Raw genomic sequence first — 57,671 nt, forward strand, 5'->3', positions numbered from 1 at the left:
TGGGACCTCAAACAGATTGCACAGAATGAAGTCTTTCTGAGCTATGTTTCTCGCGACGGGGAGGGCGGCTTTCCAGGGGAGATCAGCTTCGAGGTCAGGATCTGCCTCCAGGGTCAACGGTTGGTCTATTCAATATCTGCACAGCCTGACCGGCCGACGCCGATTAGCATTGCGCAGCATAACTACTACACTTTGGGTGCTGCAGGAGGCATAGACGAACATAAGCTGAAACTCGCTTCAAATTGGTATCTGGAAATCGACGATCAGGGTGTTCCGTCGGGCAGAGTGCTTGCGACCAACGAAAACGGGTTGGACTTTTCAACGGCCAATACGATTGGCAGTGTTTCGGAAGGGATCGATTACTATTTCTGTTTTGATCATGATCGCGACCCAAAAACTCCGGTGGCGGAAATCACTTCACTCTCTGGCCTTGCGTTGACCGTCTACTCAGACCAACCCGGAGCACAGGTCTATTCGGGCTATGAGATGACAAAACCGCTTCGCGCTTCGCGTGGAGTGTGTTTCGAGCCATCGGGTTATCCCAACGCACCGAATACCTCGTCGTTTCCTTCAATCATCTATACTCCGGAGAATCCGTACCGGCAGGAACTTAATCTAGAAGTTTCTGAGGAATGACATGAGAGCAGTTTCGCTATTCTTGGCTTTCGGATTAGCAATCTCTGTGGTGGGTGGCGCGGGTGCCCAATCGCTTGGTCCTTTGCCGGAGTTCCTCGAACCCGACTTTGCAAGTGCTGAGCTGGGGCGTTTGCTGTTTTATGACCCGATCTTGTCTGGCAACAAGAATATCAGCTGCGCGACCTGTCATCATCCCAGGCTTGGCACGTCCGACGGTGTTTCCCTTGGTATCGGGGAAGGGGGAATTGGGTTGGGTCCAGAGCGGACATTGGACCCAGAGAACACCCCGGAACAACGTATTCCTCGAAACTCACCAGGGCTTTGGAACCTCGGAGCCACTGAGTTCACGACGTTTTTCCACGATGGGCGACTAGAGGCAGACCCAACGCAACCTGATGGTATCAGAACCCCGTTGGGTACTCATATGCGGTCTGGTTTCAATTCAGCGCTGGCCGCACAGGCCATGTTCCCGGTTTTGTCGCCAGACGAAATGGCGGGTCACTATTCTGAGAATGACGTGAGCAAAGCGGTTCGCCTCGGATTTCTAACACAGCAAGGCGGTGCGTGGGATCTGATTGCAGAACGTGTTGCGGCCATTCCAGAGTACGAGCAGAGGTTTGAGGACTTAGCGCCGGATGATGGAATTACGTTCACGGCAATTGCCAATGTAATCGCGGACTTTATCGCATTCGAGTGGCGTGCGGATAACAGCCCGTTCGATCGCACGATGCGAGGTGAGGCCGCGCTTTCAGAAGAAGCCGAGATTGGGATGGGCTTGTTTTATGGAAAAGCTGGTTGCAGCAACTGCCACTCGGGCTGGTTCCAGACCGATCACAAGTTTCATTCGATTGCAATGCCGCAGATCGGCCCGGGAAAGGCGGCGCGATTTGAAAACCATGTCAGGGACGACGGGCGTCTTCGCGTGACCGGTGATCCCGACGACGCGTTTGCTTTCCGCACGCCATCTTTGCGCAACGTGACACTGACAGCTCCGTACGGACATAACGGAGCTTATGCCGACCTTGAAGATATTGTGCGCCACCATCTGGACCCGGTAGCGTCCTTGCGAAACTACTCGATCGAGATGGCCACCTTGCCGGACTTCCCCAGCTCTGACGACCAAAGAGCAATGTCGGATAATCAGAACTTGGGTGCGATTGCCAAAAGCAACAGCTTGTCGAAAGTAAGGCTGACGGATCAGGAAATTGACGCTCTTCTCAGTTTTCTTAAAAGTCTTGAGGATCCGGCACAGCGACTAGGTGTACCTGACCAAGTTCCAAGCGGGCTGCCGGTCGACAAGTAATCAGCGTCGAATTCGGATGATTTGGTTGGAGGGGTATTCCCGCCACTCGCTTTTCGCTCCATCCGGCCAGATCATTCGAACCTTCGCCTTGTCTTCCTTCCCAAGTCCAAAATGATGAAAACCGGCGATACCACCTGCGTGGCCGCCGCCGACTGTAAGTTCGCGGGTCTGACCGCCTTGCGAAGTTACAACCTCAATAAATCCACCAATTGCTGCGCGATTGGATTGATCCTGAGCGACATCCAGCAAGAGCCAATCTCCACCTGGTGAAGTGTTCTGACTGACTTCGAGCTCAGAACCTCGGTTGACGACCACCAGATCCAGCTTCCCATCGTTGTTCAGGTCAGCAAGCGCCGCGCCACGAGACTTAGCCATCGAAGCAGCACCGGTATCTGCTGCAGCTTCAATAAACTGACCGTTGGAGTTCTGTAGTAGTAGGTTATTGGGATCGTTCAGAGCCGCATCGGGCATCTGTTCTACGTTTCCCTTGGCCACGAATATATCGTCCCGGCCGTCGTTGTTGACGTCGCCAAACTGTGCGTGCCACCCGGTGGATGGCCTTCCGTCTCCACCGATATGCGGTCTATGAGCGGTCGTACCCTTATCGTAAGTTGCATCGCGCCAGGTCGGTCCGTTTGTCACTGGGTCAAAAATCTGGAGTTTCTGGTCACCCATCGAAGTCAGATAAACTTCGGGAAATCCATCTCCTGTAAGGTCGCGAGAGGCGATCCCCATTCCCCAGATCGAAAATGGAAGCCAGCCTTCGTCTTCCGAGTATTGCCGAGGCTCAGGCTCCATCGCCCATAACTGCTCGTGACCGCCGCGAACATAGTAGTGACGGTCATTGCTGATGCGAAGATCAGCGCGGCCAGTTCGAGCCCAGTCCGAAAACAAAATAGAAAGTGAGCAGTAGCCGGGCTCAAGATGCAGTGGCTCGTGATACAAGTCGCCTTCTGGGCGGTACAAAAGGGTTGGTCCGCAGGATTCAAAAGGACCTTCGGGATCAAACCGATCAACATAGGTGCCAAACGCCAAGGTCGGTAACGTTTGCCCGCTTTCCCATGTTGCCGAGAACCCTGTGGTCCAGTGATCCTCGGACTGAAACCCGAGTTCAGTGAAAGGGCTGAATTGGCAGTCGTGATGGCCCCGAAGAAGCAGGTCTGGGCCAACACGCAAAATCGCCAGATCCATTACGCCGTCGCTATCAACATCAAGAGGGTAGGTGCCGGACACACCGGCCAGCGAAAGATCTTCAGGCGTCTTTGCCTGAAATGCTATCTGTTCCTTCGAGGTATTGATGAACAGTTGAGACCGGTTGGAACCGCCAGCCAAAAAGAGTTCTGGCAGCGAGTCCCCATTGCAATCGAAAACGGCCACACCACCGCCGACAAAATGCTCCCACCCGCCATCATAGACGTGTCTTGGCACATCCATCTTTTTAAATTCAGGAGTATCAGCGCCCGCATTCGCAACTGTGGCCAAAGCCGCAATTATCGCAAACTCAAGGCGCATTCGACGTCAGCTCCTTGACCTTTAGAATCGAGACTTGCTCAATTCCATAGGCTGCTGCCCCTTTGGCCCACATCATGTCGCCCCAGTGATGAACTTTGATCTGGGGCAAAGGTGCATCGACATTCACAACGCCGTTCCGAATGCGGGTCATAACTTCGCTGGAACACAAATGTTCAAAGCTCATTTGTGCCCCCGAGACGATAATGCACTCTGGGTCAAACAAGTTGATCAGGTTGGAAATTCCGAGGCCAAACATCTGACCTGCGCGGGCAAGCACCGACGAAGCTCTGTCGTCGCCTGAGTTGGCGCGGTCATGTATTTCGGAAACGGAGTCCATGTCGTTGGTATGACCGGTGACTGTCATCTCACGGAGCAGAGCATAGTCACCCACATAGGCTTCAAGACACCCGCGTTGACCGCATTGGCAAAGGGCCCCGTCAAGCTGAACTTTGGTGTGCCCAAACTCAGCGCCACAGCCTCGTTCTCCACGGTATAGTTTGCCGTCCAATACGATGCCAAGGCCAACACCGTGTTCGATCGTAACAACGAGGAAGTTCTCTAAACCCTTGCCCAAGCCAAAAAGCTGTTCGGCCTTGGCGACAAGATTGGCATCGTTGTCAACGAATGCGGGGCAGGGCAGTTTATTTGAAAGCAGGTGGCTGAAGTCAATATTTCTCTCGGTAATTGAAGAAGACCAGTGGACAAAATTCCTGTTTGCGTCGACCAGTCCGGCCACCCCGATAGAAACACCTGCCAAATGTGCGACGGAACGGTCGATCTGACTGCAGGTTTCTTCAAGTGCTTCGCGGATCGCCGATACAAATTCTTGCGGCGACATTCTGGCGTGGTCCAGAGCATACTTATGGGATGCGACTTCGTTACCTTCAAAGTCGACCAAGATAACTGAGATCACTTGCCGAGCCACCTTTAGACCGGCCACAAGGTGCATCTGGCCGTCCAATTGCAGCAATACTCTGGGTCTGCCTCTCTTTCCCGACTTGGACTGTGCCTGGCTTTCAGTCTCTTTGACCAACCCGGCCGAGATGAGATCAGCCGTGGCTGCGGTGACGGTCGCAGGGCTGGTTTGCAAGGCGGATGCAATATCGATCCGCGAGACGGACCCCTTGGCTCTGATGTGCTCCAATACCCGTATGCGGGTCGTATTTCTTTGTTCCAAAGAAACCGGAGAGGCTTTGCTTTTCAGCATTTTGTCCTCGCGAATCTTGCTGTTGGTCCAATCTATTTGAATTTGACTGCCTCTTGTAGAGTAAATATTTTACCGACTGAAATAAATATGGTATTGAAATTTGTGAGAGCCGCGAATCGAAATGCGATGGCTCGGCAAATGGGAGGAAATCATGAAAAGAATTCTCAGCTTTTCGGCTGTGGCCACTTTGTTGGCTTCGACCGCATTCGCAGAGCCAGTGGTCGGCGTAAGCTGGTCGAACTTTCAGGAAGAACGTTGGAAAACGGATGAGGCGGCCATAAAATCGGCACTTGAAGCTGGCGGTGCCGAGTACATTTCGGCAGACGCGCAATCGTCTTCCGCAAAGCAGCTTTCGGACATTGAAAGCCTGATCGCCCAGGGCGTGGACGCGCTTATCATTCTGGCGCAGGACGCGCAGGCAATCGGTCCGGCTGTTCAGGCTGCGGCGGACGAAGGTATTCCGGTCATTGCTTATGATCGCCTGATTGAGGACGACCGCGCGTTCTATCTGACCTTCGACAACGTGGAAGTCGGCAGAATGCAGGCCCGGGCTGTTTTTGAAGCCATGCCCAAGGGTAACTACGTGATGATCAAGGGCTCTCCTACTGATCCGAACGCAGATTTCCTGCGCGGTGGTCAGCAAGAGATCATCGGAGCAGCCGTCGACAGCGGTGATATCGTAATCGTTGGCGAAGCCTATACGGATGGTTGGCTGCCCGCGAACGCGCAGCGAAACATGGAACAAATCCTAACTGCAAATGAAAACAACGTGGATGCAGTCGTCGCGTCGAATGACGGTACTGCAGGCGGTGTTGTTGCTGCGCTGACCGCACAGGGCATGGAAGGCATTCCGGTTTCCGGTCAGGACGGCGACCACGCAGCATTGAACCGTGTCGCACTGGGTACGCAGACGGTTTCGGTTTGGAAGGATGCTCGCGAACTCGGAATGGCCGCTGGCGAAATCGCTGTCGCATTGAGCGGTGGTACAAGCCCTGCTGATGTCGAAGGCGCAGTTAGCTGGACATCACCGGGTGGGACCGAGATGAACTCGGTTTTCCTGGCGCCTGTTCCAATAACTAAGGACAACTTGTCCGTGGTTGTTGATGCCGGATGGATCCCGCTGGAAGATCTTTGCCAAGGCGTTGAAAACGGACCTGCCCCTTGTAACTAAACCACTCAGCCCTGGGCCTCTTAGTCTGGGCCTGGGGCAAATGCTGAATATGAAAGATCGGAAATGACCGAAACTTCGTCTCAGCCGATACCTGAAAAAGCGAAACCCAGCCTGTTCCAGCAACTGGAACTGGACATGCGACTTTTGGGAATGATCGGCGCGTTTGTCATCCTGTGTATCGGGTTCAACATCTTCACGGACGGACGGTTCTTGACGCCTCGGAACCTGTTCAATCTCTCCATCCAGACGGTTTCAGTGGCCATTATGGCGTGCGGAATGGTGTTCATTATCGTCACTCGCCACATCGATTTGTCGGTAGGAGCGCTGCTGGCAACAACCTCAGCCGTAATGGCAATGACGCAAACCGAGCTTTTGCCGCAAATACTTGGGATGGGATTGAACAATCCTGCAACTTGGGCGATCACCATTGTAGCCGGGCTGTTTGTCGGCACGCTGATTGGTGCGTTTCATGGCTGGATGGTTGGCTACCTGACGATACCGGCCTTCATTGTCACGCTTGGTGGATTTCTGGTTTGGCGAAACGTGGCGTGGTATTTGACCAGCGGCCAGACGATTGGTCCTCTGGATAGTACATTCCTGATGTTTGGCGGGACCAACGGTACGTTGGGAACGACGACAAGCTGGCTGTTTGGGCTTTTCGCTACTGCGGTTGCCATCTGGGCTTTGTGGAGTGGCCGACGCGCAAAAGCGGCACATGGCTTCCCTGTGAAACCTGTTTGGGCCGAGGCCACTCTGGCCGGGATAATCGCAATTGCCATCCTTGGGTACGTTTACATCGTAAACAGTTACGCCATTCCGACGCGCCGGCTGCAACGCATGTTCGAAGCGCGCGGAGAGACAATGCCAGAGGGGCTGGTCGTCGGATACGGCATACCGATTTCTGTACTAATCCTAATCATCGTGGCCGTCACGCTGACAATTGTGGCGCGGAAAACCAAGTTCGGCCGATACATCTTTGCTACTGGCGGCAACCCGGATGCGGCAGAGCTTTCGGGCATCAACACTCGGCTGCTGACTGTGAAGATTTTTGCGCTGATGGGATTCCTGTGCGCCGTATCCGCCGTGGTCGCCTCGGCCCGTCTGGCAAACCATTCGAACGACATTGGTACGCTCGACGAACTACGGGTTATTGCCGCTGCAGTGATCGGAGGAACCGCATTGTCTGGTGGCATCGGCACCATATACGGCGCGATCCTTGGCGCATTGATCATGCAGGCGCTGCAATCGGGCATGGCAATGGTTGGCGTAGACGCACCGTTTCAGAACATAGTCGTCGGCAGCGTCCTCGTGTTGGCCGTCTATATCGATATCGTTTACCGTAAGCGACTGGGGGCCAAGTGATGCAAGCTCAGGATACTCAGAAAAGACTTTCCGGCACTGGGCGCGGTTCAGGCGCACCGCCATTGGTCGAGATGCGCGACATCTCGATTTCATTCGGTGGGATCAAAGCCGTCGACCATGTTTCAGTCGATCTCTATCCGGGTGAAGTCGTCGGTTTGCTAGGCCATAACGGGGCCGGAAAGTCCACGTTGATAAAGGTATTGTCCGGCGCCTATCAGATGGACCACGGCGAGATTCTGATTGATGGCAAGTCGGTCGAGATTGACAATCCCCGTGATGCGCGGGCGAATAACATCGAAACGATCTATCAGACGCTCGCATTGGCCGACAATTTGGACGCGACTTCGAACCTTTTCCTGGGGCGCGAGATGACGACGCCGTTCGGGTTGGTCAACGACGCAGCCATGGAGGCCGAATGCCGAAAGATAATGGCGCAGCTCAATCCGAACTTTCAGAAGTTCAATGATCCGGTCTCCGCCTTGTCGGGTGGGCAAAGGCAATCAGTGGCGATCGCTCGGGCTGTCTACTTCAACGCACGCATTCTGATCATGGACGAGCCGACAGCGGCACTTGGGCCACATGAAACGCAGATGGTGGCGGATCTGATTCACCAACTGAAGGCACAAGGCATCGGGATATTTCTGATCGATCACGATGTGCATGCCGTTATGGAGCTGTGTGACCGCGCCTCGGTCATGAAGAACGGGAAATTGGTCGGGACGGTCGATATCGCAGAGGTCACTGACGACGATCTTTTGTCGATGATCATTCTCGGCAAACAGCCAGCACAAAAAGCAGAGTAGGGGGCAGAAATGCCAAGTGGATTTTTTGAAGGGATCGAAAAGATCCGGTTTGAAGGCGCGGACAGCGACAACCCGCTGGCATTCCACCATTATAATCCGGACGAGATTGTCATAGGAAAGCGCATGGAGGACCATCTGCGGTTTGCTGTGGCCTGGTGGCATTCATTCGCGTGGGAGGGCGGAGACCCCTTTGGTGGACCTACGTTCGAACGTCCATGGTATCCTCAGGACGATATGGGCCGGGCACGCCAGAAGGCAGATATTGCATTCGAGTTGTTTGAGCTTTTGGGGCAGCCATTCTTTTGCTGGCACGACGCTGATATCCGGCCTGAACAGGGAAATTTTGCCGATAACCTGTGCACATTGGAAGAAATCACCGATTATATCGGTGAAAAGATGCAAGTTTCTGGCACCAAACTGCTTTGGGGTACGGCCAATATGTTCAGTCATCGTCGCTGGATGTCTGGCGCCAGTACCAATCCTGATCCCGACGTTTTTGCGTTCGCTGCAGCGACAGTGAAATCCTGCATGGATGCAACTCACAAACTAGGCGGCGAAAACTATGTTTTGTGGGGTGGTCGTGAGGGCTACGAAACCCTTCTGAACACGGACCTGAAAACTGAATTGGACCACATGGGCCGTTTTCTGAACATGGTCGTAGAGTACAAACACAAGATCGGATTCAAAGGCACTATTCTTGTGGAGCCGAAACCTCAGGAGCCTTCCAAGCACCAATACGACTATGATGCAGCTACTTGCATTGGATTTCTTAGGAAGTACGGTTTGGAGAAAGAAGTGAAGCTGAATCTCGAGCAGGGCCACGCGATCCTTGCCGGGCATAGCTTTGAGCATGAAATTGCGGTTGCGACTGCTGAAGGGATGCTGGGTTCGATTGATATGAACCGCAACGATTACCAATCTGGATGGGATACAGACCAGTTCCCGAACAACACACCGGAAGTTGCCCTAGCTTACTATTACATCCTGAAAGCTGGTGGTTTTACCACCGGCGGCACAAATTTCGACGCCAAAATTCGCCGGCAATCGATTGACGCTGCCGATCTGGTGGCGGCTCATATCGGCGGAATGGACATATGCGCACGCGGTTTGAAAGCAGCGGCTGCAATGATTGAAGATGGAGGCTTGGAAAACGTGCTTTCGCAACGGTATTCCGGTTGGAAGTCTCCCAAAGCGGAGTCCATCTTAAGCAGTAGCCTAGATGAAATTTCCGCGCGCGTTTTAAATGAAGGAATAAACCCAGAGCCGCAATCTGGACGCCAGGAAATATTAGAGAATTATGTGAACAGATTTGTCTAACTGCCAAACTTGGGTGTTTTCCGCTGTTGTCAAAAGCCACGCCAAGCCGCCCTTGGTGCAGAGGACACTAAGGGAGGTTTTGTTTATAACCCGTCCATAAAGACAAAACCTTTCCTTGTTCTGGTCAAGCGGCCGCAATTCTTTTGGGGTCACAAATGCTTGACGTGTGGGTCATAAATGAATGACGTGATTGACCGATTTAATGAGGTTTTGGCCGTCGATTGAGTCGAATATCGGTGACGTACCACACGGTGGTTGCAGTAGCGCGCCATTCACCACTCTGCCCGGTGATGACCGCAGTGCGGACTTTGCTGCCGTCAGTGTTTGCCCGAAGCCAAGTTTTTGACTCTTGCAACTCTTGCCCAAGGCGAACATCTGGGCTGCCGTAAATGCACGAATGAATTTTCCAAGGTTTCTTGGAGTCGCTGGAGCAACACCTCAAACTCATTTGGTGCAGGCTACTCGAACAACTTGGTCCGCCTCGCATTTGTTTCTCTTGGTGCAATCGCCTTCAGAATTTCTACCGCTCTCATAGACACACATAGGTGGTTTCGTTGACCAACCCTGCTTCGTGGTGCATTCATCTTTACCCGTGCATTGCGAGCCTCCACAAGTTTTGGGGCGCCATTGTCTGAGCGACTGATATGTTTTCCATTCACTCGGGCAAGTTCTGCTGGGAAAAGAACATACCGCTTCTGCATTTATCATTTCGGTTAACCCTCCTGCGTTGCTACACTCCACCGCTGTGGCTGCCGCACCGCTAGTGGCTGGAACTGCCACAGCAAGGAAGAAAGTTACTGCAGATAGTTTTGCCATATAGCACACCACTTTTTTTCCCAACGCGATCATACGCAGTACGACAGCAAGAATAAGACCAAGAAAAAGCTCTCAGCCTCACTGTCAATTGGTACTATTAGTGGGCGTTCAGCAAGACCCGGGCGACACCTGCTCCACAAAAATAATCCAATGACCAAGTTTTCACTTTTTCGTGTGCACTCCGTTCACGCAATACTCAAATCCCAACGACTTGCCCTTTGAGGCTATATAGAATGTACAAGACTTCCTCTTGCTCCCGCTGACCAACGTCGTTTGCCTTTAGTGCGTTCACTGCGTCATCCAATACTGCGACAAACTCGTCTCCGCTGATGTTCATGTGCCGATGCGCGCTAGCCATATCCTTGCCTGCATAGATCTCAGGTCCACCAGAACCAGTAATAAAGAAGTCCCCCGCCATTTGCTTGAGGTGCTTTATATCACTTCCTGCAAATCGAGCAGAGACAACTGGGTTTTTGGAGTGATTGTCCACCAGCGTGTCAACTATTCGCCGAATACCATCCGTCCCTCCCAGACGATCATAAAGTGTCGCAGACATTGTCTATCCTTTTTTTATCGGCGTTTCTTAGACGCTAGCACGGTACTCTAATTGGGGCCAAATCTATTGCATTTTGGCTACGCAATTGATCGTAGCTCACCTTGAAAAACGCTGAACACTTTGGGCTCGAAGTGGACGTTCTCAGCGCGCAGGATCAATGACTGCTATCCGGCGATTACCGCGTTTGGCGCGCCAGTGCCTAACAACCAAAATACTCAAACGGCGGGGCCGCGTGGTCCTGCGCTGCTTCAGGATGTCTGGTTTCTCGAGAAGATGGCTCATTTTTTGATCGCGAAGTGATCCCCGAACGCCGAATGCATGCCAAGGGATCAGGCGCATACGGCACGTTCAAAGTGACTCACGACATCACCCGCTATACACGTGCCAAATTGTTCTCTGATGTTGGCAAGAAGACGGATCTCTTCCTGCGCTTTTCGACCGTTGCAGGAGAACGCGGTGCGGCGGACGCGGAACGGGACATTCGCGGCTTTGCAGTCAAGTTTTACACCGAGGAAGGCAACTGGGATCTGGTGGGCAATAACACTCCAGTGTATTTCCTTCGCGACCCATTGAAGTTTCCCGATCTTAACCACGCGGTCAAACGCGATCTGCGGACCAACATGCGCAGTGCGGATAACAACTGGGACTTCTGGACCAGCCTTCCCGAAGCTTTGCTTCAGGTGACAATCGTCATGTCTGATCGCGGGATTCCGGCTACCTACCGACACATGCACGGGTTTGGCAGCCACACGTTCAGCCTTATCAACTCGGATAACGAACGTTTCTGGGTCAAGTTCCATTTCAAAACCCAGCAGGGGATCAAAAACCTTACCGACGAAGAAGTCGCGCAAATCATCTCTGGTGACCGTGAAAGCCATCAGCGTGATCTTTACGATGCTATCGAAGACGGCGATTTTCCCAAATGGACGCTCTACGTCCAAGTCATGCCAGAGAAGGATGCGGGTACATATCACCTCAATCCATTTGATCTGACAAAGGTTTGGCCGCATGGGGACTATCCGCTGATCGAGGTTGGCGAGCTGGAATTGAACCGAAACCCCGAGAACTACTTTGCCGAGGTGGATCAGGCTGCATTCGCGCCTTCTACAATTGTATCTGGTATCAGCTTTTCGCCGGACAAAATGCTGCAGGGACGCCTGTTTTCCTATGGCGACACTCAGCGGTATCGGTTGGGTGTTAACCATTCCCAGATCCCGGTGAATGCGCCGCGTTGCCCGTATCATTCCTACCATCGTGATGGAGCAATGAGAGTCGACGGCAATGCCGGATCTCGGATTGGCTATGAACCCAATATGCATGGCGAATGGTCCGAGCAACCGGATTTCTCTGAACCACCTTTGTCCATCGAAGGTGCTGCGGATCATTGGAACCACCGCGAGGATGACGACTATTTCTCGCAACCCGGTGATTTGTTCCGCCTGATGACGCCGGAGCAGCAAAAAGTGTTGTTCGCAAACACTGCCCGCGCGATTGGCGCTGCAAGGAAGGAAATTCAGATCCGTCACATATCGAACTGTCTCAAGGCCGATCCTGGTTATGGTGCCGGTGTGGCAAGCGCGCTTGGTTTGAGCATCGAGTGTGTAGACCTGGCATAAAAACAATTGGCAATTCCCCGATCTTTTAGGACTTGCCAGACGCTGTGGGTTGTTGGGTAGCGAGCACTGTTTGGTGTTTTTGGGCTTTTCGTCGCCGTGTAAGACAAAACTACGGTTTGGCGATGGCGCTTGGAAAAAACGATTTCCATATGTGGGCACCTTGGCCCGATCACACATTGCAGCTACCTGGTTTGCATTCGCTTTGATCAACAGTGACGGTGCCGCATTTGGTCGACACGACCTCCTGTGTCAGAAGACTGCCAATCTCGGACCCCAATTGAAGTTCCGAAACCTGACCAAGGTGATGCGCAACGATCTGCCCCGCCTGATCTAAAAGGACAAGGCTTGGTGCGCCGCGCATGCCAAAGCGAGACATCGTGTTTGGCAACGGTCCTGCGCCCTGTTTGTCCACGCCGACAGGGAACGTGATGCGATATTCATGCAGGAAAGCTTGCAAAGACACCGGTGTCATAGCGTTGTGATGCTCGAACACGGTGTGCAGGCCAATTACGGCTACCTTCTCTTCAGGAAACGTCCTCTGAATCGACTGCGCCAGGGGAATACCGTGCAGGACACATCCTGGGCAAAGCATTTGAAAGGCCTCAATGACGATAACCCGTCCTTTTAGGTTATCTAGGGTTAGGGGCGTGTCTGTGTTGAACCATTCCGTGACGTCTAACTCTGGTGCTTGCATTTTTTTTGTCCTCAGTAGCAGGCAGCCGCCGTGGGTTCGGCGGCTGCGCAATCGAATGTTAGTGAATCTTGCCCGGCAGGCTCAGTTCGCCAGATGCGACGTCAAAAACATCTGTGACGCACAGCAAGGGAGCATGGATATTAGCGTTCACACGCAAGGCCGAAGTGACGCCATCGTAAGCGACACCTTCCAGTTCGACGTCGCTGGCGAAGCCTGCGTTCACCGAGATTTCGGGCCCGTCGAACAGCGGTGTAAACCCTGGGCTGTCCAGAAAGATCGGGAATCCAGGCCATGTCGCAGGTAGCTTAGGTGTGGAACCTTCGGGGATGTCACGTACGGCAAGCGCGTCGGGTCCGCACGCTTCGGTCGGGGTCAACACTACCCAGTGGCTGTGCCATTCGATGCCGTCATTGGCCGGGTCTCCGTCGCCGTTTTCGTCAAAAAGCGGTGTGTCATCAAAATCTGGATGACTGGTTGCGGCCATTGCAAGGATGCCTGTGCCGCCTCCGAACCCAACGGCCGAAGGGTCCAAAGACGTAGGCCAGACATATGACCAGACGTCTGAACCACCGACCTCTCCGGTTGCCGCCGGAACCGAGGCACCAGCCGATCCATTCGTGGTCATGTGAAAAGTGACCGTGTTTCCATTGCGGTGCGCGTGCGCGGCCAGAATGTCAAAATCCGCGACTTTACTGGCGTCAGCAGAAGATATGATCGCGCCATCCTGATGAATGGCATGGTTCCCATCAGCAAGAGCTGTGCTGCCGATGAGCAGAGCCAAAGTAGAAGTGAGCGTTGAAAGTTTCATGGGTGCCTCCAATAAAAAGATAGCGAGTCGCTACTGTAATGAGAAATACATTGCAACTATAATTTCGAGTCGCTACTAAAAGTGTTGTGAACACAGATCATCGCATACGCACACTGATCAACCGTCTGGCCCGGATTGATGCTTCCGAAGGATGGGCGGGAGATCTAAACCCGACTCAGAGGATGGCGCTCGAGTACCTCGCTGAGGCGAACATGTTCTCGCGCTCGCCGTCGCATGTTGCAGAATACATCGGAACAACCCGTGGAACGATGTCACAGACGCTCAAGGCTTTGGCGCGCAAAGGCTATGTAGAAGAGCATCGCAAAGAACACGATCAGCGGTCGATTTCCTACGAACTCACAAAAGAAGGGGCCGAGATCGTACGTCAGCCAAATCCTGTTGCTCAGGCAATTGGAGATATTCCCTTAGAAAACCAAGCCATGCTTGAGCAAGGGCTGATGCAAGGCCTCAGTTTGGCTTTGGCCGCAAATGGAGGCCGATTGTTCGGCCAATGCAAATCCTGCTCTCACCATGATGCCACGACGGAAAACGGTTTTTGCAAATTGTTGGGTGTTTCATTGGAGCCCGGAGAAAAAGACAAGATCTGCATTGAGCACGAGGAAGCTAAATGAACCGTCCAGAACTGTCGGCAATCGTCGACGGCCTCTTTTTTGGAGCCATCAGAGATCGATGGGAGGGAAAGCCGCCATCTGCCATTCAGAAAGACCGGGTGGACGGGCGGCAAGCCATTACCTCGCTTGGATTTTCCGGGGACGCTCAGGCGGACCTGACCGTGCATGGCGGCAAAGACAAAGCCATCCATCATTATGATTTTGGTCACTATTCGGCTTGGCAAGCAGAGGACCTAATGGCACCCGGTACTATGCCAGCGGCATTTGGCGAGAATATTTCTACGACGGGACTGACCGAGGAGAACCTATGCATAGGGGACATCCTTTCACTAGGATCAGCCGTTGTCCAAATCAGCCAGGGGCGGCAGCCGTGTTGGAAGCTTGGGCTCCATGCGGGGCGAAAGGAAATGCCTTACCAGTTCCAGAAGACGGGCCGGACCGGATGGTATTACCGCGTGCTCGAACCTGGCGAGGTTGGCGCCGGTGATCGGATCACCTTGGCTGAAAGGTCAAATCCCAATTGGTCTGTATTGGCTGTTACACGCGCACGGCTGACTCGTCGCATTCTGCCGGAAGATGCCGAGGTTTTGTCTCAGATGGAAGAACTTGCTGAAGGTTGGCGACAAGCTTTTAGCCGAATGGCTGATGGCAATGCCAAGGAGGATACATCGGCAAGGCTTGGAGACACCGGCTAAGACACCCAACGCGGCGTCCAGTCGTGACATAGTTTCCTCGAACTTGGTAACCTTCTCAATTCCATGATGGTCAAATCCGCGTTTGTCAGTCGCTGGGTGGAACAGGCAAGAAATGAGACATCAACTTCAGCATCGATGAAATGCCATTAATCGCCTTGGGCCAGAAATGCTTGATGTTTGGGTCAAAATTGAATGACGTGATTCACTCATTTGCTGAGGTTTTAGCTGTCGGCTGAGGCAAATTTTAGTGACGTTCCACAGTGCTCGTATAATGCGACACATAGTTCTGTTACCAGCGACAGAACCCTGCCATTTTCGCCTCACTTCCTTCATCCAGCACCTATACATTTCATTGAACCTGACTTCCTTTTAGGAAAATCAGGGCTGATTTGCAGATCAGACGCCGAAGGCGCCTGTTCTTGCTGATCTGCCACGTGGCGAACACGGATGGGGGCGAGGCAATGCTATTCGACAATGGTGGTGCGGCCTGCGGGCGGAGCTGAGGACACGGTGTTGTCTAATAGGGTTGCCCGAGGGGGAAGGCAGCGTCTTACCCCTGATGGCAGGGGCGTTTGGCTTGTCCAAATCCCGCGACCCCAAAAACAAATGCGGCGGTGCTAGCCGCGCCGGTTCTTTTTGCGCCAGAACGCGTTGTTATTCTAATGAATCGGGCGGGAAGCGGTCCTTCGCTGCGAGCGTGGGATTGAATTGACGTTATCGCTGAAAGCGGACATTCATCGTCAATATTGCTCCTGCTAAGTTGCTAGGGTCAGGACCCGTTCTTGTTTCATAGCCAGAACATGACGGTCTCGGTGAGCGCGATGGCTGAGAGGAATACCTTTGGGCACCTGTCGTATCGGGTTGCGACACGCCGCCCGTCCTTGAGTCTACTGAACATGATCTCGATCTTGTTGCGGCGTTTGTATCGGCGCTTGTCGTAATTGACGGTGGTTCTGCGCTGCTTTTGACCTGGGATACAGGCGCGTATCCCTTTTGCGATACATCCCTTCGGACATTGTGTGCCATTAAAAGAACTCATGACCAGGCATTCTAGCTTGTATTACGGTGAGTCATCGGATTGCTTTATCGATGCGGGGCAATGGTTTAATTTTTTGCAACCAAACCCTCAGTCTGCACTAGCGATTCAAAATTGAATCTGCCTCCCAAGGAACCTCAAGGTCATAAAATCTTATAGCAGTTTCGCTGAATACCGCCGAATGCGATTCAGCGGGAACCAGATCGCGGTAAACCTCCGCCAAAGTGGCATAGTCGCCATAGAGTTTATCTACTGGAAAATTGGAGCCAAACATGACCCTCTTAGGCCCAAATTGTTCAAGGCATTCATCCACGATCGGTCGAATGCTATCTAGGGTCCAGTTGTGATCGAACATTCCCAAACCTGAGAGTTTACACGAAACATTAGGCAGATTGGACAGCGCGCGTAGATTTTGAGCCCATTCCTTCAGGCCCGCGGGGCTGCGGTCATGCGGCGATCCGGCGTGGCATAGTGCAACACGAATATCCGGCGCCAGCGCCAGCACTCGGGCGGTCTTTTTCATGAGTTCGGGAACGAGTTGCAGATCAAAGCTGAGATTGCATATTCCGGCTTCTTTTAAACCGATCAGGAATTGTGGATCGTCCAGTAGTGCATTGGTGCCTGTCTGTGCGTCCTCTCCGGGTGCGCGGCCAACGATCTGGCGCACGCCACGCACAGTCGGAAGGGTCTGAAACGTGTCGAGCTGGGCGGATAGTTCGGTTGAAGTCAGATCACAATACACAACCTGCGCCATCGGCCAGTCTGAATTGGCATCGGCGACAGATTGAACCCATCTGGCTTCGTCAAGGCCGTTTTCTGCTCCCACCTGAATATGGATCGACGCACCGATGCCGCAGGGCGCGGCTTCGGACCGGAACTCGCTCAGCTGGTAATTCCGTTGAATCGGCGTTGGGTCGCCGAAGAACCTTTCCACCCCGCGTGCCATCAGCCAAGGGTAGTGTACTGCCTCGAGGTCCCAAAGGTGGTGATGTGCGTCGATCCAATGAGTCATGTTCGCGGCACCTCTGCCATTCGGGCCAGAATATCGACACCTTGTTGTTTCCAAAAGTGGAGGAGGTCAATGAAGATCCAGTTTTCGGCCAGTTTGTCCCCGGAACGCCGGTAGATATCGATCACCCTGAATTCGCCGGTTTTGCCGGTGGCGGGCATGCCCATGAAACCTCCCGTGGGACGCGCGGTGAAGTTCGGCCACCCAAAGAAACCACCATAGTGACCTTCGGCCATGCGGCAGATGTGTTTGGTTTTTGAGCGATCCGCAAACGAGGACCGGAACGGCCCAGCATGTTGTTTTGCATAGCGTTCAATTGTGTAAGTCGCCCCGATGCCCGATGGCCCCCACCAGATCATATCCTCACACCAGGTGCGGCGCAGTTCGTCCACAAGGCTCAAACCGCTGTCCCAGCGACCGAGATCGGAAATCATTGTGTTAATGGCCGCTAAGGTTTTCTCGCCTTCTACGGCGGGCTGTGGGCCGAACATTAACCCATCGTGAGTCATCGGTCCGGGCTGAACCAGCTGCGCGGCCGTCTGAGGAGGGAAGGGTTGTAACCCCGCCTGCATCATCAGGTGCGGGATGTCAAAATACATCGCGGTCTCGGTGATTTTGCCGTTCTCGATCTTGTTGAACTCGCAATATCGCAGGAAGACCATCTTGTGTGTCGGGGGAATGCCCAGCCAGTTTTTGTCGAATAAACCCATCAAATGACCCATCGACACAACCCAGACCGAGCTATGCCCGTCGATCTCATTCGCGCCCGCCATGAACACATCCATCCGACGCTGCAAACCTGTTAGGCTCGACCGCAGAGGAAGCCAAAATTTTTGGACTACATCATCGATTCCGTTCAGTTCGTTGAAAGGATGGAATCCTCGCCATAACAGCCCTTCTACGCAAAAGTCCGAGAGTGTTTCTGCGATGGCGGCGCTCTTTGATCGACTCAGCGCATCGTAGAAGCCGAGGACAATTTTTTTCTCGGATCCATAAGACATATCGTTTTCTTTCAGTGCTTTAGGATTTTGGTAGCATCGGCAGTCGGCATGATTGCATTCGCATGCAAAAAAAACTTGCCATAAGCTTTACTGAATGTCTATGCTTCTGCATGCGTATGCATAAGTTTGCGCGCCAGGGAGGATAGAATGGCCGAAATTCAACTTCGCAATGTCGGTAAGCGTTGGGGTTCATTTGTCGGCGTAGACAATTTTGACCTCACAATCGCCGACAAGGAATTTCTGGTGCTCCTTGGCCCATCAGGATGTGGCAAAACCACGACCATGCGCATGATCGCGGGCCTGGAAGACGCCAGTGAAGGCGATATTCTGATCGATGGCGCACGTGTTAACGACATGGAGCCCAAGGACCGGGACGTCGCGATGGTGTTCCAGTCCTACGCCCTGTATCCGAATATGAACGTTTATGAGAATATACGGTTCCCACTTAAGGTTCGCGGCATTGATCCCGCAACACATGACGAAAAAGTACGTCGCGCGTCGGCGATGGTTGAACTGGATGACTTCCTGCATCGTAAACCGGCAGAGCTGTCGGGTGGGCAGCGACAGCGGGTCGCGCTGGCGCGTGCCATTGTTCGAGAACCCAACGTGTTCTTGATGGATGAGCCACTATCAAACCTGGACGCAAAACTGCGCGTTTCTACCCGCGCCCAGATCAAGAACCTTAGTCACGAGCTGGCTGTGACAACGATCTACGTCACCCATGACCAGATCGAAGCAATGACGTTGGCCGATCGCGTGGTGATCATGAAACAGGGCGTGGTTCAGCAGGTCGGCTCTCCGACCGACATTTACGATGAGCCCGCAAACACATTTGTGGCGAGTTTTATTGGCAACCCGGCAATGAACCTTGTTGATGGCGATGTCAAAAGTGGAGTGTTCCGCGCCCAAAGCACAGAGGTGCACGGGCTGAACGCACCGGACGGTCCCATCACGCTGGGATTTCGCGCAGAGGACGCCAATGTTGTGGAAAGCGGTGGCGAGATCAACGCACCGATCTACACGCAAGAGCTTTTGGGCGACAGCACCATGGTTTCGGTTCGGATTGGTGGTGCGCTTGTTTCAGTCAAGGCTGACAAAACCTATCGGGCCGAAATCGACGATCAGGTTTCGATCCATATCCACACCGATCACTGCCACTTGTTTGATGCGCAAACAGGTGCGCGCTTGAATGGCTAACCGTTAGAATCCGTACCCGTCACAACGGGTTCAAACAAGGGTGCAGACTTCGAAGATGCACCCAAACATCCAGGGAGGAATACTTATGTTTCTAAAGAGAATCGCATTGGCTGGCTCGATGGCCGCCTTTGCCGCGAGCGCAGGATATGCCTGTGAAATCGACGGTCGGGTCAATATTGTTGGCAACGAATTTGCGGCCATTCAGGCCGTCGCGGCCGGTGCCAAGGAATGCACCGGGGCGTCAGTAGAATCTAACCTGACATCGGAGCACCAAACCATCAACGTGGCTGGTTTGTCCGGAAACCCGTCTGAGTATACCAGTGCCATCATCGCCAACAGCTCGATAGTGGCGCTGATGAACGAAGACGTCATTCGCCCGCTAAACGATCTTGTGGAACAACATGGTCAGGACCTGCAGCCAGGACAGCTGATCAAAATTGGCGACAATATCATGGCCATCGCGTTCATGGCCAATGCGCAGCACCTGATGTACCGCAAGGATGTTCTGGAGCAGGCTGGTGTTGAAGTGCCAACCTCGTATGAGGAACTGCTCGAAGTGGCCAGCGCCATTCGCGAGCAGGGGATCATGCAAAATCCGGTGGGCGGCGCCTACGCATCGGGTTGGAATCTGGCACAAGAATTCAACAATATGTTCCTTGGCTATGGTGGCCAGCACTTCAAGCCCGGCACGGCCGAACCCAACGTTAATTCTGAAGCCGGCGTAAACGCGCTGAACATGATGAAAGCGTTGTCGGAATACATGAATCCCGACTTCCTGACCCATGACTCGAACGCCACCAACGCTGAATACCGCGCGGGCAACGTTGCAATTATGAACATGTGGGGGTCGCGTGCGTCACAGCAGACCACCACCGAGGGCGTGTTGCAAGAGGTGATCGACGGTCACGCGATTGGCGCACCGCTGACAGTTGGTGGCGGGGATACCCCGGCATCGACCCTGTGGTGGGACGGCTGGACTGTCGGAAAAAACATCTCGGATGAAGAGGCCGAGGCCACATTCATCGCCATGAAACACGGTATCCGCCCGGACATGTTGAACGATGAGACCACGCCGCTAGCGGTTTGGCTGATCGAAGGCTACGAGCCCGCTGCAGATGCCGAAGGCGTTTTTGCCGCGGCCAAAATGGGCACGCCCGCTTATCCGATGCTGCCCTACATGGGTCTGATGCACAGCGCACTTGGCAACGAACTTGCGGACTTCATGCAAGGCAAGGAAAGCGCTGAACAGGCACTTGCCGATGTCGAGGCCGCCTATCGCGCCGCCGCCATCGAGCAAGGCTATTTGCAATAACAAGCCCATTGCGCGGGCGCCTTCGATATCCGCCCGCGCAAACCCACTGACGCGAGGATTGCAACATGCGCCATAAGACATTCCTTTGGTTCTTCCTGCCCACAGGACTTGCGATGTTGCTGTTCATCGCGATGCCAATCGTGTCGATCGTGACGCAATCGATCTTTGCACCTCACCCAGCTGTTCTGCTAGAGGTCGAAAGCTGTACCCCTCTGATCGGCTGCACCACAGAGACGACCATTGACCAAGAGGCTACCGCAGCTCTGCGAGAAGCACAGCCTTTGGGGCGGTTTGTTGGGCTGGGTATTTACTTTGACCGCGGTCATTTGGCGATCCAGGAAATCAGCCAGATGTGGGCGTCCAACGAGACGTGGGACGGGTTCTTCTCGGAACTGGGAAATCTGCCTTTTTACCGGGCAATGGCGTTCACGCTTACCTTCACTTTCATTGTTACGCCTCTCACGATCCTCTTGGGGCTGGTAATCGCTCTGGCAGTTAACTCACTGCACCGGCACCTCAAAGGTCTGATGATCTTCTTTTCGCTTCTGCCCATGATCGTCACCCCGCTTATCGGGTCTCTTATCCTGTTCTGGATGATCGACAGCCGCGGTGTCATTGGTAACGCTCTTGTATACATGGCCGGAGATCCGAATTTCAGCCTTAAGGCCTCAACCGGGCTAATGTGGGTTGCCTTGATGGTTTACGGCGTCTGGAGCTCGGCCCCGTTTGCCTTCGTCGTGTTCTATGCTGGGCTACAAACGCTGCCTCAGGACCAGATTGAGGCGGCGCAGATCGACGGCGCAACGCGCTGGCAACAAGTCAAGTTTGTTGTCGTCCCGCATCTCATGCCACTTGTGACATTTGTTGCGCTGATCCAACTGATGGACAATTTCAAAGTGCTTGAGCCGATCATCGGGTTTAGCGCCGGAGCGCATGCACAATCCCTCAGCACCTTCATTTTGAACGACATGAGTGGTGAAACCCGGCAACTTTCATCCGCTGCTGCAACCTCTGTGATGACAATTATCGGGGTCGCCATTCTTCTGTCGCCCGTGCTTGTCCGCACATGGCGTGACTTCAAAGGAGCAAGATAAGATGGCCAGTCGCGCACAAAGAATGCCCAAAAGCCTTCGGATAGCCTCTTCCTTATTCGTGCTCCTTTGGTTCTTCCTGGCTGCTTTCCCTTTCTTCTGGACGGTATGGGGCTCGTTCAAAGTCGAGTTGGATTTCTTCTCTATCGCGGACTGGACCAATGCGTTGACCGGTGCCCGAACCGAAGCAGTCTATGGCTCGCCATTCACCACCACCGGCTATGAGGGCGCATGGATACAGGAAGAATTCTGGCGCAATGTTCTCAATACCGGAATCGTGTGTTTCTTCGTAGTCACTATTTCATTGACTATCGGAACGCTGGGAGGCTACGCGCTTTCACGGTCAACCTATAATTACACGTTCTGGCTGTTGATCACGGCGTTGATATTCCGTGCGATGCCACCGATTGCGCTGGTTTCAGGATATCTGCTGCCCTTCTTTGAATGGAATATCTGGGGAATCCTCCCAACCACCATCATCGTGCTTGTGGCGATCAACCAGCCCTTTACCCTGTGGATGCTGCATTCCTTCTTCAAGAACATCCCAAGCGAATTGGACGAAAGCGCCAAAGTCGATGGCTGCAACCAGTTTCAAGCCTTCCGCCGCGTGATCATTCCGGTGATGTGGCCGGGTGTCATCACCACCGGGCTGTTCTCTTTTCTGTTGGCTTATAATGACTTTGCCGTGGGGGCGATGCTGCTGTCCGAAAGCAACCGAACTATGGTGCCCGCCATTGCCGCGTTCCTCGGTACAACGCAAACCGAGGGCAACGTGATGTTCGCCGTTGCAGCCGTGGTTTCAGCCACTGTTCCACTGTTCATTCTGGTGATGTTCTTCCAGCGCCAGATTGTGGGCGGTCTGACCGCCGGGGCTGTGAAAGGCTGACTCAGATGGGACGCACGCATCCTCAGTCGGTATCTGCCCATGCGCACACAGCCCTCCTGAACATGGCTGCGTGCCGGGCAAGACGGCCGGGACGAATTCCATTTGCTTTGATGCGCGCGGGACCTCCTGCTCGTTCAGCATCAAAGCAAATTGGAATCCGTTTGATAAGGACAGCGCCATGAACGCCCGCGCAAACCGCCCTGCCATGGGTATCGCCACCGAAACCACGTTTGATAATAAGCGGCTCTACCGCCAGTTTCTAAACAGCTTCAACCAGGTTGTCGGCCCCGCCACCGAACTAGCCGCAGTGGCGATCTTTTCGCCAGACGCGAGGATCGAAGCCAGCCACCCGATCAATACCGCCCGCAGCGGTGATGGCTATATGCGCGAAATCATCGCGCCCATTGCAGAGGCCTTTGAAGGCTGCACCCGCCAGGATTACGTCGTGACCGGTGGTGAATACCTTGGCACCGAATGGGTCACCTCGACCGGCTATTTCCACGGCCACTTCACTCGGCCCTTCTGCGGTATCCCGCCCAGCGGCAAGCTGGCCTTTCTGCGCTACGGTGAATTTCACCGGATGGAAGGTGGAAAGATTGTCGAAACTTACGTCTTCCTCGGCTTTGCAGAGCTGATCATTGCGCTCGGCCTCTGGCCGCTGGAGTTGCAGGGCTATGAGGGCACCGTTCCCGGTCCCGCAACCCATGACGGCAATGTCATCGGCCCCTCGGACCCGGAACAATCGCGCTTCACCGCCGATCTGGTCGAAGACATGCTGAAACAGCTGACTACCAAGGATCAGAACTGGCGCCCCTACTGGGACGAGCGTATGGTCTGGTACGGCCCTGGCGGGCTGGGATCCTATGCCACAGTCGATGCCTTTGCAAAATTCCAATCCCCCTTCGAGGATACTTTCGAAGGCTGGGGCGATGGCCAGCGCGAAGGCATCACCGGTGTTGGATCCAACTGCAAGGCGGGCGATGGGGATTATGCCTTCCTGTGCGGCTGGCCGCAGATCACCGGCGTGCAGGTGAAACCCTTTCTGGGGGTGGAGCCTACTGGCAAACGCGTCTTCATGCGCGACTGCGACTGGTGGCGCTGCGCGGACGGGAAGATCATCGAGAATTGGTGCATGCTCGACATCCCGCATGTGCTGTTGCAGCTGGGTTACGACCTTTTTGCTGAAATCGCCGAGCAAGCCGCATGAGCTGTTCCGCCAGACATAACGCAGTTGGGCGCCACCCGGCGCTCAACCGGATGCCAAGGGATTTTCTGACGGCCGACTAACCCTCCCCGTCCATACAGAAAACCCCTTGGTAACCATAAAAGGAAGAGACACATGAAGGGCTCCCGCCCAGAACAGGCCGTGCTGACACGTGACACGGACATGAGCAAAACCGATCAGACCCGCGCCGTGATCGAAACGATGGTGGATGGCCTGAACGACCACCGCATTGACGATATCGGCGAGTTTTTCGCGCAAGGCTTTCGCTGGATGGGCAATCAGGGTTGCGGCACCAAGACCGGGTTGCATGAGTTTCAGGAAAACTGGCAGCGCCCGTTTCAGGCTGCCTTTTCGGATAAGACCTGCATCGACGAAGCGCGTCTCTACATGGGCGAATGGGCTGCGGCTTTTGGCCGTCAGGAAGCGACCCATTCTGGCGAGTTTCTGGGCATCGCCCCGACAGGCAAGCGGGTCGAGATCCGCTACATGGATTTCTGGAAAGTCGTCGACGGTAAGATCGTCGACAATTGGGTGAATGTCGATTTCGCCCACGTCGCCGCGCAGCTTGGCGTTGATCTGTTCAATGGCGAAGGCTGGGAAACATTCGACCGGGGAGAGAAGGTTCCGCCCCGGCCCGACAATTGAGGATTAGAACAATGGCAATTGAATATCTGAAACGCGGCAAACCCGAGGCCGACCGGGCCGAAGATGACGCCAAAACACGCGCTGTCGTCGAGGCGACGCTGAAAGATATCGAAACTCGCGGTGACGCGGCGGTGCGCGAGTTGTCGGAGAAATTCGACAACTATTCGCCTGAGAGTTTCCGCCTGAGCCAGCAGCAGATCGACGACCTGATCGCGTCGCTGACCGAACGCGAACTGGCGGATATCAGGTTTGCGCAGGCACAGGTGACGAACTTTGCGCAGGCGCAGCGCGACTCGATGCTGGATATCGAGGTTGAGACGCAGCCTGGCGTGATACTGGGCCACAAGAACATCCCCGTGCAATCCGTGGGTTGCTATGTGCCCGGCGGCAAGTTCCCGATGGTGGCTTCGGCGCATATGTCGGTTGCAACAGCGAAGGTCGCCGGTGTGCCTCGCATCATTGCCTGCACCCCGCCGTTTCAGGGCAAACCGAACGCTGCGGTGATCGCGGCCATGCATTTGGGCGGCGCGCATGAGATCTATGTCATGGGTGGCATCCAAGCCATCGGCGCCATGGCAATCGGGACCGAGACCATCGATCCGGTTCACATGTTGGTTGGCCCCGGTAACGCCTTTGTGGCCGAAGCCAAGCGCCAGTTGTTTGGCCGCGTCGGCATTGATCTCTTCGCTGGCCCGACCGAGACCATGGTGATCGCCGATGAAACCGCAGCCGATGCCGAGCTTTGCGCAACCGATCTGCTGGGTCAGGCAGAACATGGCTATAACAGTCCCTGCGTTCTGCTGACCAACTCGCACAAACTGGCTGCTGAAACTCTGTCGGAAGTCGACCGCCTGCTGGGCATTCTTCCGACCGCGGGCACCGCGAAAGTGTCGTGGGACGAGTATGGCGAGGTGATCGTCTGCGACAGCTATGACGAGATGCTGCAGGTCGCTGATGATATCGCATCCGAGCACGTTCAGGTCATGACCAACCGCGACGATTGGTTCTTGGAAAACATGACCTGCTATGGCGCGTTGTTCCTCGGTCCACGCACCAATGTGGCAAACGGCGATAAGGTGATCGGGACAAACCACACCCTGCCGACCAAGAAGGCCGGTCGCTATACAGGCGGTCTCTGGGTGGGTAAGTTCATGAAAACCCACAGCTACCAGAAGGTCGTCACCGACGAGGCTGCGACGCTGATCGGCGAATACGGCTCGCGCCTGTGCATGCTGGAAGGCTTTGTCGGCCATGCCGAGCAATGCAATATCCGCGTCCGCCGCTATGGTGGGATCAACGTTCCTTACGGTGAAGGCGCCCCTTACCGAGAGGCTGCGGAATGACCGACGTCCATTCAGCGAACAAGGCGCTGATCGCCCGGTTGCGGGCGGCAATGTACGGTTTTGACGAAGCAGGGGTGCGCGCCGCGCTGGATGGGCTGATCGCACCGGGCGCGGTCGTGCATATGCCGCATCCTTTCGGTGATCTGATCGGTCCGCAGGACCTCTACGACACCTGCTATGCGCCGCTGCTGAAAGCCATGCCCGATCTGGAACGCCGGGACTGGATCGTGATGGGTGGGCCAACGGAACATGGCGATGATTGGGTCGGTTGTGGCGGGCATTACATTGGCACTTTCGTCGCCCCGTGGTTGGACATCCCGCCAACCGGGCACCTGACCCATATGCGGTTCCACGAATTCTACCGCATCACCGATGGCAAGGTTGTCGAGATCCAGACTCTGTGGGACATCCCCGAGGTGATGATGCAGGCCAAGGCCTGGCCCATGGCCCCGTCGCTGGGGCTGGAATTTTGCATTCCCGGTCCGGCAACGCTGGACGGCATCGTGCCCGGATCGTGGGATGAGGCGACATCGCAGGCCTCGTGCACTCACATTGTCTCAATGCTCGAACACCTTAAGAAACACCCCAGCCAGGGCGGTCCCGCAGTGATGGAGATGGAGAAGTTCTGGCATCCGCGCATGAATTGGTACGGTCCTGCAGGGATCGGTACGGGTCGCGGTATCGCGGGGTTCCGCAACTGGCACCAGATTCCGTTCCTGAACGGTATGCCCGATCGTGGCCAGTACGTTGAGGATATCACCTATCACTTCTTCGGTGACGGCGACTATGCCGCCGTTACCGGCTGGCCCGACATGATTCAGACCGTCACGCATGATGGCTGGATGGGTATCGCGCCGTCCGGCAAGCGGATTACCATGCGCAGCCTCGATTTCTGGCGGCTCGAAGATGGTCTGATCCGCGAGAACTGGGTCATGGTCGATCTGCTGGACGCCTACCGCCAACTGGGCGTAGATGTCTTTGCCCGCCTGCGCGAGTTTAATAAGGCACGTGTTCCGGGCAAAATTCCATTCCCGGTCGGCGAGGTCTGATATGCCCCAATTCCCCAGCACCCCCAGTTTCAGCCTCAGCGGCAAGCGCGCACTTGTCGCCGGAGCTTCCTCGGGCATCGGCATGGCCTGCGCGGTTGCGCTGGCCGAACATGGTGCCGAGGTCACTCTGGCTGCGCGCCGCGCAGATGCGCTGCGCGATATCGCCGAGGAAATGAGCGCCCGGGGCTGGGCTGCCCATGTGCTTGAACTGGATGTCTCGGACGTGGCGGAAACGGCTGAGTCTGTGGCGCAGAACGGACCGTTTGATGTATTGCTGAATTCGGCAGGGCTGGCCCGGCACGGTAAGGCTGTGGACACGCGACCGGATGATTTCGATGCCGTGATGGGGGTGAATGTCCGGGGCGCCTATTTCCTGACGCAAGCTGTGGCCAGGGGGCTGTTGGAGGCCGGTTGTGCCGGGTCGCTGATTAACATCTCAAGCCAGATGGGTCATGTCGGTGGCAGGGAACGCGCGGTGTACTGCGCGTCGAAATTCGCGGTCGAAGGGTTCACCAAGGCGATGGCGTTGGAGTTCGGACCCGCAAAGATCCGCGTCAACACGATATGCCCCACATTCATCTTGACCGACCTGACTAGATCGACCTTCGATGACCCGGACAAACGCGCCTGGATTCTGGACAAGATCAAGCTGGGCCGACCGGGCGAGATTGAGGATATCATGGGGGCTGTGGTCTATCTGGCCTCGGATGCGTCGGCGCTTGTGACCGGCACAGCAATATTGATCGACGGAGGTTGGACAGCGGACTGATGGCAGCACACAAGGTTACATCCATGGACGTTGCACGGATGGCTGGGGTCAGCCAATCCGCAGTCAGCCGGGTGTTTACGCCGGGCGCCTCGGCTTCGCCCAAGACGGTTGCTAAGGTACGCAAGGTGGCTGAGGCATTGGGATATCGGCCCAATGTGCTGGCCCGCGCCATGGTCTCGGGCAAAAGCGGCATCATCGGTCTGGTTGTGGCCTACCTGAACAATCAGTTCTATCCAGAGGCGCTGGAAAAACTGTCGAACGCCTTACAGGAGCGCGGGTATCATGTGCTGATATTCATGGCCTCTAATACGGCCCAGAACATCGACAAGATTGTTGGCGAAATCCTGGATTTTCAGGTTGATGGGATCGTTGCTGCTTCGGTCGCGCTGTCATCCGATCTGTCTGATCGCTGCCGGGCGGCCGGGGTGCCCATGGTTCTGTTCAACCGGGGGCAGGATGATCCCACGATGTCATCGGTCACTTCGGACAACCTGGCCGGAGGACGTAAGGTCGCCGAATTTCTGCTGGCCGCAGGGCACAAGAAAATCAGCTATGTCGCCGGTTGGGAAGGCGCGTCGACCCAGCGGGACCGCGAGGCCGGTTTTGTCGCGGCTCTGCACCAAGCGGGCTTGACGCTACACAGCCGCGAGGTTGGCAACTTTGGAACGGAAGATGCGCGGGACGCAACCCGCAGGATGTTTGCCTTGGACCCGCCTGATGCTGTCTTCGTTGCCAACGATCATATGGCGATCGCGGTGATGGACACGCTCCGGTTCGAGCTGGGCCTGAAGATCCCTGAAGACGTTTCGGTGGTGGGGTATGATGATGTCGCCGTTGCGGCCTGGCCTAGCTATGACCTGACAACAGTCCGACAGCCAGCCAACCGCATGGTGGCGGAAACGGTGGACATTCTGCTCAGTAAAATCGACGACCCGCAGATAGAGCCCAAGCAGCTTGAGATCGACGGACCACTGATCATTCGCGGCTCGGCCCGCATTCCTGAAGGATGGCAAACATGAAGGGATTTGATCCCAAATTCAAAGACTTTCCCGACTATATTATCGGGATTACCAAAGAGATATGGGAAGATCGTGGAATTGCCACTTTGCACCACTATTATGCGCCGGATATCGTTGTGCGTTCGCCCGGTTCGGTTGTGGTTGGCAATCAGGGGGTTATCGCCGCCACGATGGCAACCCTTGCCGAGTTTCCGGATCGTACATTGCTTGGCGAGGATGTGATCTGGTCGGGCACACCGGAAGAGGGTATGCTGTCGTCGCACCGCCTGCTGTCCACGGCAACGCATTTGGGCGACGGCGTTTATGGCAAGGCGACCGGTAAAAAGCTGGTTTATCGCATCCTCGCCGATTGCCACGCAATCAATAACCAGATCAACGACGAATGGCTGATCCGCGACCAAAGCGCGATTGTCCAACAGATGGGCTGGGATCCCAAGGAATACGCCCGCGACCTGATCGCCCGCGAGGGCGGACATGACGCCTGTATTCAGCCTTACACGCCCGCAAACGATCAGCCTGGCCCTTATAAAGGCCGTGGCAACGACAACGAATGGGGCCAAAAATATGCCGACATTCTGACCCGGATCATGAATGCCGATATGGGTGTGATCGAGGAAGAGTATGATCGCGCCGTCCTCTCGGAGTATCCCGGTGGCACCACAGGGCATAGCTGGGGGCCGGTGGATCGGTTCTGGATGGGTTTGCGCGCTTCTTTCCCAAATGCCGAGTTCAAGATCCACCATCAGATCGGACGGGACGATCCCATGATGCCACCCCGCGCCGCGATCCGCTGGACGCTGCACGGCAAGCATGACGGCTGGGGCGTTTTCGGCGTGCCGACCGGGGCCGAGGTTTTTGTTCTGGGCATCAGCCAGGCCGAGTTTGGTCCCTGGGGTCTGCGCAAGGAATATACACTGTTTGACGAAACCTCGATCTGGAAACAGATCCTGATGAAAACCGGCGATCTCTAATATGTCGCTCCGTGTCTCAAATCTGGATGCCGGGCAGGCGTTGCGGCGGTTCCACGCCCATCGCGCCAGCCTGCGCGCCCGGCGGCTGAACAATCGCCCGCCGGGAGGTTTGGTTTGATCCGATCAAACCCAAATCAAAAGGAGACAAGATATGAGTACCATCGATAGCCGCATCGTTCGTTATGGCGAGCTAAAGCCCTGCAAAACCGCGTTCATCGACGCGCACACACCGGGGTCTGACCAGAAAGAGAACTTTACCATCATTGGTGGCGGCGTTAGCGAAAGCCCCGATCAGCACGTCCACATCACCGACAAGATCGGGTTCAACATCGGCGCCGCGGGGCAACCGCCGAAGTGCCGCAACTCACTGCACAGCCACACCACCGCCGAGGTGTTCTTTGTCGCCAAGGGCCGCTGGCGGTTCTTCTGGGGTCGTTACGGCACTGCAGGTGAGTTCATCGCCGAAGAAGGTGACATCTTCAACATCCCGACCGGCATCTTCCGCGGGTTCGAAAATGTAGGCCAGGACTACGGCATGATCATGTCGATGCTGGGTGGCGATGACGCTGGTGGCGGTGTGACCTGGGCTCCGCAAGTCATTCAGGACGCGCAGGCCCATGGCCTGGTTCTGGGCAATAACGGCGTACTCTATGACAGCAAAAAGGGCGAGGAATTGCCGCACAACGTCCAGCCCATGCCGTTGCTGACCGAGGAAGAGCTGAAAGCCTATCCCGAGGTTCCCGTTGATGCGGTGATCGGAAAATATGTCGCCCGCTACTGGGATCTGATGGCGCTGTCGGTGGACAAGCCGACAATGGTGATCGGTGAGAATGGCCTGATCAAGGACAAGCCCGGTTTCGAGGTGGATTTCCTGACACGCGGCTCGGCCGTGACTGATCAGATCAAGGCGGACAAGCCTGTGGTTCTGATGCCGGCCAGCGGCCATTGGCGTATCAGGATTAATGAGGTCGAAGTTACCCTGTCCAACGGCGACACCGCACTGGTTCTGCCGGGTGAAAGCTATTGTGTTGAACCATCAATGACCGGGTTCGCCGGACTCTATAGGATCACGGCCACAGATGACCCAGCAGGAGCAACCTGGACAGAATGAACGCGGACCCCAAAGACACCCATGCTGTCTACGAACGGCAAGCTACAGAGTATGACAGGCTCCGTTCAAAGGCTCTCTTCGAAGCGCGTTGGCTGGCGCGCTTCACCGCGAGCCTCAAGCCCGGCGAGCATGTATTGGATTTGGGATGTGGCACCGGCGACCCCATAGCGCGCTGGTTCCTGGCCGAGGGTTTTAACGTAACGGGTGTCGATTTCTCAAAGGCAATGTTGGCCATCGCCCAAGATCGCTGGCCTGATGGTGATTGGCGGCATGCCGATATGCGGGAATTCGATCTGGGCCAGACATTCGACGGCATCATTGCCTGGAACAGTTTTTTCCATCTCACTGCGGAAGAGCAAAGGGGATGTATCGCGCGCATAGCTCGACATTTGCGATCTGGCGGAATGCTTATGCTGACGGTCGGACCGCGCGCTGGTGAAGACAGCGGCACAGTGGGGACAGAACCAGTATATCATGCTTCGCTTTCGCCTGCGGAATATGCCCTGTGCTTAGAAGAAAACGGGCTGCGGATGACCGGCTTTCTTGCCGAAGACCCCGAAACCCAAAGCCATACAGTCTTGATGGCGCGCAAAACCTGAGGAGGTTCTGATGAGCATAAAAACCACCCATGTTGGGTCACTGCCCCGGACGCAGAAGGTCGTGGACTTCATCTTCGCGCGCGAGCGGGAGGAACCGTTCGATCAGGCCGCGTTCGATACCTGCATGACCGCTGCGGTGTCCGAGACGGTGCGCAAACAAGCCGAGGCCGGGGTTGATATTGTCTCGGATGGTGAGACCTCAAAAATCTCTTATGCCACTTATGTGAAGGATCGCTATACGGGCTTTGATGGGGACAGCCCACGCAACGCGCCGGCGGACCTCAAAATGTTTCCGAGCTTTCTGCAACGATTGGCCGATGACGGCGGAACGCCGCAATATGCGCGGCCCATGTGTGTGGGTGAGGTGCGCTCGATAGGGCAGGGTGAGCTGCAGAAAGACATAGACAATCTCAAGGCTGCGATGGCCGAACACACGGTCGAGCGCGGTTTTATGAACGCCGCCAGCCCCGGGGTGATTTCCCTGTTTCTGCAAAATGATTTCTACCCAACGCGCGAGGCCTATCTGGCCGCGCTGGCCGATGCGATGAAAGAAGAATATGAAACCATCGTTGGTGCGGGTCTGGATTTGCAGCTGGATTGCCCGGATCTCGCCCTGTCGCGCCATATGCTGTTCACCGATCTGTCCGACGATGAATTCGTGAAAATTGCAGACATGCACGTTGAGGCGTTGAACCACGCGCTGCAAAACGTCCCTTCAGAAAAAGTACGTGTCCATATTTGCTGGGGCAATTACGAGGGTCCGCACTGCTGTGACATCGGCATGGACAAGGTATTTTCGACGCTGATGTCCACCAAGTCTCGTTATGTGCTGTTCGAAACTTCGAACCCACGACATGCGCATGAATGGACGGTGTTCCGTGACCGCAAGGATGAGATTCCGGATGACAAGGTTTTGGTGCCCGGTGTGGTCGACACCACGACCAATTTTGTCGAACACCCCGAGGTGGTCGCCCAACGCACCCAACGCTTTGTCGATATTGTCGGTGCAGAACGCGTGGTTGCCGGGTCGGATTGCGGCTTTGGCACCTTTGCAGGCTTTGGCGCGGTCGACCCGGATATCGCCTATGCCAAGCTGGGCGCGCTGGCCGAAGGGGCTGCCTTGGTCAAATGACGCCGCTTATCCTCCTGCCCGGAATGATGTGCGATGCGCGGTTGTTCACCCCGCAGATTGACGCCTTGTCAGGCAAATACCCGATCCTGACCGCACCGATCGGCGGACAGGACACAATGCAGGCGCTGGCCGCCGAGGTGTTGGCCAATGCGCCTCAACGTTTCGCTATGGCGGGGCTCTCCATGGGTGGCATCGTGGCGATGGAAATCCTGCGGCAGGCTCCGGACCGTGTGGCCGGTCTGGCGTTGATGGACACGAATCCATTTGCTGAATTGGACGAAGTAAAAGCCAGGCGCGGTCCTCAGATCAATGCCGTCGAACTCGGCAACCTGCGCAAGGTGATGGCCGAAGAGATGAAGCCGAACTACCTGACCGACGGCCCGCACCGCGCCGCCATTCTGGACTTGTGCATGGATATGGCCATGGATCTAGGGTCTGACGTTTTCATCAATCAATCCAAAGCTCTGCGTGATCGCCCAGATCAGAGTAATACCCTGCGTGAATTCACGGGTGCAGCGCTGGTTCTGTGTGGGCGCGACGATACCCTTTGCCCTGTCGCACGGCACGAATTGATGCACGGCATGATGCCGCAAAGCGGGTTGGAAATCATCGAAAACGCCGGCCATTTGCCGACTCTGGAACAACCGCAACAAACCACGGCGGCTCTGATCCGCTGGCTGGAGGCAATATGAACCAATCTCTGCTGGACCTGCTGAAAAAGGTCGACACACCAACTGTTTGCAACGCCATCGAAGTGGCGCAGGGCAAGCGTGGTTTCAATGATTTTACCCGGGGCACGATGCAGTGCTCTGACCCTGATGCGGGTGCGATGGTAGGATATGCCCGTACCGCGAAGATTGCCGCCGTGAACCCACCGGCCGAGGCACCTGACGTGATCCGCGCGCGTCGTATGGATTACTACCGGCACATGGCCGCAGGCACCGGCCCCGCCGTGACCGTGGTGGAAGACTTGGATTACCCCGACTGCATTGGCGCCTACTGGGGTGAAATCAATACGACTGTCCACAAGGGTTTTGGCATCAGCGGTGCGCTGACCAACGGCGTGATGCGGGACCTTGGCGACCTGCCGGATGGATTCCCGGTGGTTGCCGGGTCTGTCGGGCCAAGCCACGGGTTCGTGCACGTGAAAGAGGTTGGAACTCCGGTGACAATCTTCGGCCTGTCCATCAATGACGGTGACCTTGTGCATGCCGACCGGCATGGCGCTCTGGTGATCCCGCCCGAGGTGGTGGACGAGCTTGAACAGGCGATCATCAAGCTGCTTGAAACCGAGAAACTGATCCTTGATCCCGCCCGAGAATCGGGGTTCGACTTCGACGCCTTCGAAAAAGCATGGGCGGCGTTCGAAGTCTCGCGGACATAAACTTGCGATCGGCTCTGGTGCTAAACCTTACAATAAGACAACTTATCCGTTCGACAGTTGTTGTCGCATTTGCGGCTGTGGTCATTCTGGTCACTATTGTTCTGTCCGTCGAATATAGCCGTATGCCATTCGTTCTTGGTCAGTTCGGCTATCTAGTACCTCCCAGCGGCGACGCTGGGAATGATCACGTCCGCCTGCACATTTTGATATACCCCAGAGTCTTGATCAACGCCTTGCCGTTCCCCCGTCGTGTTCTATGACCAAAGCCCTCCACTCGCCGCTATCCGGGTAAGGCTTGAGTAGCTCGTCGCCTCACTGGGCACGCGCACGATTTTTCGAAGCAAGGCATACTTCACGAACGCAAGTAATTTGTTTGGCGTGATTGCAAAGGTCAGTCTTCAGTTCATTCGAAGACGCCGAAATCGACGCCCCAATGTCGCAAATTCTAACAAGATGTGCGCTCTGACCGACAGTCTCACAACGCCAAACTTGGTTTCTTCCGCAGATCATCACGGTTCTGGACCATTCCAAAGGAGGAGACCCATATGTCTGGGAATGAAGACAACATACGGCAGCCCGGCTTGGTGCTGGCCCTCGTGCCAATAGTGCTGACCCTGTGTGTGCTTGGGCTGCAACTATTCTATTTCGGTGACTTTACTCCACACATCCCACTGGCATTCGGAATCGCAATCACAGGCATCGTTGGCCTCATGTTGGGTCACAAATGGCCCAGTATCGAGGAGGGCGTGTTCCACGTTATCAATATCTCCCTACCGTCGGTCTCGATACTGATCACAGTGGGGATGATCATCGGAGTGTGGATCGCAAGCGGCACCGTCCCGACGCTGATCTACTATGGTCTCAGGATATTGTCGCCCGAGCTTTTCCTCGCCGCAGGAATGGTCCTTTGCTCTATTGTCTCCGTTTCATTGGGCACCTCATGGGGAACGACAGGCACCGTCGGATTAGCGCTGATGGGGATTGGAGCCGGGTTCGGCATTCCAATGTACTGGACAGCAGGGGCGGTAGTCTCAGGTGCATTCTTTGGAGACAAGATCTCGCCTTTATCAGATACGACAAACCTGGCACCTGCTGTGACGGGGACTAATCTGTTCGATCACATTCGGAATATGCTTCCAACCACAGTTCCGTCCATGCTGATTGCACTGGTAATTTATTTTGTCGTCGGCTTCACTCTGATCGACACATCCCAGGTATCGTTTGACCGTATTCACGCGATCACCACCGCGCTGGACGACGCTTTCTGGATTTCGCCGATCATGCTGTTTCCGGCAGTTCTGGTCATCGTGCTGGCGGTCATGAAACAACCTCCGATCCCGTCACTGTTCGCAGGCGCCGTTGCGGGCGGCATCATGGCTATCTTCTGTCAGGGGGCTGGACTGCATGAGACGTTCACCTTCGCCAACAGCGGCTATTCGATCGATACTGGAGTTCCGGAGATCGATCCCCTGCTGAACCGCGGCGGTATTCAGTCTATGATGTGGACGATTTCACTGGTGCTGCTGGCTTTGGGGTTTGGCGGAGCGCTTGAACGCGTAGGCTGCCTTCAGGCCATCATCAAAGTTGTCATCTCGAAGGTGAAAACGTTTGCCGGTATTCAAACCTCAGCCATCTTAACCTCTGTCGCGACCAACACAGTTGCAGGTGACCCCTATCTGTCAATTGCACTGCCAGGGCGGATGTATGCACCGGTCTATCGCGCGATGGGCTATTCCCCGCTGAACCTGTCCCGGGCGGTCGAGGAAGGCGGAACTCTGGTGTCCCCTCTGATCCCTTGGAACGCGGGTGGTGCGTTTGTCATCACGGCGCTTGGCTTGGGTATCGCGGACGGCAACTTCGAAAATCTGCTGTATATTCCGCTTGCATTCGCTTGCTGGCTGTCACCGGTCATCGGTATCTTCTATGCTATGACAGGGCTGTTTTCTCCTAAAGCCAGCGAAAAAGAAATCCGCTCCTGGGAAGAAAGCGGCGAACCTGTTGCACAGATGAGTGCCTAATCTTTCTGCGCCAACACCAAATGAGGTGTTGGTGCCCTTCACCCGCCACGGTCGATACTGGGAGGAGAGCATATGGACCCGAAAAACTTTGTCCCAAAGGGCGCGGCCAGCTATCGCATTGACTATGATGGATCGGCCAAGGAAATCTATTTTCTGCTGCTGCCAAAGCTGACTATGCTGGCCTTCAGCGCCGCAGTGGAACCTCTGAGGATCGCCAACCAGGTTACTAACAAAGAACTGTATAAATGGTTTCTGATCACTGAAGATGGAATTCCGGTTTCTTGCTCGAATGGGGTTGAAATTACGCCGGATTTTGCGTTGCACAACTTGCCGCGATCGTCGCGGCTGTTTGTCTGCTCGGGTATTGAGCCGGCGGAAAGTACAAACCCCAAGGTGCTGTCGTGGATCCGCCGCCAAAGAACCTTTGGATGTAAACTGGGTGGTATTTGCACAGGGGCTTTCGCCCTTGCCAAGGCAGGAGTTCTTTCAGGGAAAAGGTTCACATTACATTGGGAAAACCACCCTGCTTTTGTCGAACATTTTGATGACTTGGAGCCATCGTCAAACCTGTATGAGATCGACAATGAGCTTATGACATGTGGCGGCGGAAATGCTGCAACCGACATGATGTTGGACATGATCGAATCCAATTTCGGAAATGACCTCGCGGTCATTGTTTCGGACATGTGCATTCACTTTCGATCCAACAATAGTAAAACGCTCCAGAAATCAGCCTTTTCGGTAGCTTTAGGTAGTCGCAACCAGTACCTGATCAACGCAATGCAGATCATGCAAGAAAACCTGGAAGAGCCGTTAGATATCTCTGAAATAGCAGAAGCCGTGCAGATATCTCGTCGCCAGTTAGAGCGTCTCTTCCAAAAGTATGTCGAAACTTCGCCTGTTCAGTTTTATCTAGAACTGCGCGTTTCGAGGGCTTACGCATTGCTCAGCGAAACCGAGATGGCGGTCGCGGAAATCGCGGCAGCCACAGGCTTTAGCAGCGCTACACAACTTACGGTACGATTCAAGAAACGCTACGGCGAAGCGCCAACTTTATTCAGAAGGGGGTGGTCTGAAAGACGTGAATAATTCACGTCTGAACTGGCAGGAATTGAAGCATCTAAACGTGCTCCAGTGCTTTCTCTGCAGGGACCCTGTTGCATGGATCAGAGCTAGGGCGAACTGACCCCAGACCCAACACTTCAGAAAATGCGCTCATGTTCTGCACGACCGAGAGATGTCATGTGGTTCAGCGCTTTTGATGTAATTTTTGCTTCAACTACTTGAGTGGCAAGATCACGCGCTTGCAGGCGACGGGCATGATTGAACTTGTATGGCATCCACGGTAACTCACGAAAATGAAAGCACCAGAGCTAAACTGGGAAGCCGATCCGTGCAACAAGGTCGCGCAGGACAACATTCCAGATGAAGTAATCCTGCGTGATAATGATCCTCGCCGCTGTCTGCCGGATTACCCTTCAGCCATTGGGTAGGCTACATCCCAGAAAGCCCCGCATTGGTATTCAATAGAAACTGGCGGAAGATCGGGCTGCTTGCTGCTCCAATGCCTCGAGCGTTGTCACCAACTGCTGCAGCTTCTACGACCGGAGGAATCAATCCACGCTTGTCTTGGTTGAGGAGGTAACGACGAACCCGGGCAACTAACTCTTCCCGCACTTCCGATGGGAACGCGCCGTCTATGAAAATCGCCTCAAAGTCGATGACCGCGCAAATAGACAAGGCAGCCTTGGCAAGTTCTTGTGCCGTGGTACCAATCCAAGGCTCGACATATCGCGAAATGCTGCTCCAATCTTGTGGCTTCGTCCAGAGTATTTGGGGATCGACACCGGCTTCGATCAACCTGTCTTCGAGCAGGAACAGTGATGCAGTGTCGATCAACTGCTGGCTTTCGCCTAATGGTCCGGTCGTTCGCATCGCGCCCAAGGCACCTGCATTTCCCTGGTTGCCCTCAAACACGGTGCCGTTCAGCGCGACTCCGCCGCCGATCATTGACCCGATGAAGAAATAAAAATAGTCGCGATATTCGGCCCCGCGCCCATAAAGATGCTCGGCGTGACAGGCAGCCGTCGCATCGTTGACCACAAAAACTGGCAGGTCGCTGAACTTGGCGACCTCGGAAAAGAAATTCACGTTTTTCCAGGACCTGAATTTTTTGGCCGCAACCCCAGACAGGTCGTGCCACTTCCACAGTTCGAACGGAGTTCCGATTCCAACCCCGCATACACGGTCGCGAAGTTTCTGGGGTTCATGGACCAGAAGTTCCTCCAATCCTTTCTCCAGAAACCCGAACACCGCTTCGGGCAGCGGATAGTCATAAGTCGTCGAGATTTGATGGCGCGGCTTGCCGGTGAAGTCGATCAAAAGAAGATCAGCGCTGCGGCGACCGATCTTCATCCCCACCGACAGGATGCCTTCGGGATTGAGTTCCATTGGGATCGAAGGTTTCCCTACCTTGCCCCTTAACGGCGTCCCACGTTTGAGAATCTCGTCCTTTTCGAGCTTACGCAGAATGATCGACACGGTCTGCGGAGACAGGCCTGTGAGCCGCGCGATTTCGGCCCCGGCAGCAGGTCCATGCCGTTGTAAAACCGTCAGAATCAGGCGTTCGTTATGATCACGAACACCGCTTTGGCTTACCCCGCCAGTTAGTATTTTCAGCGCTTCTCTTTCCATAACATTAAACATAAACACCTAGTTTTCTTATGAAAAGATACGCAGGCAAATTAATAAATAAACTTTATTTATTTATTGACACAGGGGTTAGAATCACGGTTTCTTAAGCAGGACCTTCATTGGAGGATGGAGGCGCGCCTTGTCGCTATTCCGCGCGGGGCCACAACAATTTTCTGGGAGGACAACATGAGAAATCTACTCAAGCTCGCCGCATCCGCGACTGCGCTAACTTTTGCCGCTGCATCCGCGCAAGCGGCTGGTGAAACCGTCTGCCTGATTACCAAGACCGACACCAACCCCTTTTTCGTCAAGATGAAGGAAGGCGCAACCGCCAAGGCAGAAGAGCTGGGCATGACGCTCAAGGCGTTTGCCGGCAAGGTTGATGGCGACCATGAAACTCAAGTCCAGGCCATTGAAACCTGCATCCTCGATGGCGCAAAAGGCATTCTACTGACGGCATCTGACACCAGCTCGATCGTACCTGCGGTCAAACAGGCGCGGGATGCGGGGGTTTTAGTCATTGCGCTGGATACACCACTTAGCCCGATTGACTCAGCGGACGCGACATTCGCGACGGACAACTACAAGGCCGGTCTGCTGATCGGTCAATGGGCCAAGGCCAAAATGGGCGACGCAGCGGCCGATGCCAAGATCGCAACGCTGGATCTGAATGTCAGCCAGCCGACAGTGGACGTTCTGCGCAATCAGGGTTTCCTCGACGGGTTTGGCGTGGACTTGGCGGACCCGAATGTCATCGGTGACGAAACCGATGCGCGTCTGGTCGGCAGTGACGTGACCGACGGCAACGAAGAAGGCGGTCGCCGCGCGATGGAAAACCTTCTGGCCAAGGATTCATCGATCAACGTTGTTCACACGATCAACGAACCGGCCGCTGCGGGTGCATATGAGGCACTGAAGTCCATCGGGCGTGAAAACGACGTGCTGATTGTTTCGGTCGACGGCGGGTGCCCCGGCGTCCAAAACGTCGAAGCCGGTGTGATCGGCGCGACAAGCCAGCAGTACCCGCTGTTGATGGCCTCGCTTGGTGTTGAGGCCGTGAAAAAATGGGCCGAAGAGGGCGTGAAGCCCGAAAACACACCCGGCAAAGACTTTTATGACACGGGCGTCGCGCTCATCACCGACCAGCCGGTTGATGGGGTCGAGTCGCTGTCGGTCGCAGAAGGCCTGGATCTCTGCTGGGGCTAAAGACAGCCATATTGGGTGAGGCGCGCCACAGCGCCTCATCAATCCTCTCACCAGCAAACCGAAATTTCCTGTACACTGATTTCGTGGGCGCGATGCCAGCCACGAAAAGGGGGAGATATGTCTGAAGCAAACCAAAACACCCAGGAATTCGAAACCGCCGCCAGCGCTTCAGAAACCGTGGCGGAGTTTGAAGATAACCGGCGTGGTGTTCTGGGGAAGTTGCAGCATCTTCTCCACGTCAATCCATCCTTAGTGCCATTGATCGTTCTGGTTGGCGCGATCGTGATTTTCGGCCTGCTGCTGGGGTCCAAATTCTTCTCACCCTTTGCGATGACGTTGATCCTGCAACAGGTCCAGATTGTGGGCATCGTGGCCGCGGCGCAAAGCCTTGTCATTCTAACCGCCGGCATCGACCTGAGCGTCGGTGCAATCATGGTGTTTTCATCCGTCATTATGGGTCAGTTCACCTTCCGCTACGGCATCCCCGTGCCCATTGCGGTGATGTGCGGGCTGGCAACGGGAACGCTAATCGGGGCTCTCAATGGCTGGCTGGTTAGTCGCGTAAAGCTGCCGCCCTTTATTGTTACGCTCGGCATGTGGCAGATCGTTCTGGCGACAAACTTCCTGTATTCCGCAAACGAAACAATTCGCAGTCAGGATATCGAGGCCAACGCCCCATTCCTGCAATTCTTTGGCACAAAATTCAGCATCGGTGGTGCGACTTTCACGGTTGGCGTGATCTTCATGCTCGTTCTGATATTCGTGCTGGCTTATTCGCTCAAACACACGGCCTGGGGGCGGCATGTCTATGCGGTGGGGGACGACCCCGAGGCGGCCGAGCTATCCGGTGTGAACGTCCACAAAACATTGATGTCCGTCTACATGCTGTCCGGTTTGATCTGTGCTTTTGCGGGCTGGGCTTTGATCGGGCGCATCGGATCGGTCTCGCCGACCTCCGGCCAATTGGCCAATATTGAGAGCATTACCGCTGTTGTGATCGGGGGTATCTCGCTGTTTGGCGGGCGAGGCTCCATTCTGGGATCGTTGTTCGGAGCACTGATTGTCGGCGTCTTTACTCTGGGGCTCAGGCTTTTGGGCGCGGACGCGCAGTGGACCTTCCTGCTTATCGGACTTCTCATCATCGCAGCGGTCGCAGTCGACCAGTGGATCAGAAAGGTATCGGGCTAATGTCAGACACAACTCCAGTCGTCCAGGGCCGCGGGATCGTGAAACGCTATGGCCACGTCACCGCAATCGACCATTCTGACTTTGAACTGCGCCAGGGGGAAATCCTTGCGGTTATTGGCGACAACGGCGCAGGCAAGTCGTCCATCGTCAAGGCGATTTGCGGCGCCACTATCCCAGACGAGGGCGAGATTCTGATCGAAGGGGAAAAGGTCAACTTCTCTTCTCCGATCGACGCCCGAAATATGGGGATTGAGATTGTCTATCAGCAGCTCGCCATGTCGCCTGCTCTGTCGATAGCCGACAACATGTTCATGGGGCGCGAGATCCGCAAACAAGGGTTCATGGGCAAATACATGCGTCAGCTTGACCGTCCAGCCATGGAGAAGTTCGCCCGTGAAAAACTGACCGAGCTTGGGCTGATGACTGTGCAGTCGATCAATCAGGCGGTCGAAACTCTCTCTGGCGGCCAGCGCCAAGGCGTGGCCGTTGCGCGTGCTGCCGCCTTTGCGACGAAGTTCATAATCATGGACGAACCCACGGCAGCTTTGGGGGTCAAGGAAAGCCGCAAAGTGCTTGAGCTTATCCAAGACGTGCGGGCACGTGGTATTCCGATCATTCTGATCAGCCACAACATGCCGCATGTTTTTGAGGTTGCTGACCGCATTCATGTGCATCGGCTGGGTAAAAGGCTCTGCACCATTGATCCCAAGGATTACACGATGTCCGACGCGGTGGCCTTCATGACCGGCGCCAAGGAACCCCCAAAAGAGGACGCCGCGTGATCGATCAGGATGCAAAGCGCGTTTGTGACCTTATTTCCTCCCGGAGGCAGGTAGGGGTTCGGACGATTGTCGCAATCGCCGGCCCCCCTGCATCCGGAAAGTCGACTTTGGCAGAAACCGTGGTGCAATCGCTGAACGCGCAACAAAGCTCTGCGGTTCCTTTAGCCACGCTGGTGCCCATGGACGGTTATCATCTGGACAACCGCGTGCTGGAAACGCGAGGCTTGCTGTCCCGAAAGGGCGCGCCGGAAACCTTCGATGCAGTTGGGTTCTGCACTGCAATCAGAGGGCTGCAATCCGCGCAGCATGAGTCCTTTCATCCTAAATTTGACCGCCAATTGGACCTGGCCATTGCGAATGCGATTGCCGTTCACCCGGAAACTCAGACTGTAGTCGTAGAAGGGAACTACCTTTTGATGAATAGCGATCCGTGGAAGACGTTGGCAGATGTGTACGCCGTAACGGTTTTTGTCAGCCCCACATTGGAGGAACTCGAAAACCGGTTACAGCATCGCTGGATCAAGCATGGCTTTGACCCGCAAACCGCGCTGCAACGCGCAAAAACGAACGATCTGCCCAACGCGGAACACGTCATCCGTGATAGCAGGAAAGCGGATCTCACATTGAACCAGAATTACACCGAATTCGGGATGCGCTACGCGTTCTGACCCTGCGCAACGAAAGCCGAAACGAACCGTTGATGCAAACGCCTCTGGGCGATTTCAAGTGCAATCAAAATCACCCCATACACGATGAGGAAAGCTCATGAAATTCTTCGTGGACACTGCAGAAGTAAACGACATAAAAGATCTGATAAACTTTGGATTGTTGGATGGCGTTACTACCAATCCAAGCCTGATCGCCAAGTCCGGCCGGGATTTCAAAGAAGTCATTGCCGAATTTTGTACACTGACGGATACGCCCGTGTCGGCAGAAGTTGCAGCATTGGACACAGTTGGCATGATTGCGGAGGGAGAGCACCTTGCCGCGATTGCCGACAACGTCGTCGTCAAACTGCCTTTGACACTAGATGGCCTCAGAGCCTGTGCACATTTCAAAAGAGAAGGTATCAAAACAAACATCACACTCTGCTTTTCACCCAATCAAGCGCTTTTAGCGGCGAAAGTCGGAGCGACCTATGTATCTCCTTTCATTGGCAGATTAGACGACATTAATCTGGACGGAGCCGATCTGATCCGTGATATCCGTAACATTTACGATAACTATGGTATTGAAACGGAAATCATTGCGGCATCCATCAGAAGCCCCAATCATATTACTGAGGTGGCATTGGCCGGATCAGATATAGCCACAATCCCTCCATCCGTTATCCGCAAATTGGTCATGCATCCATTGACCGATACCGGCATCGAGAAGTTTCTCAATGATTGGAACTCGACTGGGCAATCGATCCTTTGATGGATTGCCATATTGTCTGGGAGGGAACGGCCCGTACCAAATATTTTATGGCTGAGCGGCAAGGCTGCGCTTTGAGGAAGTAAACGCTCAAGGAGAGTCTTGCGGCTTTGTCAAGCAGGTCAATCTTTGTGGGGAATTGTCGGAACTCCTCTTAATGGCTGCATGAACACTCGGGCCCAAAGGAGACATCCAACTTCGTCGTCAGCGCCGCTGTGCAGCCACCAGACCGGCCATTCACTGCAGTTTCAGATTCTAATTGTAGACGAACCTGACATTCACCTAACTTGTGTGGTCGACTTTTGAGGACGCGCGTGGGCTAGAGAGGCATCATCCTCGACAGGCGTCAAGATAGCGGAAACAAGCAGGCTTGCAGCGAGTGGTATATGTCGGGCTTCCCATCAAAGATGGATGTCACGACATTCCCATTCTCAGCCACCGCTGGAAACCAACCGCCATGCTTATGATTCAAGAACGTATCACTCGCATAGGTCCAGAGCTTCCGGTACCAGATCTCGTCTTCCGGCATTTTGCCCAGAGTAATCAGCGCGGCGACTGCTCCAATTGTTTCGGCGATCGGCCACCAAAACCGGGAGCCGTTGGCAGCCTGGCCATCAAAGTCCAGCGGGCAGGCCAATCCACCACCGGGTAATCAGGCATCATTCAATGCCTTTTCAATCAAGTGGCGCGCTGTGCCGGCGCATTGGATTCCGGCCGACCCGACAAGTCCCAATGCTGAAGCTGAAGCCGGCCGAGTTCAAACGAATGACCAGGAGTCGTTCCGGCAGGCCTGAACATCGGATTACCCGCATAATCATGATCAATCGGCCATTCAGACGTGTAATGCTCAGGCAACCGCCAGTTTTCCCCGGCCGCGATCTTGTTGATGAAGAAGCCAAAATGCGACCGGCGCGGGAGAGGTAAAAATCATCTCCGTACGCCTCATAGGCAGACAACATCGCTTCAACACCATGCATATTCGCATTCATTCCACGATAGGTGGAAAATGGTGTCCATCCCTATTCCACTCGTCGCAGTACAATCCCGCTTCTTTACCCCAGAAATGCTGGTCCAAGACCTCGCGGGCATCCGCCATCAGGCGGTCAGCCTCCGGGTGACCCGCCAGCTTCGCGCTTGCAGAGGCAAGAAGAACGAGGACATGTCCGTAGGCGAGCTTGCGATCATCCTTGATCTGATCACCCTCCAGCGCCCAGACATATCCGCCATAGTCACGATCTCTGTGGTGGCGTTTGAGATATGTCATGCCATGATCAATGATCTGATCAGCAACCTGAAAACCTGCAGGATGTCTCAAAGCATATGAATGGAACATACGCGCGGTCGTGTGCAATTCCTGAAACTCACCGGGCTGTGGGCTGCCATCGTGACCAAGAATGAAGAGCCCAAGCCCGTTTCGGCAACTGGCGCTGAAGAACTCAAACTGTCGCATGGCCTGATCCATCAACCAGTTACGGTGATTGAAGGTTTCAAGCCAAAACCCCGGTTCGGAATGCGCGCCGGGTGGCAGAGGTTGGTCTTTGATCATCTCTTTCATCCCGCAAGAGGAATATTGTAGCGCGCCCGCGCCCCGGCAACAACGCTCGCGTCGCGTGCAGAATTGCGTTCGCGCCAATTCCATGCAGATGATAGGTGTCTTCAACCGTACCAGCCTGTCCAAAGTGTTCCACCCCAAGGGACTCTGCTCCTTCAGCCCACCACTAAGACGTTGGATAACAGCCCAAACCTTGCGTTTTGGAACAATTGGCAAACCCAGCTCTACGAGGTCTTTCTCTGTTAACTCCGGAAGAGTCTCAAAATCGATTTCGACGCCGTCGAAATCCTTTGCGTACTTTTCTAAGCCGAATTCAGCCAGCCAGCTTGCGACATCAGGCATGCACAATTCTCCACGGACTCAGCTTGCCTAATTTTGATATTTTCACAGAGCTTTTTGGATCTGTTTCAAAGTTGTTGGGAAGTAAGACACTTTATCCAAGCTCGAGTAGAGTTGCCTTCGGAAGGTGACCCTCCATGGGCTTTGGTCCAACAATGGTGCTTATCAACGCCAATGCAGTTCTAGTCATCAATCCCGGCCGGAATATTGCCTTTGTCACGCAAACACTCTCGCCTGTGGCTTTCTATTACCCGTTTCCTGCGATCTATCTAACGGCCCAAAGGAAACCTCCATCAATCTGAGCAACTCTGCAGTTCAGTTTCCTGAAAACGAATGTTTAGACCTGAGAGTGGCATTCAGGTCAGGCGCAGGACTGCATCGCGTAAGAAGCTGCGTCGGCCCTGCAGCGATCAACGTCTTGAGTCGGCGGACTGCTCCCTTTAGGAAACGCCCTGCCTGCTAGCCGGCTGGCTGGACGCCCTTTACATAGCGCTCTGAGACGAGTGTTAGTAACCGACCGTGAACCCAGCACGCGGAAACTTGGTTGATTGTGCCTCATCTACCAGCGCAACAGCAAAATCTTCCATCGATATCTCTGATTTGCCAGCTTCATCAACGAGCAGCGTGTCTGTACCGGTTCTGAACGCGCCTAGGCGTTGACCGGGCTGCAAGAGGGCAGACGGGCTGGCATAGGTCCAGTTTGCCGATGTTTCAGTGGCGCAGAGTTCCCATTGCGCCATCGATGCGCGGGCAATCGGAACGATGTTTTCAGGTAAAAAATCGGGGTCTGACAAAACCGTATGTGGACTTCCGTTTGGCAGATGGAGTCGCGCGGCGCCGCCGACGATGATCACCCGAAGGCCCGTGCGTGACGCAGCATTGAGGATCGAACGTGTCAGAGCGACAATCTCGCCTTCGCGCCCGGGCGGAGAGCGCAATGCGCTGATCGCCATTTCCTGCGATTCCATGGCGGCGGCGAGGGCTGCGGGGTCTTTCGCATCCGCGATGACTGGCCTGATGCCTTCCGGCAACTTGGCAAACGCTGCCTCGTTTCGGACAGCTGCTGTTACGTCATGCCCGCGTGCGAGCGCTTCTGTTACGACGCGAGAACCGACATCACCGGTGGCACCAAATACTATGAGTTTCATGGAAGTTCTCCTTTATACTGGATTACGGATGGGATGTTTCGGAAGGTTGGGCGGGCGGACGCGCCCCGCCCTTTGTCCAAGCCAAATTGCGGCAAAAACAAGCGCGGCCCCAGTGATCTGCATCTGTGTCAGCGCCTGACCCAGCAATGTCCAGCCGATCAGGACGGCGGAAAGCGGGCTCAGAAAACCAAGTACCGAGACGGCATCTGGCTCTATCCGAGAGATGCCGCGGAACCACAGGATATAGGTGAGCGCAGCCCCGATGAGAGCAAGGTAAAATATGCCGGAGAGGTTTCGTGCATCCAGTGGAGGAAGAGGCGGCTCGATGAAGACGGCCAGAAGCACCAGCAACAGACCGCCGGCGGTCAGTTGCCACGCGGTGAAGGTGAGTAGCGACACGGGAGGCTGCCATTTCCGGGTCAGGACTGTACCTGCGGCCATTGAGGCCGCTCCGCAAATCCCGGCTATCAAACCGATTGGATCAAGCGATATGCCGGACCCCAAGACGAGCAGTCCAACACCTAGGATGCCGATCAAGGCGGCCAGCGCCGACGCTGCTCGGATTGCGGTCCCGAGCAGCGGTGCGGCAAGGAATACGACGATCAGCGGCTGAACAGCACCGACGGTAGCCGCGACCCCCCCCGGTAACCGGTAGGCTGCGATAAAAAGAAAGACCCAGAAAAGCGTGAAGTTCAGTGCGCCAAGAATAAAGATGCGCAGCCACCAATTACCTTTCGGCAATCGAGGAGCCAAAACAAGCAGCAGCAGGCCGGCAGGCAGAGCGCGCAGGGCGGCCATCGTCACCGGATACCCGGCAGGAAGAAACTCCGTCGTCACATAGTAGGTGCTGCCCCATACCAATGGCGCAATGGCTGTGATTCCAATGTCGAGATGTCTCATCGCAGATCTCCATTATCTTGACGTCAAGATATACTGCTTTATCTTGACGTCAAGATATAATCCCGCAATATGTATGCATGGACCACGTAGACCGCATCATTGCTCAATGGAAGAAGGCCCGGCCCGACCTTGATGTCGGACCGATGGAAATCATCGGCCGGCTATCTCGTATGGCTACCAAGCTCCGAAGTGAAATGGATAAAACCTGGAAGGCACATGGGTTAAACGCCGCCAGCTTTGATGTCCTGGCGACCCTGCGCAGATCGGGTAAACCTGATGGCTTATCCCCTGGCGAGTTGCTGGACCTGACCATGGTGACCTCTGGAACAATGACCAATCGTATCGACCAACTCGTCAAACGCGGCCTTGTCGAGCGAGTGCCAAACCCCGAAGACAAACGCGGGTTTCTGATCCGCTTGACCGAGACCGGTTTTGCGACAATCGAGGATGCCGTTGGCGATCATGTCGAAACACAGCATCATCTTTTGCGGGGGCTATCTCCGGCGGAAGCCGAAGATTTGAACAAGCTATTAAAGACGCTGGACGAAAGAATGAACTCCGATAGTGGGACGAATTCACGCGAATGATCGTATCTCTGGGTGCAACACACAACCGCGACCTGTTGGCCTTATGTCGCTCCGATGCGGACGGCCCTAAGCAGACCTTGAACAGAAATCTGAAATGCCGCGTTAGCAGCCCGCGTTGCCAACATTCGCGGCAAGCGCACAGATTTGATACAGTTCTTAATGTTACCTGGGGCGGTCTGGCTCGTTGGGATTGCGCGAAATCAAGCTTTCTATTTCGTTCATTGCTTCAACTGGCAAGGCACCAAAGGTCAGTGCTCCCGAAATGCCTTCAATTTGTTCTTCTGTCCGAGCACCCGGAATCGGTACGTATGTTTCAGATTGGCCCCATATCCACCCTAGAGCCCCTTGCACAAGCGTTCGGCCATTGGTGGTCAGCAGATCCCGAACCGCTTCGAGTTTTTGCATGAAGTCAGGGTTTACCCTTCCATCCGAATAGTACTCCATCCAGCTTTCACCGGATGCGCGCACGTCGTTTGGTGCCATGACACTGTTCTGATCGTACTTGCCCGAGAGCAACCCCATCGCAAGAGGTGAGCGGATTAGGGATAATAGCCCTTCCTCTTGGACAACTTGTTGCATACGGGGTGCGTCGAAAAAGACGTTCAACACGTATTCCACCGCCTCAAAACCATCTCGGGTTGAGGCCGCTCGGGCACTTTCGGAATGGTCGGTGCTCCAACCATAGGCGCGCAACTTGCCGGCCTCTTTAAGCTGGTCCAGTTCGTCAAACACCGCCTCCCCCTGGGCAATTGGCATATCGTTCACATGCAACAGCAAGAGATCGATCCGATCCCGTTCCAGCCGCGAAAGGCACCCATCTACGGCAAGGCCCACCTGATCCGGGGTGAAGGGGTCAAACGAAATCTGCCTGCTTGCCTCATCGATCCCAACCCCGATCTTTGTGACAATCAGCGCGTCGGGCCGGTGCTTTAACGCATTGCCTAACAAACGTTCCGAATGCCCCGCGCCATAGGCGGCAGCGGTGTCAAAAAGCGTGATTCCACCATCCAGTGCGGCGTGGATCGTACGAATAGAGGTTTCGTCGTCCGATCGGGTGTAACCCAGCGACTGTTCGCCCCAATACATCTTGCCGCCGATCGGCCAGCATCCCATGCCAAGGGGTGAGATTTCGGTGTTGAGAAAGTTCATCTGTGGCCCTCTTGACTGATCCTCCAGAAATAAAGCCGCGACTCTCTTTTCATCAACAACACAGAATGTAATCTTCATTTCATGGATGAAAGTAACTTTGACTGGGACAACCTGCGGCTTTTCCTTGCGGTTGCCAGAGCGGGCGGGCTTGGACCAGCCGCTGAACAGACCGGCAAGAGCGCACCCACCCTGGGTCGGCGCATGATCGAGCTTGAGCGCAACCTGGGAAGCGAACTGTTTCACCGCAAACCGCGAGGGTATGACCTGACCGAAGACGGGCAAGCGCTTTTGAGGAAGGTCGAAGGAATCGAAGCGCGTGTCATACCTGTCACGGAAAGCAGCCTTGCCACCGCGCCACGTTTGGTCAAAATCTCGGCCGGGAGCTGGGTGACAAAGGTTTTGATCGGCGCGGTCGGAAGGCTTACCCGATCAATGCCTGTTCGGCTGCGATTCATCTCGTCAGAAGAGGTGTTAAAGATCGGACACCGGGAAGCCGCGATCGGCATTCGAAACCGCCGACCAGAAGAGATTGGCCTGGCGGGTCGCAAGATTGGGCGAGTTCGGTTTGCGGTCTATGCTGCGGATGAGAGTATTTCGACCTGGGCGCGCGTGATGTCCAAAACACCCTCGGCCAGATGGCTGCGGGCGCACGCGCAAGAGGACGACGCAATCGAAGTGACGGCACCGCAAAATGCGCTTGAGCTTGCAAATGCAGGTCTTGCCCGGGCGGTTCTGCCTACTTTCATTGGAAACACCCAGCCGCGCCTGAAACCGGTCTCACCTTTGATTGACGATCTGGAACATGATCAGTGGCTGGTCACCCATCATGAAGATCGGTTTCTTGCAGAGGTGCGACATGTCATAGATCGCACCCATGCAGTGATGTCGGAAGCTTGTGAAAACGGATGAACCGATGCTGCAAATGCCTATTCTCCTAACCGTTCCATCAACCGAGCACACCCGCATCAGCCCTAAGTGTCGTAAGGGCGAAGTTGTTAATTTTCGGTTAAAAATAACAACTCTGGGAAGCCGGAAAACTGCCGTAATCTGAACTCATTCCACCGACAATCTTGGTTAATCCGGTGGCAATAGCGCCTTGGTTTAGAAGATGAGAGCGAGAAGGAATTTTGTTTTGTTGAACTTTCTGAGAGTAAGCGTTTCCGCACTCGCGTTATCTGCTTTCGTAGCCGCACCCATCGCGACGGTTCTCACCACCGATTACGCCTATGCAAAAAACGGCAACGGAAATGGTGGAGGCAAAGGTGGTGAAAAAGGAGGAAATGGAGGCGGCAAAGGCGGTGACAAGGGCGCTGAGAGTGGGGCGGGCTCAGACAGTAAGCTGAACCGGAAAAGCAGAAAGTCCGCTAACAAAGGTGATAAGTCAAAACGCAGCGGTCGTTTGGGCCGGGCAGTCAAAGAAGATTTTCAAACACTTGGCCGCAATCTACAGAAGAACGGGATCAAGGGCCTATTCAAAGGTAATAAAACCAAGCCGGTAGCAACGAGCGTAAACAAGTCTACTGTTAAGCCAGTACAGAAACCGCAAAGCAAGAAAACAAAAATTGTCAACGATGGCACTCTCGCCCCGCGCAATCTTGGCAAACTAAATGGTGCTATTAATTCCAGCATCAACGCAAAGCTCGCGCATATTGCGAACGGTCAGTATGCGAAGGGTACAGGGCCAGTCAGCCTAGCCGCTGGCCTGGCCGTTGCCGACGCGAATTTCAATCATGTCATGGGTGAAGACTACGCTTTAAGCCCAGCAGACGTTAAGGATATTGCTGCAGCTTACGATTACTTGGACACTGCCTCTATGACGCTGGAAGAAGCTGAGAAGGTTCTTGCCGATGAGATGACAAACCCGGGTGTGACTGACCCTGAAGATTTGGCAGACGCTCAAGCGGTTAAAGATGCGCACGACGCAATATTGAAAGATGATGGGAATGCGATTGAGCGCCCAACCGAGGATCAATTGGCTGCCGCAGAGGCAGTATATGAAGCGGAGGCAAGCCTCCTGGGGAATTACAAGGGTGACTTTTCTGAAGACGATGTTTTGGCTGCGGAGCAACAAGACCGCGTCCTAGACGCAGTACGATCCTCTAATCCCGACGAAGAAGCAGTGAAAGCTACGCTCGGCGCAACCGATAGCGAAACTGCCCATGCCGACAGCGAAAACAATGAAGAAGTCATTGATCAAACTGTGGGAGAGGATCAAACCTCCAACGAGGATACCCAAGAAGAACTTGCAAATAATGGCTGAAGAACAGTTGGTGTGCCGTAGAAAGGAATGCACTGGCAAAATTCGCTTCTGACGATAACCACCTGTCACCAGTGTGTAGAAATGAGAGGTGGTGCGAGGGGCTGGCTGAGGGGGTAGAAGCCGGCCCCTCTCCTTAGACTCGAGGGGGTGAGTGGTATTTCTGAACCCAAATTAGGGGTTTTGCGAGTTGGACGATATTCGGGGTTTCCCGTAAAGCTGCAATATTATGCGAAACGGTTTGTTTCCGCAGCGCGAACTATAAGTTTCTCAATGAATTGTAGGCACTATTTTGCCGTAATGCGATATTCACGATGTGGGCGGCATGTCTTGATTTTAGCACATTCTAGTTTTTCATTGGGATTTTAGGGGGTTACCTAGTACGGCGTGCCGCCAAGCGACCAACACGCCAAATTCTCAAAACTGCAAACTGCGTTTTTAAAATGTCAGGATGTGTGCGTATATTTCTTTTAACGGTCGCAATCAGAACACGTCACTCAAGTATCAAGTTGATGCGGCGCGCCTTGATGGGGTTTGCTGCGCTGGAGAGTTGCTGCTTTCGGGTCATAGTGGCTACTTCAATGCCATCTAGCGTAGCGGACGCGGATGCGAAGGATTTGAACCCACACATATGTCGAACGCGCCGTTTTATGAACCAATGATCCCGCTCGATCATGTTATTCAAAAATTTGGACCTGATTGTCTAAACCTTAGCTTGGCAACCTAACCACTTCAGAATCCTGTTCACTTCTCGAATGCCGGCTGCGTTGGCTGCGTTCTTATCGATGACGACTTTGTCTGGGATTCCGTTTGATGACAGCGCTTTGGCAAAGAACCTGGTTGCTGCGGGACCGTTCCTTCGCTCAGACAACATAAAATCAAGGGTGTTCCCTGCTTTGTCGACAGCCCGATAGAGATGCACCCACTTATCGCGCACACGGAGGTAGGTTTTGTCCATTCTCCAGGATTTCTGTGTTGGGCGCTTTTTCGATTGCGCGCGCGCAGCGATCATCGGCGAAATTTTTACAACCCATCTATTCAATGTGGCGCGATCGACGGAAACGCCCCGTTCAGCCATGATTTCCTCAAGGTCGCGATAGGAAACAGTGTAGCGCAAATAGAAAAGCACAGCGTACAAAACCAAATCCTTTGGGAAGTGGCAGCCTTTCAAAGAAATCATTCTAAAACTTGCCCGTGATTGATTTGAAAGCAACAAGCACCAGGGCACGCAATTTCGTCAACCTCGGTCAAAAGATTGCGACACAACCAGATCCCGCCCCTTTCGACCTTCTTCGAACGTGATCAACTCGTGCGATCTGTTAGACTAACATACCATCCCGCCGCAAAGGGTCTAACTATCAGCATCCGCAAGTTCGGCGACCGAGTCAGCAGAGAAATTGGTCCATATCAGAACACCTGAGCTGACAGCTCGCGCCACTGCCTGTTCTGTTGTCCGGCACTTGGGCTTCGTGACGATCGAAGATGGCAGAGCATGCACTACTCTATCCTTAGTCATCTAGCGAACAAAGGTACGTCGGCTGCGTCAATTGCGAAGTTCGAGACTCAAAAACACCAATGTGCGATTGATTTGGCCCTTGTCTTTCTGGGCGACGCGATAAAGACGGTCCGAGGTGATAAATTCCTTCTGCACGTAGCTGTCAGGGTGGTTAACGGAACTACCGTGTTGTTTCTGAGTTCCGTCTTTGCAACGTGTTACTTCGGTCCATAGGTCGTTGAATGTGCGATTGGCTTCGGCGTCTCGGAACGGAAACTCCCATCGGCATGAAATGCCTTGGACATTGACCAGGCCGACATACGGTTCGCACATTGCTCCTTTGGGCGAGAAACCGGTGGTGTTGTAGTTTTCAAGTGCGATAACCCTGTCACATAATCCTGCGAAGCCGGATTCTGGCGAAGTAGCCATGACAATTCCCAGAAAACAAACGACCGCAACTTTGGCCGTTTGCTTGGTTGTCAATTTATCATTCAGCCGCATCCGGGAAATCGTTTCTTAGGTAAACACCCTTCACACGCTCTTTTGCTGGATCAAAATGCGGGAACGGAACAATTTTTGCCTTCAAGCGCTTTTGCTGCCCATCCAGTTGGCCGATCTCAATATCGTGCCCCTCGAGTGCATGGTTTGATGCAACCCGCCCGAGGGCGATGACCTTGCCTAAGATGGGTGATTTCATCGCGCTCGTGATTTCACCGACCTGCGCTTTTCCGATACGTACACAATCGCCTGGAGAAGGAACTGTTCCACCTTCTATATCAAACCCGACCAGTTTGCGGTGAGGGTGAGCCTTGCGTTCCTCAATTGCGCTGCGCCCTATGAAGTTATCGGTCTTAGATTTCAATGGGACGGTAAAACCGACCCCCGCCTCGAACGGATCGGTTTGGTCGTCAAATTCGGACCCGGCAAAGATTAAGCCGCCTTCGATCCGCAACATGTCGAGGGCGGCAAGGCCAAGAGGGGCAATTCCATATTCCTGACCAACTTCCCAGACACGGTCGAATATCTCGACAGCGTCCTTAGGGTGACAGAAGATTTCATATCCTAATTCGCCGGAATATCCGGTTCGGGAAATCACGACAGAGGTGCCGCGCACATCCCCGACCCGGGCCACGGTAAGCCGGAACCAAGGCAATTCTTCTATGGTTGGCTGCTGGGGTGGCGCCCAGAATATCTGCGAGAGGATGTCGCGGCTGTGCCGCCCCTGTACCGCGATGTTGTGCAACTGATCTGTAGAGTTTCGAACCCAGACATTCATGTTGTGCTTGCGCGCTTGTTCCTGCAGCCACAAACCGCTGGTGTCGTTGCCACCAATCCATCGGAAGTTGGTCTCACCCAGCCGATAGATAGTGCCATCGTCGATCATGCCGCCATGTTCATAGCACATTGCCGTATAGACAACTTGACCGACGCTCAACTTCTTCATGTTGCGGGTCACGCAAAGCTGCATCAGTTCTTCGGCATCCGGGCCAACAATCTCATATTTGCGCAGTGGACTCAGATCCATTACGGCGACTTTGTCTCGACAGGCCCAATACTCTGCGATTGCGCCATGATTGGTCATCGTATTGGGCAGCCAATATCCGTTATATTCGACAAAATCACGGGTATGACGTGCAAAGCAGTCGTGAAATGCTGTTTTCTTGGTTTCTTCCACATCCGCCTCCGCAGATTTTCTGTAGCCGTGGGACCGTTTGAAATCCTCGGTCGCTTTGTAAGTTCGCACCTGAATGTCGGTTGGATTCCAGCCATTGGCCGGGTCGATGTCGCAGGGGCAGCCGGTACTGACGCAGACAAGATCCGTCAGTGCGCGCAGCAGCACGAAATCTCCGGGTCGCGACCAAGGATCATCCATACCGATGGCATTGCTATCGTCCAGCATTGTATTGAAGAAAAAGTTGATCGCGGACCAACCTGCGCGGGGACGGATGTCATATTGGCTCAGATCCTTGTTGATATTGTCCGAGCAATTGACATGGCCAGGATAGCCCAGATCTTCATAGTATCTTGCTGTGCAGGCCAGCCCGAACGTGTCGTGACGACCGCACGTATCCTGCACGATCTCAACCAGGGGTTCCTGATCCACTGACCAGTATTTCGAGAATATACCTGGTTGCGGATACAAGCTGCCCATCAGGCTGCGTGTCGTGGTGGGATCAATCTCGCGTTCGATCCCCTGATCCAATGCACGTCGGCTGAACGCCTGAAAGTCTGAGCATTCGCGGCCCCTGATATCCACGATCTGGATGAACTCTCCGGCTTTGACCTCATAAGATTTGGCATTGCCAGGCTGAATGTTGATATCCTTAAGCGGGTCTGCCAGCGGATCGGGCGGGCCCACGTCGGGTTTTCCCAAGCTGGGAGCGGCACGCTGAATGTACAGGATAATGTCGGTCGGTGGGTTATTGTCTTCAGGGCGCATCGCTTCGCCTGGTGCGGCGACGATCAGAAGACCGTCGCATTCCGCCACGAAGTGCGCCATGTCGCCGGGGCGTGATCCATCTGAGAAGGCCCTGACTGCATCCCCGCGTCCGATGTCGAAACCTGCAACCTCTAACGCGCGCAGCACTTTCTTGCCCGAAGCCGAGCCATTGGCCAGAGTTGCAATCAGCCCCTCTGGTCGCCCGTGCCCCTGCGCGCCAAGCATGGCAGCGTCCGAGCTTCGATCCGGGGCAAAGAACACCATCTCGGCGGGTTGCATCCCATCGCGATCCAACAATGTGATCGTGTCGCCTTTGGACACCGGAACCGCACGCGATCCTGTGCCAGGGACGGGATGACGTTCCGTGCCATGGGGCAGGATTGGAAGGCCAGGAGCCAGAACCCCGCTGCGTTCATATGGCACTTCGAAGACCGGCTTCACATTCATAATGCACCTTCCTGAATAGCTTCGGTCGCGCCGCGGTGCATGACCACCAAAAGGCATCCTGTTTCGGTGCGCGAAAAGTGGCTAGACCCGGCGGGAAAGCTGACAAAATCTCCGCTGTGATAACGAAACCCGTCGTGATCGGTCAGGTCACCTTCGAGGACAAAGAACTCTTCCGGACCGTGATGGATGTGGGGGTTCGAGCGTGCGCCCGGCGCCATCTTCATCAGATTGCTGCCTTGCCCGGTATCCTCGTCAAAGCTGACATTCTTCCACCAGACCTGTGCGTCGGGCCGGTCTTTCATATGCATTCTGACAAAGCCGGTATCGTCGAAACGGGTGACCGTACGCATGTTTTGCTGTTGTGACATCCTAATCGAGCCCCAATCGCTTCTTGCGCTGTTCCGTCCAGCTGCTGATGGCCATGTCAAAGGTCAGAGCCATCAGCGACACGTTCAGGCCGAGGACAAAGTTTTTGCCCAACTCGGTACCGGCCAGCGTTCGCTGCAGCTCTTGTCCCAGATCCTGAGTGCCGATGAAGGCCGCGATGATGACCATGAAGAAGGCAAACATGATGGCCTGATTGAACCCAACTGCCATTGTCGGTAGTGCCAGCGGGAACTGAACTGACATCAGCTTTTGCCGCCGCGTTGATCCAGACATGTCTGCCGCTTCGGTCATTTCCGAAGGTACGCTGCTAAGGCCAATAATGGTGTACCGGATCAATGGTACCGCGGCGAAGATTAGGATCGAGAACACAACAGCTACGTCATTAACGCCGAACAGCATGATTGCCGGGATCAGATAGATGAAGCTGGGGAAAGTTTGTGCTGTGTCGCAGGCCAGAAGGATGCTTTTTGACCAACGTTCTGATCGGGCTGCTATTACGCCGAGCGGTATGCCAATCAAGGTGGCCAGAGCAACAGCCGAAATAACTGTGTATAGAGTGATCACAGATCGGTCCCACCAACCCGAGAATGCGACGATGGTAAAGAAAACCGCCGCATATATACCTGGGCGGCGACCACCGATCCAATATGCAAAGGAAACGACCAGCAGGATGAAGGCGGGGGTAGGGATCGCCAGCAACGTGTTCCGGAACGGGATCAGAACCTTGACGTTCAGGAACCAGCGCAACCATTCGGTCGTTCCCTTGATGGCATCGATCGCCAGAAACGACTTGATTACCACGTCAATTTCCTTGCCTTGGCTCAGGTGCTGCTTGCGGCCGACTTCGGCAAGGATCGGGAACAGCCGCGAGAGCAGGATAAAACCGACAAACAGACCCAGCGCGACCAGTGAGGTCTGGTGCCGCTTCCACCAGGGGGTGCCGCGTTCAAAGTGAACCGGTTGCTTGACCACCCAGGCCTTGGACATCCGGTCCAGCGTCACGGCCAGAAGAACGATGGTAACCCCGATCTCGAAGGAACGGCCCAGTTTGAAGCTGCCCATCATTGCCAGCAACTTGGCACCAAGTCCGGGCATGCCAATAAAGGCGGTCAGAACCACCATGGCCAGACACAGCATGATCACCTGGTTTACGCCGACTAGAATTTCGGTGCGTGCTGCCGGAACATAGACATGGCGCAGCATCTGCCAGCGAGTGCAGCCGGACATTTGGCCCGCCTCGATCACTTCAGGGCTGACCTTTTTTAGCCCCAGCGTTGTCATCAAGATCATAGGCGGGATGGCAAAGGTAATTGTTGCTACGGCTCCAGCGGTTGGCCCCACCTTGAAGAAAATCACAGCGGGCAGCAGATAGGTAAAGAAGGGCAGAGTTTGAAGCACAGACAGAATGGGCTTCAACATCCGCTCGAACCAGCCATATTTCCACGCGGCGATACCAAGCGCCAGACCCAGCAGAAACGCCAATGGCGCCGCGACGACGATCACGGACATTGTTTGCATGGCGATCTTCCACTGACCGATCGCAGCCGTCCAGATAAAGGTTCCAGCGCCCAGGGCGGCCAACCGCCAACCACCGACAGCGTATCCAACAACCCCAGCGACGGCGGCAATCGCAGACCATGGGATTGGTCCCAGATAGGGCCAGCGACGCTTGCCTTCCAATAGGTTTGCTGACGTGTCCAGCAGAAACTCTAGAGGACCTTCCGCGATAAAGCGGGTTACATAAATCAAGCCAAGGTCA

At 54.7% G+C, this 57,671-nt stretch carries 53 protein-coding genes and 3 pseudogenes (2 of these 56 cut by a window edge); 36 read left to right on the forward strand and 20 right to left on the reverse strand.

Going from position 1 to position 57,671, the window contains the following annotated elements; all coding sequences use genetic code 11:
• Both ACR0DU_RS19415 and ACR0DU_RS19420 read left to right on the forward strand, forming a co-directional pair.
• A protein-coding gene (locus ACR0DU_RS19415; RefSeq protein WP_480876796.1) for an aldose epimerase family protein crosses the window boundary here: on the forward strand, nt 1-636 show its 3' portion. It extends 312 nt beyond the left edge of the window; the window shows 636 of its 948 coding nt (coding positions 313-948); the start codon falls outside the window, past its left edge; its stop codon occupies nt 634-636.
• Nucleotide 637: 1 nt separating this feature from the next.
• Nucleotides 638-1,939, forward strand: a complete 1,302-nt coding sequence (locus ACR0DU_RS19420) for a cytochrome-c peroxidase (protein ID WP_480876799.1) — start codon at nt 638-640, stop codon at nt 1,937-1,939.
• Here the strand turns inward: ACR0DU_RS19420 and ACR0DU_RS19425 are convergent, their stop codons facing one another.
• Together ACR0DU_RS19425 and ACR0DU_RS19430 are read right to left on the reverse strand one after the other, a co-directional pair.
• Nucleotides 1,940-3,451 carry a CRTAC1 family protein gene (locus ACR0DU_RS19425; protein WP_480876802.1) on the reverse strand — a complete coding sequence of 504 codons (1,512 nt, stop codon included), beginning with the start codon at nt 3,449-3,451 and terminating at the stop codon, nt 1,940-1,942.
• Entirely contained in the window at nt 3,441-4,658 is a 1,218-nt protein-coding gene (locus tag ACR0DU_RS19430; RefSeq protein ID WP_319544325.1) for an ROK family transcriptional regulator, read from the reverse strand. The genes ACR0DU_RS19425 and ACR0DU_RS19430 overlap by 11 nt, the downstream gene beginning before the upstream one ends.
• 151 nt (nt 4,659-4,809) lie before the next feature.
• Between ACR0DU_RS19430 and xylF the strand changes: the two genes are divergently transcribed.
• The 4 genes from xylF (at nt 4,810) to xylA (ending at nt 9,311) form a co-directional block, all read left to right on the forward strand.
• Nucleotides 4,810-5,829, forward strand: a complete 1,020-nt coding sequence (gene xylF / locus ACR0DU_RS19435) for a D-xylose ABC transporter substrate-binding protein (protein WP_480455245.1) — start codon at nt 4,810-4,812, stop codon at nt 5,827-5,829.
• A gap of 63 nt (nt 5,830-5,892) precedes the next feature.
• Nucleotides 5,893-7,191, forward strand: coding sequence for a sugar ABC transporter permease (locus ACR0DU_RS19440; protein WP_480876805.1), 1,299 nt, complete (start codon nt 5,893-5,895; stop codon nt 7,189-7,191).
• Nucleotides 7,191-7,994 (forward strand): ATP-binding cassette domain-containing protein, encoded by an 804-nt coding sequence (locus ACR0DU_RS19445; RefSeq protein ID WP_480876808.1) that lies wholly within the window; start codon nt 7,191-7,193, stop codon nt 7,992-7,994. Before ACR0DU_RS19440 ends, ACR0DU_RS19445 begins: the two co-directional genes overlap by 1 nt.
• Nucleotides 7,995-8,003: 9 nt before the next feature.
• Entirely contained in the window at nt 8,004-9,311 is a 1,308-nt protein-coding gene (gene xylA, locus ACR0DU_RS19450) for a xylose isomerase (protein ID WP_480876810.1), read from the forward strand.
• A gap of 1,012 nt (nt 9,312-10,323) precedes the next feature.
• Here xylA and ACR0DU_RS19455 read toward each other — a convergent pair.
• Nucleotides 10,324-10,683, reverse strand: a complete 360-nt coding sequence (locus ACR0DU_RS19455) for a group I truncated hemoglobin (protein WP_480876813.1) — start codon at nt 10,681-10,683, stop codon at nt 10,324-10,326.
• A gap of 153 nt (nt 10,684-10,836) precedes the next feature.
• Between ACR0DU_RS19455 and ACR0DU_RS19460 the strand changes: the two are divergent.
• A pseudogene (locus ACR0DU_RS19460) lies at nt 10,837-12,299 on the forward strand (catalase).
• A 169-nt stretch (nt 12,300-12,468) separates the two neighbouring features.
• On the opposite strand, the gene ACR0DU_RS19465 reads toward ACR0DU_RS19460, so the two are convergent.
• Both ACR0DU_RS19465 and ACR0DU_RS19470 read right to left on the reverse strand, forming a co-directional pair.
• Nucleotides 12,469-12,993, reverse strand: coding sequence for a redoxin domain-containing protein (locus ACR0DU_RS19465; protein WP_480876816.1), 525 nt, complete (start codon nt 12,991-12,993; stop codon nt 12,469-12,471).
• A 58-nt stretch (nt 12,994-13,051) separates the two neighbouring features.
• Nucleotides 13,052-13,801 (reverse strand): hypothetical protein, encoded by a 750-nt coding sequence (locus ACR0DU_RS19470; protein ID WP_480876819.1) that lies wholly within the window; start codon nt 13,799-13,801, stop codon nt 13,052-13,054.
• Nucleotides 13,802-13,887: 86 nt separating this feature from the next.
• Here ACR0DU_RS19470 and ACR0DU_RS19475 point away from each other — a divergent pair, with 86 nt between their 5' ends.
• Both ACR0DU_RS19475 and ACR0DU_RS19480 read left to right on the forward strand, forming a co-directional pair.
• Nucleotides 13,888-14,433: a MarR family winged helix-turn-helix transcriptional regulator gene (locus ACR0DU_RS19475; protein WP_480876822.1), complete on the forward strand. Its 546-nt coding sequence runs from the start codon at nt 13,888-13,890 to the stop codon at nt 14,431-14,433.
• Complete coding sequence (locus ACR0DU_RS19480) at nt 14,430-15,128, forward strand: MOSC domain-containing protein (RefSeq protein WP_170781358.1); 699 nt, start codon at nt 14,430-14,432, stop codon at nt 15,126-15,128. Before ACR0DU_RS19475 ends, ACR0DU_RS19480 begins: the two co-directional genes overlap by 4 nt.
• Before the next feature lie 787 nt (nt 15,129-15,915).
• Here ACR0DU_RS19480 and ACR0DU_RS19485 read toward each other — a convergent pair.
• From ACR0DU_RS19485 to ACR0DU_RS19495, 3 genes are all read right to left on the reverse strand, one after another.
• Complete coding sequence (locus ACR0DU_RS19485) at nt 15,916-16,167, reverse strand: transposase (RefSeq protein ID WP_480876826.1); 252 nt, start codon at nt 16,165-16,167, stop codon at nt 15,916-15,918.
• A gap of 97 nt (nt 16,168-16,264) precedes the next feature.
• A complete protein-coding gene (locus ACR0DU_RS19490; RefSeq protein ID WP_170781357.1) occupies nt 16,265-17,176 on the reverse strand; it encodes an amidohydrolase family protein in 912 nt (303 codons plus the stop codon).
• Nucleotides 17,173-18,174 (reverse strand): ester cyclase, encoded by a 1,002-nt coding sequence (locus ACR0DU_RS19495; protein ID WP_480876829.1) that lies wholly within the window; start codon nt 18,172-18,174, stop codon nt 17,173-17,175. Before ACR0DU_RS19495 ends, ACR0DU_RS19490 begins: the two co-directional genes overlap by 4 nt.
• A 147-nt stretch (nt 18,175-18,321) precedes the next feature.
• On the opposite strand from ACR0DU_RS19495, the gene ACR0DU_RS19500 reads away from it, so the two are divergent.
• From ACR0DU_RS19500 to ACR0DU_RS19590, 19 genes are all read left to right on the forward strand, one after another.
• Nucleotides 18,322-19,371 carry an ABC transporter ATP-binding protein gene (locus ACR0DU_RS19500; protein ID WP_480876832.1) on the forward strand — a complete coding sequence of 350 codons (1,050 nt, stop codon included), beginning with the start codon at nt 18,322-18,324 and terminating at the stop codon, nt 19,369-19,371.
• Nucleotides 19,372-19,456: 85 nt separating this feature from the next.
• Nucleotides 19,457-20,683 carry an ABC transporter substrate-binding protein gene (locus ACR0DU_RS19505; RefSeq protein ID WP_480876835.1) on the forward strand — a complete coding sequence of 409 codons (1,227 nt, stop codon included), beginning with the start codon at nt 19,457-19,459 and terminating at the stop codon, nt 20,681-20,683.
• A 65-nt stretch (nt 20,684-20,748) separates the two neighbouring features.
• Nucleotides 20,749-21,777, forward strand: a complete 1,029-nt coding sequence (locus tag ACR0DU_RS19510) for a carbohydrate ABC transporter permease (RefSeq protein WP_010442384.1) — start codon at nt 20,749-20,751, stop codon at nt 21,775-21,777.
• Between the two features lies 1 nt (nt 21,778).
• Nucleotides 21,779-22,660, forward strand: coding sequence for a carbohydrate ABC transporter permease (locus ACR0DU_RS19515; protein WP_010442385.1), 882 nt, complete (start codon nt 21,779-21,781; stop codon nt 22,658-22,660).
• Between the two features lie 178 nt (nt 22,661-22,838).
• Entirely contained in the window at nt 22,839-23,867 is a 1,029-nt protein-coding gene (locus ACR0DU_RS19520) for an ester cyclase (protein WP_170781353.1), read from the forward strand.
• Nucleotides 23,868-23,999: 132 nt separating this feature from the next.
• Nucleotides 24,000-24,530 (forward strand): ester cyclase, encoded by a 531-nt coding sequence (locus tag ACR0DU_RS19525; protein WP_480876840.1) that lies wholly within the window; start codon nt 24,000-24,002, stop codon nt 24,528-24,530.
• Between the two features lie 11 nt (nt 24,531-24,541).
• Entirely contained in the window at nt 24,542-25,873 is a 1,332-nt protein-coding gene (gene hisD / locus ACR0DU_RS19530) for a histidinol dehydrogenase (RefSeq protein ID WP_480455230.1), read from the forward strand.
• Nucleotides 25,870-26,922 carry an ester cyclase gene (locus ACR0DU_RS19535; RefSeq protein ID WP_480876843.1) on the forward strand — a complete coding sequence of 351 codons (1,053 nt, stop codon included), beginning with the start codon at nt 25,870-25,872 and terminating at the stop codon, nt 26,920-26,922. Before hisD ends, ACR0DU_RS19535 begins: the two co-directional genes overlap by 4 nt.
• A 1-nt stretch (nt 26,923) precedes the next feature.
• Nucleotides 26,924-27,691 carry an SDR family NAD(P)-dependent oxidoreductase gene (locus tag ACR0DU_RS19540; RefSeq protein ID WP_010442390.1) on the forward strand — a complete coding sequence of 256 codons (768 nt, stop codon included), beginning with the start codon at nt 26,924-26,926 and terminating at the stop codon, nt 27,689-27,691.
• On the forward strand, nt 27,691-28,710 hold the full coding sequence (locus tag ACR0DU_RS19545) for a LacI family DNA-binding transcriptional regulator (RefSeq protein WP_010442391.1): 1,020 nt from the start codon (nt 27,691-27,693) through the stop codon (nt 28,708-28,710). The genes ACR0DU_RS19540 and ACR0DU_RS19545 overlap by 1 nt, the downstream gene beginning before the upstream one ends.
• The gene (locus ACR0DU_RS19550; protein WP_480876847.1) at nt 28,707-29,681 is read left to right on the forward strand and encodes a nuclear transport factor 2 family protein; all 975 of its coding nucleotides are present in this window, start codon (nt 28,707-28,709) and stop codon (nt 29,679-29,681) included. The genes ACR0DU_RS19545 and ACR0DU_RS19550 overlap by 4 nt, the downstream gene beginning before the upstream one ends.
• 151 nt (nt 29,682-29,832) lie before the next feature.
• Nucleotides 29,833-30,792 (forward strand): cupin domain-containing protein, encoded by a 960-nt coding sequence (locus ACR0DU_RS19555; protein ID WP_480876850.1) that lies wholly within the window; start codon nt 29,833-29,835, stop codon nt 30,790-30,792.
• On the forward strand, nt 30,789-31,391 hold the full coding sequence (locus ACR0DU_RS19560) for a class I SAM-dependent methyltransferase (RefSeq protein WP_170772136.1): 603 nt from the start codon (nt 30,789-30,791) through the stop codon (nt 31,389-31,391). The genes ACR0DU_RS19555 and ACR0DU_RS19560 overlap by 4 nt, the downstream gene beginning before the upstream one ends.
• A gap of 10 nt (nt 31,392-31,401) precedes the next feature.
• On the forward strand, nt 31,402-32,523 hold the full coding sequence (locus tag ACR0DU_RS19565; protein WP_480876853.1) for a cobalamin-independent methionine synthase II family protein: 1,122 nt from the start codon (nt 31,402-31,404) through the stop codon (nt 32,521-32,523).
• Nucleotides 32,520-33,215 (forward strand): alpha/beta fold hydrolase, encoded by a 696-nt coding sequence (locus ACR0DU_RS19570; RefSeq protein ID WP_480876856.1) that lies wholly within the window; start codon nt 32,520-32,522, stop codon nt 33,213-33,215. Before ACR0DU_RS19565 ends, ACR0DU_RS19570 begins: the two co-directional genes overlap by 4 nt.
• Nucleotides 33,212-33,907, forward strand: a complete 696-nt coding sequence (locus ACR0DU_RS19575) for an RraA family protein (RefSeq protein ID WP_480876858.1) — start codon at nt 33,212-33,214, stop codon at nt 33,905-33,907. The genes ACR0DU_RS19570 and ACR0DU_RS19575 overlap by 4 nt, the downstream gene beginning before the upstream one ends.
• Nucleotides 33,908-34,452: 545 nt before the next feature.
• The gene (nhaC, locus tag ACR0DU_RS19580; RefSeq protein WP_480455221.1) at nt 34,453-35,925 is read left to right on the forward strand and encodes a Na+/H+ antiporter NhaC; all 1,473 of its coding nucleotides are present in this window, start codon (nt 34,453-34,455) and stop codon (nt 35,923-35,925) included.
• Nucleotides 35,926-35,997: 72 nt separating this feature from the next.
• Nucleotides 35,998-37,014, forward strand: coding sequence for a GlxA family transcriptional regulator (locus tag ACR0DU_RS19585; protein ID WP_480876861.1), 1,017 nt, complete (start codon nt 35,998-36,000; stop codon nt 37,012-37,014).
• Between the two features lie 269 nt (nt 37,015-37,283).
• Nucleotides 37,284-37,418, forward strand: a complete 135-nt coding sequence (locus ACR0DU_RS19590; RefSeq protein ID WP_480876864.1) for a hypothetical protein — start codon at nt 37,284-37,286, stop codon at nt 37,416-37,418.
• Between the two features lies 1 nt (nt 37,419).
• Here ACR0DU_RS19590 and ACR0DU_RS19595 read toward each other — a convergent pair whose 3' ends face one another.
• Complete coding sequence (locus tag ACR0DU_RS19595; protein WP_480876866.1) at nt 37,420-38,619, reverse strand: ROK family transcriptional regulator; 1,200 nt, start codon at nt 38,617-38,619, stop codon at nt 37,420-37,422.
• Between the two features lie 186 nt (nt 38,620-38,805).
• Here ACR0DU_RS19595 and ACR0DU_RS19600 point away from each other — a divergent pair, with 186 nt between their 5' ends.
• The 5 genes from ACR0DU_RS19600 to fsa all read left to right on the forward strand — a co-directional run bounded on the left by ACR0DU_RS19600 (nt 38,806) and on the right by fsa (nt 43,214).
• Complete coding sequence (locus ACR0DU_RS19600) at nt 38,806-39,825, forward strand: sugar ABC transporter substrate-binding protein (protein ID WP_029622083.1); 1,020 nt, start codon at nt 38,806-38,808, stop codon at nt 39,823-39,825.
• A gap of 117 nt (nt 39,826-39,942) precedes the next feature.
• Complete coding sequence (locus ACR0DU_RS19605; protein ID WP_480876869.1) at nt 39,943-41,013, forward strand: ABC transporter permease; 1,071 nt, start codon at nt 39,943-39,945, stop codon at nt 41,011-41,013.
• A complete protein-coding gene (locus ACR0DU_RS19610) occupies nt 41,013-41,795 on the forward strand; it encodes an ATP-binding cassette domain-containing protein (RefSeq protein ID WP_010442404.1) in 783 nt (260 codons plus the stop codon). The genes ACR0DU_RS19605 and ACR0DU_RS19610 overlap by 1 nt, the downstream gene beginning before the upstream one ends.
• Nucleotides 41,796-41,902: 107 nt before the next feature.
• The gene (locus ACR0DU_RS19615; RefSeq protein WP_480876874.1) at nt 41,903-42,463 is read left to right on the forward strand and encodes a nucleoside/nucleotide kinase family protein; all 561 of its coding nucleotides are present in this window, start codon (nt 41,903-41,905) and stop codon (nt 42,461-42,463) included.
• A gap of 97 nt (nt 42,464-42,560) precedes the next feature.
• Nucleotides 42,561-43,214: a fructose-6-phosphate aldolase gene (gene fsa, locus ACR0DU_RS19620; protein WP_480876877.1), complete on the forward strand. Its 654-nt coding sequence runs from the start codon at nt 42,561-42,563 to the stop codon at nt 43,212-43,214.
• 343 nt (nt 43,215-43,557) lie between these two features.
• Here fsa and ACR0DU_RS19625 read toward each other — a convergent pair whose 3' ends face one another.
• The 5 genes and pseudogenes from ACR0DU_RS19625 to ACR0DU_RS19645 form a co-directional block, all read right to left on the reverse strand.
• The gene (locus tag ACR0DU_RS19625) at nt 43,558-43,848 is read right to left on the reverse strand and encodes an AGE family epimerase/isomerase (protein WP_480876879.1); all 291 of its coding nucleotides are present in this window, start codon (nt 43,846-43,848) and stop codon (nt 43,558-43,560) included.
• Between the two features lie 41 nt (nt 43,849-43,889).
• A pseudogene (locus ACR0DU_RS19630) lies at nt 43,890-44,200 on the reverse strand (AGE family epimerase/isomerase).
• A complete protein-coding gene (locus ACR0DU_RS19635) occupies nt 44,197-45,105 on the reverse strand; it encodes an AGE family epimerase/isomerase (RefSeq protein WP_480876881.1) in 909 nt (302 codons plus the stop codon). The pseudogene ACR0DU_RS19630 and the gene ACR0DU_RS19635 overlap by 4 nt, the downstream one beginning before the upstream one ends.
• Nucleotides 45,106-45,608: 503 nt before the next feature.
• Complete coding sequence (locus ACR0DU_RS19640; protein WP_170781340.1) at nt 45,609-46,250, reverse strand: NAD(P)H-binding protein; 642 nt, start codon at nt 46,248-46,250, stop codon at nt 45,609-45,611.
• A 12-nt stretch (nt 46,251-46,262) separates the two neighbouring features.
• Entirely contained in the window at nt 46,263-47,150 is an 888-nt protein-coding gene (locus ACR0DU_RS19645) for an EamA family transporter (RefSeq protein WP_170781339.1), read from the reverse strand.
• 77 nt (nt 47,151-47,227) lie between these two features.
• Here ACR0DU_RS19645 and ACR0DU_RS19650 point away from each other — a divergent pair, with 77 nt between their 5' ends.
• Complete coding sequence (locus ACR0DU_RS19650) at nt 47,228-47,737, forward strand: MarR family transcriptional regulator (protein WP_170781338.1); 510 nt, start codon at nt 47,228-47,230, stop codon at nt 47,735-47,737.
• 162 nt (nt 47,738-47,899) lie between these two features.
• Here the strand turns inward: ACR0DU_RS19650 and ACR0DU_RS19655 are convergent, their stop codons facing one another.
• Nucleotides 47,900-48,886, reverse strand: a complete 987-nt coding sequence (locus tag ACR0DU_RS19655) for an aldo/keto reductase (RefSeq protein WP_170781337.1) — start codon at nt 48,884-48,886, stop codon at nt 47,900-47,902.
• A gap of 81 nt (nt 48,887-48,967) precedes the next feature.
• Between ACR0DU_RS19655 and ACR0DU_RS19660 the strand changes: the two genes are divergently transcribed.
• Complete coding sequence (locus tag ACR0DU_RS19660; RefSeq protein ID WP_170781336.1) at nt 48,968-49,795, forward strand: LysR family transcriptional regulator; 828 nt, start codon at nt 48,968-48,970, stop codon at nt 49,793-49,795.
• Nucleotides 49,796-50,018: 223 nt separating this feature from the next.
• Nucleotides 50,019-51,146 carry a hypothetical protein gene (locus ACR0DU_RS19665; RefSeq protein WP_480876886.1) on the forward strand — a complete coding sequence of 376 codons (1,128 nt, stop codon included), beginning with the start codon at nt 50,019-50,021 and terminating at the stop codon, nt 51,144-51,146.
• A gap of 490 nt (nt 51,147-51,636) precedes the next feature.
• Here ACR0DU_RS19665 and ACR0DU_RS19670 read toward each other — a convergent pair.
• The 5 genes and pseudogenes from ACR0DU_RS19670 to ACR0DU_RS19690 form a co-directional block, all read right to left on the reverse strand.
• Nucleotides 51,637-52,323: pseudogene (locus ACR0DU_RS19670) on the reverse strand (IS6 family transposase).
• Between the two features lie 363 nt (nt 52,324-52,686).
• Nucleotides 52,687-53,067, reverse strand: a complete 381-nt coding sequence (locus ACR0DU_RS19675) for a hypothetical protein (RefSeq protein ID WP_139056614.1) — start codon at nt 53,065-53,067, stop codon at nt 52,687-52,689.
• A gap of 58 nt (nt 53,068-53,125) precedes the next feature.
• Entirely contained in the window at nt 53,126-55,525 is a 2,400-nt protein-coding gene (locus ACR0DU_RS19680) for a trimethylamine N-oxide demethylase (RefSeq protein WP_480876890.1), read from the reverse strand.
• On the reverse strand, nt 55,522-55,893 hold the full coding sequence (locus ACR0DU_RS19685; protein ID WP_480715639.1) for a cupin domain-containing protein: 372 nt from the start codon (nt 55,891-55,893) through the stop codon (nt 55,522-55,524). The genes ACR0DU_RS19680 and ACR0DU_RS19685 overlap by 4 nt, the downstream gene beginning before the upstream one ends.
• Nucleotide 55,894: 1 nt before the next feature.
• On the reverse strand, nt 55,895-57,671 hold the 3' portion of the coding sequence (locus ACR0DU_RS19690) for an ABC transporter permease (protein ID WP_480876893.1). 206 nt of this gene lie beyond the right edge of the window; only the last 1,777 of its 1,983 coding nucleotides appear in the window; its start codon lies beyond the right edge, outside the window; the stop codon is at nt 55,895-55,897.

Source organism: Ruegeria sp. G2 (assembly GCF_056533505.1).

Coding starts and splice junctions, on each gene's coding strand:
- ACR0DU_RS19420 (WP_480876799.1), top strand. CDS start 638: ATGAGAGCAGTTTCGCTATTCTTGGCTTTCGGATTAGCAATCTCTGTG.
- ACR0DU_RS19425 (WP_480876802.1), bottom strand. CDS start 3,451: ATGCGCCTTGAGTTTGCGATAATTGCGGCTTTGGCCACAGTTGCGAAT.
- ACR0DU_RS19430 (WP_319544325.1), bottom strand. CDS start 4,658: ATGCTGAAAAGCAAAGCCTCTCCGGTTTCTTTGGAACAAAGAAATACG.
- xylF (WP_480455245.1), top strand. CDS start 4,810: ATGAAAAGAATTCTCAGCTTTTCGGCTGTGGCCACTTTGTTGGCTTCG.
- ACR0DU_RS19440 (WP_480876805.1), top strand. CDS start 5,893: ATGACCGAAACTTCGTCTCAGCCGATACCTGAAAAAGCGAAACCCAGC.
- ACR0DU_RS19445 (WP_480876808.1), top strand. CDS start 7,191: ATGCAAGCTCAGGATACTCAGAAAAGACTTTCCGGCACTGGGCGCGGT.
- xylA (WP_480876810.1), top strand. CDS start 8,004: ATGCCAAGTGGATTTTTTGAAGGGATCGAAAAGATCCGGTTTGAAGGC.
- ACR0DU_RS19455 (WP_480876813.1), bottom strand. CDS start 10,683: ATGTCTGCGACACTTTATGATCGTCTGGGAGGGACGGATGGTATTCGG.
- ACR0DU_RS19465 (WP_480876816.1), bottom strand. CDS start 12,993: ATGCAAGCACCAGAGTTAGACGTCACGGAATGGTTCAACACAGACACG.
- ACR0DU_RS19470 (WP_480876819.1), bottom strand. CDS start 13,801: ATGAAACTTTCAACGCTCACTTCTACTTTGGCTCTGCTCATCGGCAGC.
- ACR0DU_RS19480 (WP_170781358.1), top strand. CDS start 14,430: ATGAACCGTCCAGAACTGTCGGCAATCGTCGACGGCCTCTTTTTTGGA.
- ACR0DU_RS19485 (WP_480876826.1), bottom strand. CDS start 16,167: ATGAGTTCTTTTAATGGCACACAATGTCCGAAGGGATGTATCGCAAAA.
- ACR0DU_RS19490 (WP_170781357.1), bottom strand. CDS start 17,176: ATGACTCATTGGATCGACGCACATCACCACCTTTGGGACCTCGAGGCA.
- ACR0DU_RS19495 (WP_480876829.1), bottom strand. CDS start 18,174: ATGTCTTATGGATCCGAGAAAAAAATTGTCCTCGGCTTCTACGATGCG.
- ACR0DU_RS19500 (WP_480876832.1), top strand. CDS start 18,322: ATGGCCGAAATTCAACTTCGCAATGTCGGTAAGCGTTGGGGTTCATTT.
- ACR0DU_RS19505 (WP_480876835.1), top strand. CDS start 19,457: ATGTTTCTAAAGAGAATCGCATTGGCTGGCTCGATGGCCGCCTTTGCC.
- ACR0DU_RS19510 (WP_010442384.1), top strand. CDS start 20,749: ATGCGCCATAAGACATTCCTTTGGTTCTTCCTGCCCACAGGACTTGCG.
- ACR0DU_RS19515 (WP_010442385.1), top strand. CDS start 21,779: ATGGCCAGTCGCGCACAAAGAATGCCCAAAAGCCTTCGGATAGCCTCT.
- ACR0DU_RS19520 (WP_170781353.1), top strand. CDS start 22,839: ATGAACGCCCGCGCAAACCGCCCTGCCATGGGTATCGCCACCGAAACC.
- ACR0DU_RS19525 (WP_480876840.1), top strand. CDS start 24,000: ATGAAGGGCTCCCGCCCAGAACAGGCCGTGCTGACACGTGACACGGAC.
- hisD (WP_480455230.1), top strand. CDS start 24,542: ATGGCAATTGAATATCTGAAACGCGGCAAACCCGAGGCCGACCGGGCC.
- ACR0DU_RS19535 (WP_480876843.1), top strand. CDS start 25,870: ATGACCGACGTCCATTCAGCGAACAAGGCGCTGATCGCCCGGTTGCGG.
- ACR0DU_RS19540 (WP_010442390.1), top strand. CDS start 26,924: ATGCCCCAATTCCCCAGCACCCCCAGTTTCAGCCTCAGCGGCAAGCGC.
- ACR0DU_RS19545 (WP_010442391.1), top strand. CDS start 27,691: ATGGCAGCACACAAGGTTACATCCATGGACGTTGCACGGATGGCTGGG.
- ACR0DU_RS19550 (WP_480876847.1), top strand. CDS start 28,707: ATGAAGGGATTTGATCCCAAATTCAAAGACTTTCCCGACTATATTATC.
- ACR0DU_RS19555 (WP_480876850.1), top strand. CDS start 29,833: ATGAGTACCATCGATAGCCGCATCGTTCGTTATGGCGAGCTAAAGCCC.
- ACR0DU_RS19560 (WP_170772136.1), top strand. CDS start 30,789: ATGAACGCGGACCCCAAAGACACCCATGCTGTCTACGAACGGCAAGCT.
- ACR0DU_RS19565 (WP_480876853.1), top strand. CDS start 31,402: ATGAGCATAAAAACCACCCATGTTGGGTCACTGCCCCGGACGCAGAAG.
- ACR0DU_RS19570 (WP_480876856.1), top strand. CDS start 32,520: ATGACGCCGCTTATCCTCCTGCCCGGAATGATGTGCGATGCGCGGTTG.
- ACR0DU_RS19575 (WP_480876858.1), top strand. CDS start 33,212: ATGAACCAATCTCTGCTGGACCTGCTGAAAAAGGTCGACACACCAACT.
- nhaC (WP_480455221.1), top strand. CDS start 34,453: ATGTCTGGGAATGAAGACAACATACGGCAGCCCGGCTTGGTGCTGGCC.
- ACR0DU_RS19585 (WP_480876861.1), top strand. CDS start 35,998: ATGGACCCGAAAAACTTTGTCCCAAAGGGCGCGGCCAGCTATCGCATT.
- ACR0DU_RS19590 (WP_480876864.1), top strand. CDS start 37,284: ATGAAAGCACCAGAGCTAAACTGGGAAGCCGATCCGTGCAACAAGGTC.
- ACR0DU_RS19595 (WP_480876866.1), bottom strand. CDS start 38,619: ATGGAAAGAGAAGCGCTGAAAATACTAACTGGCGGGGTAAGCCAAAGC.
- ACR0DU_RS19600 (WP_029622083.1), top strand. CDS start 38,806: ATGAGAAATCTACTCAAGCTCGCCGCATCCGCGACTGCGCTAACTTTT.
- ACR0DU_RS19605 (WP_480876869.1), top strand. CDS start 39,943: ATGTCTGAAGCAAACCAAAACACCCAGGAATTCGAAACCGCCGCCAGC.
- ACR0DU_RS19610 (WP_010442404.1), top strand. CDS start 41,013: ATGTCAGACACAACTCCAGTCGTCCAGGGCCGCGGGATCGTGAAACGC.
- fsa (WP_480876877.1), top strand. CDS start 42,561: ATGAAATTCTTCGTGGACACTGCAGAAGTAAACGACATAAAAGATCTG.
- ACR0DU_RS19635 (WP_480876881.1), bottom strand. CDS start 45,105: ATGCCTGATGTCGCAAGCTGGCTGGCTGAATTCGGCTTAGAAAAGTAC.
- ACR0DU_RS19640 (WP_170781340.1), bottom strand. CDS start 46,250: ATGAAACTCATAGTATTTGGTGCCACCGGTGATGTCGGTTCTCGCGTC.
- ACR0DU_RS19645 (WP_170781339.1), bottom strand. CDS start 47,150: ATGAGACATCTCGACATTGGAATCACAGCCATTGCGCCATTGGTATGG.
- ACR0DU_RS19650 (WP_170781338.1), top strand. CDS start 47,228: ATGGACCACGTAGACCGCATCATTGCTCAATGGAAGAAGGCCCGGCCC.
- ACR0DU_RS19655 (WP_170781337.1), bottom strand. CDS start 48,886: ATGAACTTTCTCAACACCGAAATCTCACCCCTTGGCATGGGATGCTGG.
- ACR0DU_RS19660 (WP_170781336.1), top strand. CDS start 48,968: ATGGATGAAAGTAACTTTGACTGGGACAACCTGCGGCTTTTCCTTGCG.
- ACR0DU_RS19675 (WP_139056614.1), bottom strand. CDS start 53,067: ATGGCTACTTCGCCAGAATCCGGCTTCGCAGGATTATGTGACAGGGTT.
- ACR0DU_RS19680 (WP_480876890.1), bottom strand. CDS start 55,525: ATGAATGTGAAGCCGGTCTTCGAAGTGCCATATGAACGCAGCGGGGTT.
- ACR0DU_RS19685 (WP_480715639.1), bottom strand. CDS start 55,893: ATGTCACAACAGCAAAACATGCGTACGGTCACCCGTTTCGACGATACC.